The sequence below is a fragment of the Halomonas sp. BDJS001 genome (assembly GCF_026104355.1).
In the GTDB taxonomy this organism is placed as follows: domain Bacteria; phylum Pseudomonadota; class Gammaproteobacteria; order Pseudomonadales; family Halomonadaceae; genus Vreelandella.
This window is the reverse complement of record NZ_CP110535.1, coordinates 4,837,861-4,894,325: the sequence shown is the minus strand read 5'-3', so window position 1 is coordinate 4,894,325 and position 56,465 is coordinate 4,837,861. Positions and strand designations below refer to the sequence as shown.

Annotated in this window: 53 protein-coding genes and 2 pseudogenes (2 of these 55 only partly in view); 28 read left to right on the top strand and 27 right to left on the bottom strand. The window is 55.3% G+C overall.

Features of this window, described 5'->3' with window-relative positions; translation table 11 throughout:
* Positions 1-685 carry the 3' portion of a pirin family protein gene (locus tag OM794_RS22825; RefSeq protein ID WP_226249066.1) on the top strand. It extends 191 nt beyond the left edge of the window, so 685 of the gene's 876 nt are visible here — the last part of the coding sequence; the start codon falls outside the window, past its left edge; the stop codon is at positions 683-685.
* Positions 686-704: 19 nt separating this feature from the next.
* Here the strand turns inward: OM794_RS22825 and OM794_RS22820 are convergent, their stop codons facing one another.
* On the bottom strand, positions 705-1,316 hold the full coding sequence (locus OM794_RS22820) for a DNA-3-methyladenine glycosylase family protein (RefSeq protein ID WP_226249068.1): 612 nt from the start codon (positions 1,314-1,316) through the stop codon (positions 705-707).
* A gap of 197 nt (positions 1,317-1,513) precedes the next feature.
* Here OM794_RS22820 and OM794_RS22815 point away from each other — a divergent pair, with 197 nt between their 5' ends.
* Positions 1,514-2,743 carry an MFS transporter gene (locus tag OM794_RS22815; RefSeq protein ID WP_226249069.1) on the top strand — a complete coding sequence of 410 codons (1,230 nt, stop codon included), beginning with the start codon at positions 1,514-1,516 and terminating at the stop codon, positions 2,741-2,743.
* A 102-nt stretch (positions 2,744-2,845) separates the two neighbouring features.
* Entirely contained in the window at positions 2,846-3,097 is a 252-nt protein-coding gene (locus OM794_RS22810) for a hypothetical protein (protein ID WP_226249070.1), read from the top strand.
* Positions 3,098-3,112: 15 nt separating this feature from the next.
* Here the strand turns inward: OM794_RS22810 and OM794_RS22805 are convergent, their stop codons facing one another.
* Entirely contained in the window at positions 3,113-3,808 is a 696-nt protein-coding gene (locus OM794_RS22805; RefSeq protein ID WP_226249071.1) for an extensin family protein, read from the bottom strand.
* Positions 3,809-3,959: 151 nt separating this feature from the next.
* On the opposite strand from OM794_RS22805, the gene gmk reads away from it, so the two are divergent.
* The 4 genes from gmk (at position 3,960) to OM794_RS22785 (ending at position 7,639) form a co-directional block, all read left to right on the top strand.
* Positions 3,960-4,592, top strand: a complete 633-nt coding sequence (gmk, locus tag OM794_RS22800) for a guanylate kinase (protein ID WP_226249073.1) — start codon at positions 3,960-3,962, stop codon at positions 4,590-4,592.
* Positions 4,593-4,711: 119 nt separating this feature from the next.
* Positions 4,712-4,969 carry a DNA-directed RNA polymerase subunit omega gene (rpoZ, locus tag OM794_RS22795; RefSeq protein ID WP_007112267.1) on the top strand — a complete coding sequence of 86 codons (258 nt, stop codon included), beginning with the start codon at positions 4,712-4,714 and terminating at the stop codon, positions 4,967-4,969.
* Between the two features lie 32 nt (positions 4,970-5,001).
* Positions 5,002-7,149: a RelA/SpoT family protein gene (locus OM794_RS22790; protein ID WP_088698299.1), complete on the top strand. Its 2,148-nt coding sequence runs from the start codon at positions 5,002-5,004 to the stop codon at positions 7,147-7,149.
* 100 nt (positions 7,150-7,249) lie between these two features.
* Entirely contained in the window at positions 7,250-7,639 is a 390-nt protein-coding gene (locus OM794_RS22785) for a RidA family protein (protein WP_022521094.1), read from the top strand.
* A gap of 6 nt (positions 7,640-7,645) precedes the next feature.
* Here OM794_RS22785 and OM794_RS22780 read toward each other — a convergent pair whose 3' ends face one another.
* Entirely contained in the window at positions 7,646-8,527 is an 882-nt protein-coding gene (locus tag OM794_RS22780) for an SDR family oxidoreductase (RefSeq protein ID WP_226249075.1), read from the bottom strand.
* 168 nt (positions 8,528-8,695) lie between these two features.
* Here OM794_RS22780 and OM794_RS22775 point away from each other — a divergent pair, with 168 nt between their 5' ends.
* Both OM794_RS22775 and recG read left to right on the top strand, forming a co-directional pair.
* The gene (locus OM794_RS22775) at positions 8,696-9,625 is read left to right on the top strand and encodes a hydrogen peroxide-inducible genes activator (RefSeq protein WP_088698301.1); all 930 of its coding nucleotides are present in this window, start codon (positions 8,696-8,698) and stop codon (positions 9,623-9,625) included.
* Positions 9,622-11,696 (top strand): annotated as a pseudogene (gene recG / locus OM794_RS22770) (ATP-dependent DNA helicase RecG). The gene OM794_RS22775 and the pseudogene recG overlap by 4 nt, the downstream one beginning before the upstream one ends.
* A 9-nt stretch (positions 11,697-11,705) precedes the next feature.
* Here the strand turns inward: recG and yccS are convergent.
* Entirely contained in the window at positions 11,706-13,910 is a 2,205-nt protein-coding gene (gene yccS, locus OM794_RS22765) for a YccS family putative transporter (protein ID WP_226249076.1), read from the bottom strand.
* A gap of 171 nt (positions 13,911-14,081) precedes the next feature.
* Between yccS and OM794_RS22760 the strand changes: the two genes are divergently transcribed.
* From OM794_RS22760 to OM794_RS22740, 5 genes are all read left to right on the top strand, one after another.
* A complete protein-coding gene (locus OM794_RS22760) occupies positions 14,082-14,900 on the top strand; it encodes a DUF3100 domain-containing protein (protein ID WP_226249077.1) in 819 nt (272 codons plus the stop codon).
* Positions 14,887-15,381 carry a hypothetical protein gene (locus tag OM794_RS22755; RefSeq protein WP_082934300.1) on the top strand — a complete coding sequence of 165 codons (495 nt, stop codon included), beginning with the start codon at positions 14,887-14,889 and terminating at the stop codon, positions 15,379-15,381. The genes OM794_RS22760 and OM794_RS22755 overlap by 14 nt, the downstream gene beginning before the upstream one ends.
* Before the next feature lie 10 nt (positions 15,382-15,391).
* Positions 15,392-16,549 (top strand): M20 aminoacylase family protein, encoded by a 1,158-nt coding sequence (locus tag OM794_RS22750; RefSeq protein ID WP_226249078.1) that lies wholly within the window; start codon positions 15,392-15,394, stop codon positions 16,547-16,549.
* Between the two features lie 131 nt (positions 16,550-16,680).
* The gene (locus tag OM794_RS22745; RefSeq protein ID WP_265154123.1) at positions 16,681-17,571 is read left to right on the top strand and encodes an NAD(P)-dependent oxidoreductase; all 891 of its coding nucleotides are present in this window, start codon (positions 16,681-16,683) and stop codon (positions 17,569-17,571) included.
* Entirely contained in the window at positions 17,568-19,118 is a 1,551-nt protein-coding gene (locus OM794_RS22740; RefSeq protein ID WP_226249079.1) for an aldehyde dehydrogenase family protein, read from the top strand. The genes OM794_RS22745 and OM794_RS22740 overlap by 4 nt, the downstream gene beginning before the upstream one ends.
* On the opposite strand, the gene OM794_RS22735 is transcribed toward OM794_RS22740, so the two are convergent.
* The 4 genes from OM794_RS22735 to OM794_RS22720 form a co-directional block, all read right to left on the bottom strand.
* A complete protein-coding gene (locus OM794_RS22735) occupies positions 19,097-20,041 on the bottom strand; it encodes a LysR family transcriptional regulator (protein ID WP_226249080.1) in 945 nt (314 codons plus the stop codon). The genes OM794_RS22740 and OM794_RS22735 overlap by 22 nt on opposite strands.
* Before the next feature lie 12 nt (positions 20,042-20,053).
* Positions 20,054-20,410, bottom strand: coding sequence for a hypothetical protein (locus OM794_RS22730; RefSeq protein ID WP_088698309.1), 357 nt, complete (start codon positions 20,408-20,410; stop codon positions 20,054-20,056).
* Entirely contained in the window at positions 20,410-20,682 is a 273-nt protein-coding gene (locus OM794_RS22725; protein WP_064232353.1) for an HU family DNA-binding protein, read from the bottom strand. The genes OM794_RS22730 and OM794_RS22725 overlap by 1 nt, the downstream gene beginning before the upstream one ends.
* Positions 20,683-20,783: 101 nt before the next feature.
* Positions 20,784-21,974, bottom strand: a complete 1,191-nt coding sequence (locus tag OM794_RS22720; RefSeq protein WP_226249081.1) for an NAD(P)/FAD-dependent oxidoreductase — start codon at positions 21,972-21,974, stop codon at positions 20,784-20,786.
* Positions 21,975-22,081: 107 nt separating this feature from the next.
* Here OM794_RS22720 and OM794_RS22715 point away from each other — a divergent pair, with 107 nt between their 5' ends.
* The 7 genes from OM794_RS22715 (at position 22,082) to OM794_RS22685 (ending at position 28,214) form a co-directional block, all read left to right on the top strand.
* Positions 22,082-22,705, top strand: a complete 624-nt coding sequence (locus OM794_RS22715; RefSeq protein ID WP_226249082.1) for a chorismate--pyruvate lyase family protein — start codon at positions 22,082-22,084, stop codon at positions 22,703-22,705.
* 35 nt (positions 22,706-22,740) lie between these two features.
* Positions 22,741-23,631 (top strand): 4-hydroxybenzoate octaprenyltransferase, encoded by an 891-nt coding sequence (gene ubiA / locus OM794_RS22710; RefSeq protein ID WP_226249083.1) that lies wholly within the window; start codon positions 22,741-22,743, stop codon positions 23,629-23,631.
* Between the two features lie 125 nt (positions 23,632-23,756).
* Complete coding sequence (phoB, locus tag OM794_RS22705; protein ID WP_007112280.1) at positions 23,757-24,446, top strand: phosphate regulon transcriptional regulator PhoB; 690 nt, start codon at positions 23,757-23,759, stop codon at positions 24,444-24,446.
* A 2-nt stretch (positions 24,447-24,448) separates the two neighbouring features.
* Positions 24,449-25,735: a phosphate regulon sensor histidine kinase PhoR gene (gene phoR / locus OM794_RS22700; protein ID WP_226249085.1), complete on the top strand. Its 1,287-nt coding sequence runs from the start codon at positions 24,449-24,451 to the stop codon at positions 25,733-25,735.
* A gap of 306 nt (positions 25,736-26,041) precedes the next feature.
* Positions 26,042-26,356 carry a hypothetical protein gene (locus tag OM794_RS22695; RefSeq protein WP_226249086.1) on the top strand — a complete coding sequence of 105 codons (315 nt, stop codon included), beginning with the start codon at positions 26,042-26,044 and terminating at the stop codon, positions 26,354-26,356.
* 652 nt (positions 26,357-27,008) lie between these two features.
* Complete coding sequence (locus OM794_RS22690) at positions 27,009-27,311, top strand: hypothetical protein (protein WP_226249087.1); 303 nt, start codon at positions 27,009-27,011, stop codon at positions 27,309-27,311.
* Positions 27,312-27,884: 573 nt separating this feature from the next.
* Positions 27,885-28,214 carry a hypothetical protein gene (locus OM794_RS22685; protein WP_226249088.1) on the top strand — a complete coding sequence of 110 codons (330 nt, stop codon included), beginning with the start codon at positions 27,885-27,887 and terminating at the stop codon, positions 28,212-28,214.
* Between the two features lie 96 nt (positions 28,215-28,310).
* Here OM794_RS22685 and OM794_RS22680 read toward each other — a convergent pair whose 3' ends face one another.
* The 7 genes from OM794_RS22680 to OM794_RS22650 form a co-directional block, all read right to left on the bottom strand.
* Positions 28,311-28,805: a copper chaperone PCu(A)C gene (locus OM794_RS22680; RefSeq protein WP_226249089.1), complete on the bottom strand. Its 495-nt coding sequence runs from the start codon at positions 28,803-28,805 to the stop codon at positions 28,311-28,313.
* 87 nt (positions 28,806-28,892) lie between these two features.
* Complete coding sequence (gene cysZ / locus OM794_RS22675) at positions 28,893-29,636, bottom strand: sulfate transporter CysZ (RefSeq protein WP_226249090.1); 744 nt, start codon at positions 29,634-29,636, stop codon at positions 28,893-28,895.
* Between the two features lie 78 nt (positions 29,637-29,714).
* A complete protein-coding gene (phoU, locus tag OM794_RS22670; RefSeq protein ID WP_088698318.1) occupies positions 29,715-30,440 on the bottom strand; it encodes a phosphate signaling complex protein PhoU in 726 nt (241 codons plus the stop codon).
* Positions 30,441-30,471: 31 nt separating this feature from the next.
* On the bottom strand, positions 30,472-31,287 hold the full coding sequence (gene pstB, locus OM794_RS22665) for a phosphate ABC transporter ATP-binding protein PstB (RefSeq protein WP_226249093.1): 816 nt from the start codon (positions 31,285-31,287) through the stop codon (positions 30,472-30,474).
* The gene (gene pstA / locus OM794_RS22660) at positions 31,281-32,705 is read right to left on the bottom strand and encodes a phosphate ABC transporter permease PstA (protein ID WP_413229652.1); all 1,425 of its coding nucleotides are present in this window, start codon (positions 32,703-32,705) and stop codon (positions 31,281-31,283) included. The genes pstB and pstA overlap by 7 nt, the downstream gene beginning before the upstream one ends.
* Entirely contained in the window at positions 32,702-33,817 is a 1,116-nt protein-coding gene (locus OM794_RS22655; protein ID WP_226249094.1) for an ABC transporter permease subunit, read from the bottom strand. Before OM794_RS22655 ends, pstA begins: the two co-directional genes overlap by 4 nt.
* A 130-nt stretch (positions 33,818-33,947) precedes the next feature.
* Positions 33,948-34,832: a PstS family phosphate ABC transporter substrate-binding protein gene (locus OM794_RS22650; RefSeq protein ID WP_226249095.1), complete on the bottom strand. Its 885-nt coding sequence runs from the start codon at positions 34,830-34,832 to the stop codon at positions 33,948-33,950.
* 208 nt (positions 34,833-35,040) lie between these two features.
* Between OM794_RS22650 and OM794_RS22645 the strand changes: the two genes are divergently transcribed.
* Complete coding sequence (locus tag OM794_RS22645) at positions 35,041-35,457, top strand: acyl-CoA thioesterase (protein ID WP_088698322.1); 417 nt, start codon at positions 35,041-35,043, stop codon at positions 35,455-35,457.
* Between the two features lie 76 nt (positions 35,458-35,533).
* Here the strand turns inward: OM794_RS22645 and OM794_RS22640 are convergent, their stop codons facing one another.
* From OM794_RS22640 to hexR, 3 genes are all read right to left on the bottom strand, one after another.
* Positions 35,534-36,628 (bottom strand): TRAP transporter substrate-binding protein, encoded by a 1,095-nt coding sequence (locus OM794_RS22640; RefSeq protein WP_226249096.1) that lies wholly within the window; start codon positions 36,626-36,628, stop codon positions 35,534-35,536.
* Between the two features lie 128 nt (positions 36,629-36,756).
* On the bottom strand, positions 36,757-38,955 hold the full coding sequence (uvrD, locus tag OM794_RS22635) for a DNA helicase II (protein WP_226249097.1): 2,199 nt from the start codon (positions 38,953-38,955) through the stop codon (positions 36,757-36,759).
* A 218-nt stretch (positions 38,956-39,173) separates the two neighbouring features.
* A complete protein-coding gene (gene hexR, locus OM794_RS22630; RefSeq protein WP_022521119.1) occupies positions 39,174-40,028 on the bottom strand; it encodes a transcriptional regulator HexR in 855 nt (284 codons plus the stop codon).
* A gap of 239 nt (positions 40,029-40,267) precedes the next feature.
* Between hexR and OM794_RS22625 the strand changes: the two genes are divergently transcribed.
* The gene (locus tag OM794_RS22625; RefSeq protein ID WP_226249098.1) at positions 40,268-40,483 is read left to right on the top strand and encodes a PA3496 family putative envelope integrity protein; all 216 of its coding nucleotides are present in this window, start codon (positions 40,268-40,270) and stop codon (positions 40,481-40,483) included.
* Positions 40,484-40,582: 99 nt separating this feature from the next.
* On the opposite strand, the gene OM794_RS22620 is transcribed toward OM794_RS22625, so the two are convergent.
* Both OM794_RS22620 and OM794_RS22615 read right to left on the bottom strand, forming a co-directional pair.
* Positions 40,583-41,926, bottom strand: coding sequence for a sodium-dependent transporter (locus OM794_RS22620; RefSeq protein ID WP_226249099.1), 1,344 nt, complete (start codon positions 41,924-41,926; stop codon positions 40,583-40,585).
* 155 nt (positions 41,927-42,081) lie between these two features.
* A complete protein-coding gene (locus OM794_RS22615) occupies positions 42,082-42,936 on the bottom strand; it encodes a DUF72 domain-containing protein (protein WP_226249100.1) in 855 nt (284 codons plus the stop codon).
* Positions 42,937-43,138: 202 nt separating this feature from the next.
* On the opposite strand from OM794_RS22615, the gene OM794_RS22610 reads away from it, so the two are divergent.
* Entirely contained in the window at positions 43,139-44,500 is a 1,362-nt protein-coding gene (locus tag OM794_RS22610) for a VOC family protein (RefSeq protein WP_226249101.1), read from the top strand.
* Here OM794_RS22610 and OM794_RS22605 read toward each other — a convergent pair.
* The 5 genes and pseudogenes from OM794_RS22605 to OM794_RS22585 form a co-directional block, all read right to left on the bottom strand.
* Positions 44,497-45,290 (bottom strand): annotated as a pseudogene (locus OM794_RS22605) (IclR family transcriptional regulator C-terminal domain-containing protein). The gene OM794_RS22610 and the pseudogene OM794_RS22605 sit on opposite strands and share 4 nt — an antisense overlap.
* Before the next feature lie 84 nt (positions 45,291-45,374).
* Complete coding sequence (locus OM794_RS22600) at positions 45,375-46,037, bottom strand: HAD family hydrolase (RefSeq protein WP_226249105.1); 663 nt, start codon at positions 46,035-46,037, stop codon at positions 45,375-45,377.
* A 74-nt stretch (positions 46,038-46,111) separates the two neighbouring features.
* Positions 46,112-47,614 (bottom strand): tripartite tricarboxylate transporter permease, encoded by a 1,503-nt coding sequence (locus tag OM794_RS22595; protein WP_226249106.1) that lies wholly within the window; start codon positions 47,612-47,614, stop codon positions 46,112-46,114.
* Between the two features lie 21 nt (positions 47,615-47,635).
* Complete coding sequence (locus OM794_RS22590) at positions 47,636-48,112, bottom strand: tripartite tricarboxylate transporter TctB family protein (RefSeq protein ID WP_226249107.1); 477 nt, start codon at positions 48,110-48,112, stop codon at positions 47,636-47,638.
* Positions 48,113-48,170: 58 nt separating this feature from the next.
* Positions 48,171-49,172 (bottom strand): tripartite tricarboxylate transporter substrate binding protein, encoded by a 1,002-nt coding sequence (locus tag OM794_RS22585; protein ID WP_226249108.1) that lies wholly within the window; start codon positions 49,170-49,172, stop codon positions 48,171-48,173.
* 467 nt (positions 49,173-49,639) lie between these two features.
* Between OM794_RS22585 and OM794_RS22580 the strand changes: the two genes are divergently transcribed.
* The 3 genes from OM794_RS22580 to aroQ are packed head-to-tail and all read left to right on the top strand — an operon-like array spanning position 49,640 to position 52,854.
* Positions 49,640-51,484, top strand: a complete 1,845-nt coding sequence (locus OM794_RS22580; RefSeq protein WP_226249109.1) for a bifunctional sugar phosphate isomerase/epimerase/4-hydroxyphenylpyruvate dioxygenase family protein — start codon at positions 49,640-49,642, stop codon at positions 51,482-51,484.
* A gap of 57 nt (positions 51,485-51,541) precedes the next feature.
* The gene (locus OM794_RS22575) at positions 51,542-52,408 is read left to right on the top strand and encodes a shikimate dehydrogenase family protein (protein WP_226249110.1); all 867 of its coding nucleotides are present in this window, start codon (positions 51,542-51,544) and stop codon (positions 52,406-52,408) included.
* Entirely contained in the window at positions 52,405-52,854 is a 450-nt protein-coding gene (gene aroQ, locus OM794_RS22570) for a type II 3-dehydroquinate dehydratase (protein WP_226249111.1), read from the top strand. The genes OM794_RS22575 and aroQ overlap by 4 nt, the downstream gene beginning before the upstream one ends.
* Before the next feature lie 171 nt (positions 52,855-53,025).
* On the opposite strand, the gene OM794_RS22565 is transcribed toward aroQ, so the two are convergent.
* The gene (locus tag OM794_RS22565; RefSeq protein ID WP_226249113.1) at positions 53,026-53,862 is read right to left on the bottom strand and encodes a sugar phosphate isomerase/epimerase family protein; all 837 of its coding nucleotides are present in this window, start codon (positions 53,860-53,862) and stop codon (positions 53,026-53,028) included.
* Entirely contained in the window at positions 53,855-55,567 is a 1,713-nt protein-coding gene (locus OM794_RS22560; RefSeq protein ID WP_226249114.1) for an FAD-dependent oxidoreductase, read from the bottom strand. The genes OM794_RS22565 and OM794_RS22560 overlap by 8 nt, the downstream gene beginning before the upstream one ends.
* A 444-nt stretch (positions 55,568-56,011) precedes the next feature.
* On the opposite strand from OM794_RS22560, the gene OM794_RS22555 reads away from it, so the two are divergent.
* On the top strand, positions 56,012-56,465 hold the 5' portion of the coding sequence (locus OM794_RS22555; protein ID WP_226249115.1) for a Bug family tripartite tricarboxylate transporter substrate binding protein. It continues 533 nt past the right edge of the window; only the first 454 of its 987 coding nucleotides appear in the window; it begins with the start codon at positions 56,012-56,014; the stop codon falls past the right edge of the window.

Sequence of the window (56,465 nt, the reverse complement as noted above, 5' to 3'; positions counted from 1 at the left end):
CCCGCACCCCCACCGGGGCTTTGAAACGGTGACCTTTATTCTCGAGGGCTCGCTTGCCCATGCGGACAGCGCCAGGCATCAAAGCGTGATCAATGCGGGCGGCGTGCAGTGGATGACCGCGGGCAGCGGTATTGTGCATGCGGAAATTTCGCCACCGGAGTTTCTGCGCGATGGTGGCCCGCTGGAAATTTTACAGCTATGGGTCAACCTGCCTGCGCGCTTGAAAATGAGTGAGCCGCGCTACGTGGGCCTGCAGCAGGAGTCGATTCCTTCCATTGCACTGCCGGGGGGCGGGGAACTGAATCTGATCGCCGGGGAGTGGCAGGGCGACACAGGCCCTATCGAAACGCTAACGGGGATATTTATGTCGACGTTGCGGCTGCCTGCCGGTAGTCGCGCGCAACTACCTGTGGCGCCGGGACGGCAGGTGTTTCTTTACGTAGTGGACGGCGATGTCTCAGTAGGCGGCGAGTCAGTTAAGCCGCACCATCTTATTGAAGTAGATCGCGACGGCGATAGCCTCGATATTGAAGCCAGCAGCGATGCACGTCTGCTGTTTGGCCATGGTGATATGATCGACGAACCCGTCTACTCCCACGGCCCCTTTGTGATGAACACCCGGGAAGAGATCGTGCAAGCGGTCGAGGACTACCAGAACGGTAAGTTTGGTGGTCTAGACGCCTAGTGCTGTTTAAATAAGACCGCTATAACGGCTCGCCGCGATAGTAGTGCCACAGAAACAGCGAACCCACGCTGCGCCAGGGCGACCAGTGCGCCACCAACTGGCGGGCTTGCTTAGGCGTGGGTTTGTCCTCCATGCCTTTTAAGCGGCCGAGCGCCACTCGCAGAGCAAGGTCATCAGCGGGGAAAATGTCCGGGCGTTGTAGCGAGAACATGAGGTAGATCTCCGCACTCCAGCGGCCAAACCCACGTAGCTGGGTAATCGCGGCAATCGCCTCGTCGTCGCTTAGTTGTTCAAGCCCATTGGCGCTAAAGGTGCCTGCCAGCTCCGCTTCTGCCAGGCCCTTGGCGTACTCGATCTTGCGCCAGGAGAGCCCCGCATCGCGCAGCGCTTGGCCCTCTACCTCCATCACTGCCTTGGCATGCAGCTCGGGCAGCAGTGTATTGACACGACCCATAATCGCTCGAGCCGCTTCGGTAGATAGCTGTTGGCTAACGATGGTGGAGAAGAACGTCGCAAAGCCCTGGTCACGTTGGCGTGGGGCAGGTGCGCCCACCAATGGATAGGCGCGGGCAATATCCGAGTCGCACTCGGCGAGGGTTTGCATGGCCTGCTCGATGGTTTTGGGCGTCATTATTGCCTCACGCGTCTAAGTAAAAGCTTCACACTAGCAAAGCGAGCAGGTAAGGGTGAAACCTTGGCTGCTATTTACTCGATTATCTTCTTCGCCCGCTAACTTTTTAAACGCAGCGTGTTTCTACTTTCGTCTAATCCTGCGATCATTTAGCGCTAATCGAGATACTGACAGGGCGGTATCCCAAGGAGATAAGCATGCAGGATTCGACAACATCGTTATCTCAAGATCAGGCGTCGTCTCAAGGGCTGGCGCGTAATCCGCGCCTGGCCGAATTTGTGTTGGCGCTGGGCGGCTTTGGGATTGGCACCAGCGAGTTCGTCATTATGGGCCTGATGAACCGCGTGGCGGGTGATTTAGCCGTCACCGTGCCGCAAGTGGGATACGCAATAAGCAGCTACGCCCTGGGCGTGGTGGTCGGCGCGCCGCTGATTTCAGCGCTGGCCGCGCGAGTGCCAAGGCGGCTGCTATTAATTATCCTGATGCTGGTGTTTGCAGCGGGCAATATTGCCAGTGCCATGGCGCCGGGGTTCTGGTCATTTGTTGGTCTGCGTTTTCTGGCTGGCCTGCCCCACGGCGCCTATTTTGGCATCGCGGCGCTAGTGGCGGCGGGGGCGGTGCCGATTGACCAACGGGCGAGGGCTATTTCCCGCGTCATGCTGGGCTTAACCGTAGCGATTTTGATCGGTGCACCGCTGGGTACCTGGATGGGCAATCTGTTTGGCTGGCAGATCGCCTTTGCAGGCGTTGGAGGCATTGCGTTGCTTACCGCCCTGTTGATTCGCCTATATGTACCGCTGCAGCCTGTTGATGCCTTTGCAAGCCCAGCACGTGAGCTAACAGCGTTGCTTAAGCAGCGTGTCTTGGTCACGCTGGCGCTCGCCTGCATCGGCTGCGGCGGTATGTTCGCTATTTTTAGCTATGTGATGCCGACATTAACCCAGCAAGCTGGTATGAGCGAAGCCCTGGGGCCATTGGTATTGGTGATCTTTGGCCTGGGCTCGATTGCCGGGAATTTAATCGGCGGGCGTATGGCGGATAAAAACCTGATGCGCGCAATTCCGACCATCCTGCTCTGGTGTGGGGTGGTTCAGGGGCTATTTTACTTTGCCGCCAATAATGTCTGGACGGGGTTGCTGTTCGTCGGCCTGGTGGGTACCAGTATGGCGTTAGCGCCTTCACTACAAACCCGCTTAATGGATGTGGCGGAAGATGCCCAAACCATGGCGGCCTCCCTTAACCATGCAGCCTTTAACGGCGCCAATGCACTAGGGGCGTGGCTTGCCGGGCTTGCGATCAGCGCTGGCTTTAGTTGGTCGAGTACGGGGCTAGTGGGCGCTGGTTTGGCGCTCTGCGGCTTGGTGATTTTTGCCGCTGGGCGCTGGCTGGAAAAGCGTACCTATGGCGCCGTGACCCAGCGTGCCTGATGTTGCCTGACGCTGCATGGTTATCGAACAGTGATAATTAACATGGCTAAAAAGTCGAATTCTCTCTAATGTGTAAGAGCAGTAACCCATAAGGAGATGACCATGCAGATTCAGGTATTGAATTCGACACGTATAGCGACACTCGGCGCGGTAATGGCGTTAACCATTGGCTTGGCCGGTTGCGGCACCTCTACCGGAGAGCGTGCCTCTAGCGGTGCCGGTATTGGTGCAGCCGTTGGCGCGGGTGCCGCCGCCGCGACCGGTGGTAGCGTCGTTCAAGGCGCCGTTATCGGCGGTGGCGTTGGTGCTGCAACGGGGGCCGCCACGGATGCAGATGACATCAACCTGGAATAAGTAGGCGTTGATCCATTAGCGACACAGCCTAAATCCGCGCATGCCCATATGAAAGTGGTCGGCATGCGCGGCGTTGTAGTCAGGCCCTAACACATTGCCAAAGGTATCGCAGGCCCCGTCACGGGCGGCCCTTAAGAACTCACCCACCTCGCCCTCATCATTCCAATGGTTGATCAGTGTAATGCGCTGCCCATTCTCAAATTGAAACCCCGTTACATCCAGCGCTTCGGCGGTGGCGTGTTCGCTGCGTCGGCCGGTCTCACGCCCGTAAACATTACGGCAGGCAAAACTACCCACGTGGTTAACCTGATTTACCCGGCTACTCATAATCTCTTCCGCTGCAGGCTGTAACGCATGGCGTTCATACATGACCCAGGCCAGCGCCAAGGGGCAGGTCGCCACAAAACTCTGGTTAAAAGAAACGCCGCTGGCTTGCAGGCGCACGACATTGGTAAGCGGGCAGCTTGCCGTAGGGGAGTAATCTGCTAACGGCATGTAGCTAAGTTCGCCATCAGGAACGGTATCTAATGCCGCTAAACAGCCCTCACGGTCATCCGCTAGGCGGCTTAGCTTAAGTTTAGTCACTGGAGTGATAGGGTCATCAATATGCAGAGGTGCCCAGGGCGCCCAGTGGCGGGGAATCTCAATGATGCCTTTTTGCAGGGCTACGCCCAATCCAATCAAGGCTAAAATAAATAGCGTACTGCGCATGCCTACCTCCCTGTATGTCATCGCCAAACGCTACAGTCGTCGCGCTGGGTGTGCGATACTGCGCAGCTTTACTGCTCTGCTGCAGTCGCTCAACTTGCTTTTACTTCGTATTCCGCCACTTATTTTTCGCTAACTGAAGGGAAAGTACTTCATGTCCCAAGGTACGCTGTTTATCGTTTCTGCCCCGTCGGGTGCTGGCAAGACTAGCTTGGTGCGCGAGCTAATCGAAAGCCTGGATGGGATTCAAGTATCGGTGTCGCATACCACGCGTGCCAAGCGTGAGGGTGAGGTGGATGGCGTGAATTACCATTTCACCAATGTGGCCGAGTTTGAAGCGATGATCACGCGGGGTGAATTCTTTGAGTATGCCAAAGTATTTGATAATTACTACGGCACCTCGCGCCAGGCGGTAGAGGTATTGCTGGCTGCGGGGCAGGACGTCATCCTCGAAATCGATTGGCAGGGCGCCCAGCAGGTACGCGCACAAATGCCTGATGCGGTATCGATTTTTATTCTGCCGCCTTCCCGCAACGAGCTTGAGCGGCGCCTTGCTAGCCGCGGCACCGACGAGCATGCGGTGATTGCCCGGCGTATGCGCGATGCGGTGAGTGAAATGTCTCATTACCATGAATATGATTACCTCGTTGTTAACGATGACTTCACCACGGCGCTGCAGGAGTTACAGTCGCTGGTGATCAGCCGTCGCTTAAGCCTTCCGGTAATGAGCGAGCGCCACGCGCCGCTGTTGGCTGCACTCTTGTCACAGGCGCCTACGGTCGAGTAATCTATTCGGTTCTACCGTGTTTTTAAATACGGCTTTAAATGCGTTTTTTCCGCTGGGTCGATGCCGTTTTCAACTTCTTAACGGCGTCGGCCCGGTTCCGTCATAACAGGAAGGCTCCCATGGCTCGCGTAACCGTTGAAGATTGTCTTGAAAATGTTGAAAACCGTTTCAAGCTGGTAATGATTTCCACCCAGCGGGCTCGCCAGCTGGCACGCGGTTCTCGTGATGCGCTGCTACCCTGGGAAAACGATAAACCCACGGTGATGGCGCTGCGTGAAATTGCCGCAGGCCTGGTCGATCACACTGTGCTCGACGAGCCCGTTGAAGCCGCTGTTCGTCCGCGCCCAGCGATGGCGCCTACTCATATCGACGACTAACGTTTTCAACGAAACCGATAGAGGCGCGGTAGATGTTCACCATTGATGACCTGGCCGATAGGCTCGGCGGCTATTTACCCCCGGATGAGATCCAGCAGGTCAAACGCGCCTTTTACTACGCTGAGCAGGCCCATGACGGCCAGCGGCGGCGTTCCGGCGAGCCCTACGTCACCCACCCGCTTGCGGTGGCGAATATTCTTGCCAATATGCACATGGATCATCAAAGCCTGATGGCCGCCATGCTGCACGACGTTATCGAAGATACCGGGGTTTCCAAAAAAGCACTGGAGGCCCAGTTTGGTAAACCGGTAGCCGAACTGGTGGACGGGGTATCCAAACTTACCCAAATCACCTTTGAAGACAAAGCCGTCGCCCAGGCGGAGAACTTCCAGAAAATGGTGCTGGCGATGTCGCGGGATATTCGCGTCATCATCGTTAAACTGGCTGACCGGTTGCATAATATGCGAACCCTGGGCGCTCTAAGGCCGGATAAAAAGCGCCGCATCGCCCGGGAAACGTTGGAAATATATGCACGTATCGCTGGGCGGCTGGGCATCAATACGATTCGTATAGAGCTTGAGGACCTCTCCTTTCAAGCGATTCACCCTATGCGCGCGGAGCGTATCAAACGCGCCGTTGCCAGTGCGCGGGGGCATCGGCGCAGCGCTATGCGCGAAATACAGTCTTCGCTGCAAAAGAGCCTGGATGACGACGCGCTTAACGGCACGGTGGTCGGCCGCCAAAAGCATCTGCTGTCGATCTATAAAAAGATGCGCGACCAGCGTAAGCCCTTTGCCGAAATCATGGATGTATTTGGTTTTCGCATCATTACCGAAGATGTGGCCAGCTGCTACCGTATTTTAGGCGTTGTGCATAACCTCTATAAGCCGGTGCCGGGGCGTTTTAAAGACTATATTGCGATCCCCAAGGCCAACGGTTACCAGAGCCTGCATACCACCCTGTTTGGTTCCCGGGGTATGCCCATTGAAGTGCAGATACGCACCCGCGAAATGGAAGCGATGGCCAATAACGGTATCGCCGCCCACTGGCTTTACAAGGCGGGCCAGACCTCGCATCCGATTGCCGAAGGCAGCCACGCCCGCGCCCGCGCCTGGGTGAAAGGGCTGCTGGAAATGCAGCGTCACGCTGGTGACTCGCTGGAGTTTATCGAACACGTTAAAAACGACCTGTTTCCTGACGATATCTATGTGTTCACGCCGAAAGGCGACATTATGGAGCTCCCCCAGGGCGCGACTGTAATCGACTTCGCCTACTCCGTGCATACGGATATCGGCAATAACTGCATCGCCTGCCGTATTGACCGCCACCTGGCACCGCTTTCGACGCGCTTGGAGAGTGGCCAGACACTGGAAATTATTACGGCCCCTGGTGCTAAGCCAAATCTCGCCTGGCTTAACTTTGTGACCACGGCAAAGGCGCGTTCAGCTATTCGTCACGCGCTAAAATATCAGCAGCAGACAGAAGCGATCATGCTGGGTCGGCGATTACTCAATAAAGCGCTGGCGCCCTTCGATACCAGCCTGGAAGAGCTGGATGAGAGTGTCCTCAAGCGGGCCTTCAAAGAGCTGGATGTGACTTCCGAAGAGTCGCTATTGGAGTCGCTAGGGCTGGGTAACCGTATGACCCACGTGGTGGCTCGCCGCCTGGTGGATGCCGCCCATGGTGATGAGACCTATGAGCATCCTGCAGGCGTTGACGGTAGCAAAGCCGTGATGATCAGCGGCAGTGAAGGCATGGTGCTTAACTTTGCGCGCTGCTGCCACCCGCTGCCGGGCGATCCGGTGGTGGGCCACCTTTCCACGGGTAAAGGCTTGGTGGTGCATCGCGCCGAGTGTAAAAACGTGGTGGATAAGAACTTCGCCGATAAAAACGACCCTGACAAGCTCTTCGCGCTGGAGTGGTCGGACACTATTGATGAAGACTTCCCGGTCGCGCTGCGTATCGAGATTGAGAGCCGCCGCGGGTTAGTCGCAGAGCTTGCCGGGCTGGTCACCGATGCCGATGCCAATATTGAGCGGATTGGCATTGAAGAGCGTGATGCCCACCTTTCCACCGTCAATCTGACCCTGTCGGTGAAAGGCCGCGTGCATTTGGCGCGTATTATTAAGCGTATCCGTAATCTTCCCAACGTTGGCAAGATAACCCGACTCGCCAATTAACGGCCTTATATAACGATATACCGATAAAAAAATTGGCAGTGATCGCTATTTTTCATTATCAAATAATTAAGTATTACCTACTACAGGAGCGAACCAACCTATGAGCAACAAAGCTGTTATCAACACCAGCAAAGCCCCTGCGGCTATTGGCCCTTACTCCCAGGCCATAAAAGCGGGCAACACGGTGTATCTCTCCGGCCAAATTCCGCTTGATCCCGCCACCATGGCGATTGTGTCTGAAGATTTTGAAGCCCAGGCACGCCAAGTATTCACCAATCTGCAAGCAGTGTGCGAAGAAGCGGCGGGCTCGCTAAGCGATATCGTTAAACTGAATCTGTATCTGGTGGATTTGGATAACTTTGCGATTGTTAACCAAGTCATGGAAGAGTTCTTCACCGCTCCTTTCCCCGCCCGCGCCGCCGTTGGCGTTAAAGCGCTGCCCAAAGGCAGCCAGGTGGAAGCGGAAGCGGTGATGGTTATCGGTGACTAGGTCGCTCTAGGCTTTATTTAGCTCTAGAAAGCCGCCCTCTTTGAGTACCTGTGCATAGCCTTCGCGGTAGCTGGGGAAGCGGAACTGATAACCAGTGCTCAATATGCGCTGGTTATCGCAGCGTTTGCTAGTGCGCCGACGTAAAGGCGACTGCATGGTCTCGGTAGCTTCGACGTTAAGCTGCTCGGCCAGCCACATCATGACGTTATGCATGGTGACCGGTTCGCAGTCGCTACCCAGGTAGATTTCCGCCAGCGTCTCCCCCCGCTCCTGATAACGAATCAGGTGAGCAATAATGCCGGTGCAGTCGTCGCGGTGAATGCGATTGGAGTAAACCACTGGCGTGATCGCGGCCACACGGCCTTCAGCCACCTGATGAATCAGCCGGTCGCGGCCTGGCCCATAAATGCCGGAAAAGCGAATCACAGTGCCGGGCAGGGAGTGATTGATTAGCGCCTGTTCGGCTTCGCGCATCAGTATGCCCGAGAAGCTCGTGGAGTCAGTGGGGCTCTCTTCATTGACCACTTCGCCCTCCTGCTGGCCGTGTACACTGGTCGAAGAAACAAAAAACACCCGGCGCGGAGGTGTTTTGTGCTGTTCCATCACGCCCAGCACACGTTTTAAGCCTTCAGGGTAGGCGCTTTGATAGGCGCTCTCTTCGAAACGGTCAGCGCTGACGGTATACACCACATAGTCAGCTTGGGGCAGGCTTTTGGCATCGGCATCTTCAAGGCTATCCAGGTCTAACGCCAGCGGTTTAATGCCGGTGCCTTTTAAGGCTTCCACATTACGCCGTAGGCCTATCACCTCGTGCCCTTCCTCGAGTAACTCACGCCCAAGGTTGATCCCTATATCGCCACAGCCGATAATCAGTACGGTTAGCTTCACCGTGCTCACTCCTCTTGATTAATATTCCCTATTAGATGCAAAGTCTCTACTAGATATGAGATTGTCGGATAAGAAAACCGACGGCAGAGCTTGCTAGTCCTTTTCCATCCCGCTGACTGCCACTTTGTTAGTCACACGCTGCTACGAGAGGATGCCACTGGCACCGCTATGACTTTAACAGAACTTCGCTACATCGTAACCCTCGCCCAGGAGCGCCACTTTGGCCGCGCGGCAGAGCGCTGCCACGTTTCGCAGCCCACACTATCGGTGGCGGTGAAAAAGCTGGAAGAAGAGCTCGAAACACCGCTGTTTGAGCGATCCAAATCCACCGTACAGGTTACCCCGCTGGGTGAAAAGATCGTCGCCCAGGCCCAGCGTGTGCTAGAGCAGAGCAGCCTGATTTTTCAGCTCGCCAGTGCGGGCAAGGATCAGTTGGCCAACCCGCTGCGCATAGGGGCGATTTACACCATTGGGCCCTATCTGTTTCCCCATCTAGTGCCAGCCCTGGCTAGCGCAGCCCCGCAGATGCCGCTGTACATTGAAGAGGGCATGACCGGCACCCTGCGTGGCAAGCTAAGAAGCGGCGAGCTGGATGTGATTATTGTCGCCCTGCCGTTTACCGAAACCGATGTGGTGACCAAGCCGATCTACGACGAAGCCTTTGAAGTACTCATTCCTGCCAACCACCCCTGGGTCGAGCGGGAAGCGATCAATAAAGAGGACTTGCTCGAAGAGCGATTGTTGCTGCTTGGCGAAGGCCACTGCTTTCGGGATCAAATTCTGGAAGCTTGCCCGGCGATTACCCAAAAGCTTAATAGCCCCAATAATACGCTGATCGCCGAAGGCGGCTCGCTCGAGACCATTCGCCATATGGTGGCCTCCCGGTTGGGCATCACCGTATTGCCGCAATCTGCACTCGGCACCGACCAATACGAAAATGCCATGCTGGTCAGCCGACCCTTTGTGGAGCCAGCGCCGTCGCGCACCGTGGCGATCGCCTGGCGGGCAAGTTTTCCTCGCCCCAAGGCCATTGAGGCATTGATACAGGCGATCAGCCACTGCCGCCAACCCGCCAAAGCCGTGAAAAGCGCTCCATGAGCGACCTCTCCGCGCCGATTACCGCGCTGAAGGGCGTAGGCGAAGCGCTGGCGCTGAAACTTGGCCGGTTGGGGATCGAGCGGGTGAGCGATCTGCTGTTTCATCTGCCGCTACGCTATCAGGATCGTACGCGGCTGACGCCGATTGGCCTGCTACGCGCTGGCCAAGAAGCGGTAATAGAGGGCGAAGTGACCGCTTGCGATGTGGTCAAAGGGCGCCGTCGTAGCCTGCTGGTGCGCCTGCGCGATGCCAGCGGTATTTTGAGCCTGCGCTTTTTTCACTTCTCGCCTGCCCAGCAGCAACAGCTGCGTCCTGGCGCCACCGTGCGAGCGTTTGGTGAAGCGCGGGCCGGTGCGACCGGTTTAGAGATCTACCACCCTGAGTATCGCCTGAGTGGCAGTGAAACCCCGGTAGAGGAGTACTTCACGCCTATTTATCCTACTACCGAAGGCTTGAACCAGCCGCGGTTACGCGCCCTGGCGCAGCAGGCGCTGGGTTATCTGGACGAGGCTCCTGAAGCCTTGCCCGACGTCATACCCAATACCCTTCTTCAGCGCTTTCAGCTACCGGGCCTCCACGCCAGCCTGCATTTACTGCACCAGCCACCGCCTGATGTGAATATCGAACAGTTGACCAGCGGTCAGCACCCGGCCACGCGCAGGCTGGCGCTGGAGGAGCTGCTCGCCCACCAGTTAAGTCTGCGCGAAGTGCGCCTGCGTATTCAGGCGGATGGCGCGCCGACGTTGCCCTCTGGGCGCAGCTTGCAGGCGCGCTTTTTGGCCCAATTGCCGTTTGCCTTAACCGGTGCTCAGCGCCGCGTTCTGGAGGAGATCGGCCACGATTTAAGCCGCCCGGCGCCGATGCTGCGGCTGATTCAAGGCGATGTCGGCTCGGGCAAGACCGTTGTCGCCGCCATGGCCGCGCTGAGCGCCCTGGCGGGCAACTGCCAAGCGGCGATCATGGCGCCGACGGAAATCCTCGCAGAGCAGCACTACCGCTCGTTTAAAGCCTGGTTTGAGCCGCTGGGCATCGAAGTGGCTTGGCTGGCGGGCAAGCTCAAAGGTAAAGCGCGGCTGGATGCCAAGGCGGCGATCGCCGATGGCCGCGCGCGCATGGTGGTGGGCACCCACGCGCTGTTTCAGGATGACGTTCACTTCCAGTGTTTAGGGCTGGCGATTATTGACGAGCAGCACCGCTTTGGCGTGCATCAGCGCCTGGCGCTGCGCGAGAAGGGCGAGGCGGGCGGCTAACGCCGCATCAGCTGATTATGACCGCCACGCCGATCCCCCGCACCCTGGCCATGAGCGCCTATGCAGATTTGGATGTGTCGGTCATCGACGAGCTGCCCCCGGGGCGTACGCCGGTAAAAACCGTGGTAGTGCCCGACGAACGCCGCCCGGAAGTGGTGGAGCGCATTCGGCTAGCCTGCAGCGAAGGCCGCCAGGCCTACTGGGTATGCACCTTGATCGATGAGTCCGAGGTACTGCAGTGTCAGGCCGCCGAAGTCACCCGCGACGAGCTCACCGTCGCCCTGCCTGAGCTGGCGGTGGGGTTGGTTCACGGGCGCATGAAATCGAGCGAAAAAGCTGAGGTGATGACTGCCTTTAAAGAAGGAGAGCTGGATCTACTGGTCGCCACTACGGTAATCGAAGTAGGGGTGGATGTGCCCAACGCCAGCCTGATGATTATCGAAAACCCGGAGCGACTGGGACTTTCCCAGCTGCACCAGCTACGTGGCCGGGTAGGTCGCGGCAGCACGGAAAGCTTCTGTGTGCTGCTCTACCATCCGCCGCTATCAAAAAGCTCCCGCCAACGCTTGGCAGTGATGCGCGAAACCACCGACGGCTTCCGCATCGCCGAGAAAGACCTTGAAATCCGCGGCCCCGGCGAAGTCCTCGGCACCCGTCAAACCGGCCTTGCGCAGATGAAAATTGCCGACCTTGAGCGCGATGCCGACCTGCTAGAGCGGGTTACGGCCATGGCCCAAACGCTACAAGGCAACCCTGACATCACCGCCGTGCTGGTACGCCGCTGGCTTGGCGAAGCGGCAGGGCGTTATGGGCAGGTGTAGTGAGTTTGGTTAGGCGCTAGCCGTGCTTGGCGCGTGCTCTTCACTTCCCACCAACCGATTAGCGGCTTCGCCCAGCGGGGCGAGTTGCTCGGTAATAAGGCGCAGCTGGCTCTGGATAGGGCGGTAGAGAGTAACGGCTTTTTCATCTGCGGATAGCGCACTTTTCTCTTCTAGCTGGGCTAATAACTCGGCAGCTTGATCCGCTAGTGGCTCAACTGGCTGGCGCTGGTTTAATCGCGCGGCGATTTGTCCCAACAACTCACCAATACGTTTTGCTACCGGCACTAGCGTGGCGTCGTCTTCATCGTCAGCTAACTGGTGGCGATGGGCGCCCAATGCCGAGAGATGACTGAGCAGGGTGTTGGAGAGCACCAGAAAGCGCAGCCCGTTGTCCGCGTCCAGTTTTCGGTAATGTCCCGGTTCATGGAGCATATTGGTGAGCAGGGTGGAGAGCGCCGCGTCGGCGTTATGGGCATTGCGCCGCGCTAGGCGATAGGCAAGATCATCCTGTTTGCCCTCCTCGTACTGGTGGATAATCTCTTCCAGGTAGCGGCGGTGGTTATTCAGCGTATTGGCCGCTTCCCGGTAGAGCCTGCGCCCCTGCCAGTCGGGCAGAATAAAAAACACCGCTAAGCCTGCGATGAGTGAGCCAAGCAGGGTGTCGAGTAGCCGCGGCAGGATCAGGTCGTAGCCGTCGCCTACTTGATTGAAGCTGCACAGCACCAGCAGAGTGATGGAGGCGGTAGCGATGACATAGTGTTTTTCGCGGTTAGCGAAGAAGGAAACCCCGGCGGCCACGGCGATCATGCTCTGCACCAGCGGGTGCGGAAAGAGGCTGATCGACGCCCACCCCACCGTCAGGCCCAATACCGTGCCCATAATCCGCTGTGACAAAAATCGCCGCGTGGTGGCAAAGTTGGGCCGGCAAACAAACAGCGTGGTCAGCAGAATCCAGAAGCCCTGCTCAGGGTCAATCCACTGCATTAGCCCATAGCCAGTGGTGAGGGCAATAGAGAGCCGCACCGCGTGGCGAAAGGTGGGGGAGCCAAGGGTAAAGTTGAGGCGCACCCGCCTCCACGCTTCGAGCAAACTGGATGGTGAGCGGTCATACAGTGAACTGTCGCGCCGCTCATCGCTGACACCAGGATTGTGTGCGCTGGCGAGCTGGTTTTCCAGCGTGGCCAGGTTCTCTGCCAGCGCGCTGAGCGGGTAGAGCAGCGGGCGCCATTCGGGCTTGCCCTGGTCGCGCAGGTTTTCGATGGAAGCGTGAAGGTCGGCCAGGGCCTCTTCGCTCTGCTGGTGATCAAAAGGTCTATTGAGTAGCAGCGATTTGGCTAGCTGACGGCAGGAGCGCCCCTGTTGATCCAGCAGCCGCTGGCAGCGAAACAGCACATCGTGGTGGAAAAAAGCCTTGCTGAGCGCGCTATAGGGGTAGTGGGTGGAACTGGCACGCTCGTGAATATCCTGGGCGATAAAGTAGATACGCAGGTAGCGGTTAAGCTTTTGATCGCCGCGCTGCCCCTCTAAGCGCCTGAAAATCATCTCTTTGGCTTGATTAAGCGCAGCAACGACTTGGCCATTCTGGCGGGCTAGCGCCACCCGACGCGCTTCAACATCGACACCTCTCACGGGCTCAAACAGCGCTGACTTCAAAACCAAGAGTTCACCCAGCGCTTTGTACACCCGTGCCATGCTCTGTTTGACCGGTTGGCGGGAAAACAGCGCGCACCACACCACTGAAATCAGCCCATACCAGGCTGCCCCGGCCAACAGCAGCAGTTGGCGTGCCGCTACGTCGCCATCTACGCCACCATGCTGCTCGATATTGATCATCGAATAGATGGATAGAATCAGCGTACCTGAGGCAATCGTCGCGTAGCGCTGGCCGATGGCGCCGAGCATGATCAGACAAAAGGTCGAAAGCCCCAATCCCACTACAAATAGCCAAGGCCAGGGAAATAACCACTGGACAATAAAGGAAGCCGAGGTAAAACAGACCAGCGTTACCAGCAGCGCTTGCAGCCGCCCTTGCCAGCTGTCGTCGGTTTCAGACAGCGCGCAGGCGATAATGCCTAAGAAAAGTGGGATGACCAGCGCCACATCGCCCATTAGGCCGCTGAACAGCAATGCACCGCTGAACGCTATAAAAACGCGCAGACTGTAGGCGAATTTATCCAGTGTCCAAAGGCGCCGTAGCGGCAAAGAAATGGGCATAGAGACTCTTATAAGTGATTATTAGACTTTAGTATAACGTGTTGGCGCTGGATGTCGCCACCTCTGCTCTCAACGCTTGAGTGTTCTAAAAAATAGCGCACGAAAGCCCTATGATTGAAACGGTAACCTTTCGATACTCGGAGTGACTCTAAAAAGAACAGGGACACTCCTATGGATCTCAAACTGCTGCTGGACTGGCGTCTGCACCTCACGGTGATCGTGACGTCAATGTTTGCCGAGTGGATCGGCATCGTGCGTATCCCCCTTGGGCCTGGAACACTGCTATTACTACCGCTGCTCTATGCCTTTGTGATTGGCGTACTGTTTAACCCCCACCTTTTTTCGGCCATGGGCAAGGTGATTCCCAAACCGGTCAGTAATGCCGCAGGCCCTATCATTCTGATCGCTATTTTGCCGTTTATTGCCAAATTTGGCTCTACCATTGGCCCCGCCATTGAGCAAATTATCGCCGCTGGCCCCGCGCTGATCCTCCAGGAATTGGGAAATCTTGGCACCATGCTGATCGCGCTGCCCTTTGCGGTATTAGTGCTCAAAATGGGCCGGGAAGCGATTGGTGCTACCTACTCTATCGCCCGTGAACCCAATATTGCCATTATTTCAGACCGTTACGGGCTAAGAAGCCCTGAAGGTATCGGTATTATGGGCGTCTATGTCGTGGGCACCATGTTCGGTACGCTCTATTTCGCCTTGATGGCGGGCTATATCGCCTCGTTGGATATTCTCGATATTCGTGCTCTGGCCATGGCCTGTGGGGTGGGCAGTGGCAGTATGGTGGCGGCGTGCTCGGCTGCCTTGGCCGAAGCGGTTCCGGCATCCAAGGATGAGCTGCTCGCCTTTGCCGGGGCCAGCAACCTGCTTACCTACGCCACCGGTCTGTATATATCGCTATTTATCGCGCTACCGATCACTGAGTGGATGTACAAGCGCTTAAAAGGCTCGCGCCAGGAGGTTAGCCATGAAAACTCATGAGAGCACGGTCGATCAGTTTGATGCCGAAGCGCTGAAAGAGTTGCGCCCGGAAAACCAACTTGGCAAAACGGCTTTGGTACTGGCCGCTGTGTGTATCGCTGCGTGGTTTAGCAATATCGTCAACGGTTCGCCGCTATTAGACGCGCTGCCCGGCATGCTGATTCTGTATGTGATGGTCATTATCGGTTTGGTGATTGGCCGTTTTTGCCCATTTTACCTACCCAGCGTGGCCTGGGTGTCGCTGGTGAGCATTATCGCAACGCTGCCCTTTTTTCCGGGTAACGGCTGGATAATCGCCCGATTGGCCGAAGTGGACTTTCTTGCGGTGGTCACGCCGGTACTGGCCTACGCCGGGCTGGCGCTGACCGGCCGTGAGTTTGCCATGTTCAAGCAAACCGGCTGGAAGCTGGTAATTGTGGCCCTGCTGGTCTTCACCGGCACCTTTATCGGCTCTGCCGTTGTTGCCCATGTCATGCTTTAAGGACAAAACGATGACTGCTTCAGTAGACTTACCGGAAAATGAAGCGCTAATCGCCTGGCGCCACGATTTTCACCAACACCCGGAAACCGCCTTTGAGGAGCACCGCACCAGCGCGCGCATCGCCGCACTGTTGAGCGAGTGGGGCTTTGAGGTGACCACCGGCATTGCTGGTACCGGTGTAGTGGCAGCCTTGGATGGCCGTTTGGGGGAAGGTAAAACCATCGGCCTGCGGGCCGATATCGACGCCCTGGATATTCGCGAAGAGACGGCGCTTGCCTACGCCTCCAAGACGCCTGGCAAGATGCACGCCTGCGGCCATGATGGTCACACCACCATGCTATTGGGCGCCGCCTGGGCGTTGAAGCAGCAGCCGGATTTCAAAGGTCGGGTGGTGTTTATCTTTCAGCCCGCCGAAGAGAACGCCGGCGGTGGGCGGGTGATGGTCGAAGAAGGTCTGTTTGAGCGCTTTCCCATGGACGCCGTGTACGGCTTGCATAACTGGCCGGGTCTGCCGGTAGGCGTCGCCGCGGTGCACGATACTGACGTCATGGCCGCCTTCGATATCTTTAGCCTGACGCTGACCGGCAAAGGCTGCCACGCGGCGATGCCGCACTTAGGGACTGATACGGTATTGGCGAGCTGTCAACTGATTAGCCAACTGCAGGGGCTGGTGAGCCGCGAGACGCCTCCGGATAAATCGGCGGTACTCAGTTTCACCAGTATTAACGCGGGGGATACGTTTAACGTGATTCCCGAGCAGGTGGCGCTTCGCGGTACGCTGCGCTGTTTTGATATGGCGCTTAAAGAGCACCTAGAGACGCGCTTTAAGCAGGCGATTGCAAGCCTGGCGGAGTTTCACGGCTTATCCGTTGAGCTGGACTATCAGCGCTGCTACCCCGCCACTATCAATACCCCTGAACACGCCCAGCAGTGCGCTTCGGTGCTGGAAAATTTACTGGGTAGTGGCAACGTGATCCGCAACCCGCCGCCGAGTATGGCTTCGGAAGATTTCTCGTTTCTACTTACCGAGCGCCCAGGTGCCTATATCTGGATGGGCAACGGCGAGGCGTCCGCGTCGCTGCACAACCCGCGCTATGACTTTAACGACGCACTATTGCCGCTAGGCGCACGCTACTGGGTGGAGTTGGTAAGCGCACTGCTCGTCTAAATCGTTACTTTTTTCTTAGCTACAAGCGTTATTCGCTCTCTGATGCCCAATGGGTAGGGGAGCGTCTACGCCAAATATCAACACCGAACACGGCGTTTCGTTACCCAAAAAGCGCTGTAGGGAGTTTTAGAATGTCTTTAACCATTACAGTCATCGGGCTGGGGCAGATGGGCGGCAATATGGCGCTCACCCTTAAAGCAGCAGGGTTTGCAGTAACGGGTAGCGATCTGTTTGAGCAGGCGCGGTCACGCATCGCTGCTCAAGGGTTACCCGTTGTGGCGCCCGAAGAACTGCCTGCAAGCGATGTGTACCTGCTGTCGCTGCCGACTTCCGCCCATGTGCGCGAGGTGATCGAGCAATCACCGGGCTTACTCAGCCTAGCGCCGAAAGGCAGTGTGATTGTGGATACGTCGACAAGTGACCCTCAGGTTAGTCGCGAACTGGCTGAAAACGTCATCGCAGCGGGTCTTCAATGGCTGGACGCCCCCGTCAGCGGCGGCCCTAAAGGCGCTGCCAGCGGCAAGCTAGGGATGCTGTTGGGAGGCGATGAACGCACTATCGAACGGGTATTACCGATGCTGGAAGCCATGTCAGCCAAGCGCACCCATGTGGGCGGCCCAGGCAGCGGCCATGTGGTGAAGCTGGCCAATAACTACCTGTGTGCTGCGCACTTGCTGACCACCGCAGAGGCAGTCGCCATGGCCGCCAAAGCAGGCGTTGACCCCGCCGCCTGTTTGGCGGGATTCAATAGTGGCTCCGGACGCAGCGCGGTGAGCGAAGTAAATTTCCCCGAGTGGGTGCTAAGTGAACGCTTCGACTCAGGCTTTACCACCGGCTTAATGCGTAAAGACCTGCGTCTGGCGCGGGATGCCGCCGAGCAACTGGGTATTCCACTGCCGCTGTTACAAGCCGTGGTCGATGCCTGGCACGGGAACGCCGATCATCCCGCCGATAGCGACGATTTCAACCACATCACCACGCCGATTTTAGCGCGTGCTACTCAAGCGGAGGGCAACGAATGAACGCACTCAGTCAACACGCCAGTGATCATCTTGCCGAACTGCTCGAAGGTTTCGGATTAGCCGCTGCCACGCCACTGAGTAACTGGATTAACGGTGAGTTAGTTGCGGGTGAGGGTGAAATAATCAGCCTGATTAACCCGGCCACTGGCGAAACGCTGGTGAACTATCGCGATGCGGGTGCTGTGCTGATTGAGCGTGCCGCCCAAGCCGCTGAGCGTGGGCAGCGCGAATGGATGGCGCTAACCGCCAGCGAGCGTGGGCGTCGCATGAATGCGGCACTTCGCGGCCTGGAGGGCCATGAAGAGGCGCTGGCGCAGCTGGAAAGCGTCGTTGCCGGTAAGCCGATTCGAGACTGCCGCGCTGAAGTGGGCAAAGTGCGCGAGATGTTCGAGTACTACGCAGGCTGGTGCGACAAACAGCATGGCGAAGTGATTCCGGTACCGACTTCGCACCTTAACTATGTGCGCCACGTGCCCTATGGCGTAGTGGGACAAATCACCCCCTGGAACGCGCCGATGTTTACCTGCGCCTGGCAGCTGGCCCCGGCCATTGCCGCAGGCAACGCCGCCGTATTGAAGCCTTCTGAGTTAACCCCGTTCTCCTCGGTGGTGATTGCCAAGCTGCTGGAAGGCGGCGGGTTGCCGAAGGGGCTGATCAATATCGTCAATGGGCTGGGCAAAACGACCGGCGCAGCGCTGACCGACCACCCCAACATCAGCAAACTGGTGTTTGTCGGCTCGCCCCAGAGTGGCCGTATGATTGCCGAGGCGGGCGCACGGCGGCTGGTGCCCAGCGTGTTAGAGCTGGGGGGCAAGTCCGCCAATATCGTGTTTGCTGACGCCAAGCTGGATGAAGCCGTCGCGGGCGCCCAGGCGGCCATTTTTGCCGCTGCAGGGCAGAGCTGTGTGGCGGGTTCACGGCTGTTGGTCGAGCGCCCGGTGTTTGAGCAGGTCACCACCCGCCTAGCGCGGGCAGCAGAACAGATTCCGGTGGGCCTGCCCAGCGATGAAGCGACCCGGATGGGGCCGCTGCAGAACCGCCGTCAGTTTGAGCAGGTCACCCGCATGATTGATGCGGCGGTAGCCGCTGGCGCAACGTTGCTAACGGGAGGTAAACGGCCAGAGGGATTACCTGACGAGGCTCAGGGCTATTTTATCGCCCCTACCGTACTGGTCGATGTCACGCCGGATATGGAGATCGCGCAACAAGAGGTGTTCGGCCCGGTGCTGGTGGCCATGGCCTTCGACACTGAAAATGAGGCCATTCAACTCGCTAACGAAACACGCTTTGGTTTGGCCGGTGCGGTATGGAGTCAAGACGTAGCGCGGGCGCATCGCGTCGCCGGTCAGTTGCGTGCAGGCACGGTTTGGATCAATAGCTACAAGGCGATCAGCGTGATGTCGCCGTTTGGTGGCTTTGGCGATAGCGGCTTTGGCCGCTCCAGCGGCTTGGATGGTCTGCGCGAATACACGGTGCCGCAAAGCGTTTGGGTGGAAACCGCACCAGAGGCCAGCGTGGCGTTTGGTTATGGCAGTGGCGTTGGTTGATCGCTTACCGAGCTGGGTTCTCGGAATGCCTGCATCCAGCGCTGCAAATGGCGCAGCAATAGGATGCACGCCTTGGGCTGTTGGCGGCCAACGCGGGTGACCATATGAGCCTGGGAGCGCTGAAAAAGCGGATTATCTACTGGGCGCGCCACGAGTGTGCCCAGCTCCAGGTCGTGGGCGACGGCAAAGGCGGGTAGCAGGGTAATGCCCATGCCACTGCGCACGTACTGTGCCAGAACCACCATGGAGTTAGTGTTCATTGCCAGACGTGGGGCAATCCGCGCCTGCTGAAAGGCCTGATCGACCATTTGGCGCACCCCATGGCTGGTATCCCACATGGCCATGGGCTCGGCGCTCAGTTGATCGAGAGAGAGCGGCGCAGGCTGTTTGGCCAAGGCATGCTGCGGTGACAGGATGGCCATTAATGGCTGTGGGCTGGAAGCCCAGAAACGCAGTTGAGGATGGGTTCTTTCGTGGAACATTAAGCCTATATGGCTGTGATCATCGACCACGGCTTCAATAATGCCCGAGGTGCCGGCGATATGAATATCGAGCTGGATACCCGCATAAAGCTGGGTGAATTCATGCAGTGGGGACGCCACTAGATCACTGACGAACCCTTCACCTACGGTGAGCGATATTCTGCCGGTTTCCAGGCGTTGGTAGGATTCAAGCGACGCAATAAAGCCTTCATCAAGGGCTCCGCGACGTTCGCAGTACTCAAGCAGCATTTCGCCTACCGGGGTAGGCGAAATGCCGTCACGCTGACGCTCCATTAGGGTGGCTCCCAAGGCTTCTTCCAGCAGCACTATCTGCCGGCTCACCGCCGAGGGAGCTATATCCAAGCGCGCCGCTGCGCGGCGCACTGAACCAGACTCCAGGGTAACGCGAAAGTACACTAAGCGTTGATGAGGTATATCCATCGATATGAAGCGCTATAAATACTTGAGTAGTTTTTGCAGCTTATTCATATCGGCGGAGTCACCTACCAGGCGCACACTGCCGTTCATCATGCCGTCTAGAAAGGCTTGCTGAGTGGGCTTTTTGAGTACTTTTAAGGCGGTATCCTGGTCACGGAAACGTAGCTCAAGATCCAAGTCCACGGGTAGCCCTTTGCCGGTAGTGACACTTTTCGGCGTCATCCGGTAGTGGCGGGCGATACTTAGATCTTCCGTGGCAATCCCCCAGTCCAGGCCGCGCATGCGTTCTAACTGTTCACGAAAGCGCGGTTTGCGGCGCAGGGCGCGTTTGAGCAGTACGCCCAGTAGCCACAGCGTCAGCTTGAGCTTCATTAGGAAACGGCGTCCTTAAGTCCTTTGCCTGGTTTAAAGGCAACGTTTTTGCTGGCCGGGATCTGCAGCGGAGCGCCGGTTTGTGGGTTTTTGCCGGTACGCGCTGCACGCTCACGTACGGTGAAGGTGCCAAAACCAATCAGAGCGACATCTTCGCCCTTGGCACAACTGTTGGTGATTTCATCCAGAATAACGTTTAGCACTTGGCCTGCTTTATCTTTGGACAGGTCGGCACTTTCAGCGATGGCGGCAGCGAGTTCAGGTTTGCGCATAAGGAATCTCCCCTTGTTAATAAAAATCAAACAAATGCATGTTGTTGGGTGCGTAGCCGATTAGGTTAGCTTCTCTAGCCTAGTCGTGAACGCGACGAAAATCAGCCTAGCAGCGTAGGTGCTGCTCTGGAAAGCTCCACTTTCCTTCTCACGCAGCCGCCTGTCAACGCAAAACCAATCAAACGCCCGTCTTTATTTTCAGCCAAGGCACTGATATCACCGCCTTCACCTTCAATTCGCCAGCGCTCCGGGGTGGTCGTTGGTGGGTAGGCAACCACCGGTAACAGCGGCGTTTTTACCACTACCGGCCAAGCGCCAAAGCTAACCGGTGTGGGGGTACCCAAAAGTGTTGCTGCCAGGGCTTTTGCGCTGGCTTGCAGCGGCTGTACGTACATGGCATTAACGCCGTCCACACAGGCTACATCGCCCAGAGCGTAGATATTGGGGTGCGATGCGCGCAACTGGCGATCAACCGCTATGCCGCTAGGCGATACGCATAAGCCGGCGGCCTCGGCAAGCGCTGTGCGGGGTGCGAGGCCAGTGGCCATTAGCACGAGATCAGCGTTGACGGCCTCGCCGCTATCCAACCGCAGAACAGTAATTTCATCGCTGCTGAGCGCTATAGACTCAATTGAGCGGCCAAGGTGAAGATGGATACCCGCTTCGCTAAAGGCATCACCCAAGGCGTTCCCTAAGGGCGGTGGCAGTAAGCGAGGAAGTAGGGATGCCTCGGGGGCGACGATGCTGACTTGGTGACCGCCAGCGTGAAGATCATTGGCAAACTCACAGCCCACTAGCCCCCCGCCAATAATCGCTACCCGTAAAGGGCGGTGGCCCAATGCTTTATGAAAGCGGCGGTAGTCGTCTAGGTCATTGATCGTAAAGCAGCGTGACGCCACGCTGGCGTCGATATTGAAGGGCACCCGTGGCGCAGCGCCGGTGGCCAGTACCAGGGTGTCGTAGCCAAGCACCGTGGCGTCTTCAAGAAGAACTTTTTGGTTATCCACATCCAGTGCGCTTACCAGGGTGTGGATAACCATCTCGGCATTAAGCTCTTCGCCCAGTTCACTGGCGCTCCGCTGGGCCAATTGGTCAGGCTCCAGGCCCTTGGCGAAGCCGGTGGAGAGCAATGGCTTGCTGTAGTCATCGCCGCTGTCCGCGCTCACCAGCGTGATTGAGCGTTGGTCGCCCAGGCGGCGCAGCGCCCGGGCAAGGCCAACCCCTGCCATGCCGGTGCCAATAATCACCAGCGCAGCGTGTGACGACGGTTGTTGTGTTTGGGGTGCGGGCATGCAGATACCAAAAGAGTTGCTAAAGAAAAAAATGACTAAAAAGGGTTGCCGACAATAAGAGGCGCCCAACCATTTTGTGAAAAAAGTCGCTGAAACCAAAGCCTCCAATGCCTCATGTTACACTAGCCAGCCCGTTAATTGCCCTGGAGAACTCGGTGACGGCTGCTGCTTTTCGGCAAACTCCTCTATTTTCTCGCTGGCGCCCGATTGATGCGGTGCGCCCGGCGATGAGTGCTTCTTGGTGGCAGTGGGTTGCCTCCACCGACTCGTTAACCGCACGCTTGATGGCAGCGGGTGGAGCTAAGCCGTTTCGCGTACGGCTGCTACGCCAGGGCGTCGGCTGGCCGCGACAGGATGAGGCGCAGGCGCTGGGCATTGGGGCCAAGCGGTACGCCTGGCTGCGGGAAGTAGCACTGTGCTTGGATGAAACGCCCTGGGTGGTGGCGCGTTCGGTCGCTCCACTCGCGCAGCTCAAGGGCCAGCGCTTGGATCGTCTGGGGGAACGCTCGCTAGGCAGTTGGCTATTCCGTCAGCCGGGTTTAATCCGTGGGTCATTAGAGGCGACGACGCAAGTGCCGACTTTCGCTAGCGTGAACGGTATACAAGGAAACGCTGCTTGGGGCCGTCGCTCTGTTTTTTCTTACGGCTGTAAGCACCACTCTCTGTCGTTATTAGTTCAAGAGTACTTTTTGAGTGCAATGGCGGATGATCTTGGCCTGCCTTCGCGCTAGGCTAGCGCCTGCATCTTATTCTTCGTGAGGTAAGCATGAATCGTTCACTGTTGCGGCCGAAGGGATGGGCTCGCATGGCAGATTTTTTACAGCTGATGCGCTTGAATCGGCCGATAGGCACATGGCTGTTGATGTGGCCGACGCTGTGGGCACTTTGGGTCGCTGCAGAAGGCGTGCCCGGGCGAAATGTGCTGCTGATTTTCGTGGCCGGTGTTTACGTGATGCGTGCCGCGGGCTGCGTGGTCAATGACTATGCGGATCGCCACTTTGACGGCCATGTGAAACGTACCAAAAACCGTCCATTAGCCACGGGCCGGATCAGCGAAACCGAGGCGCAGCTGCTGTTTATTGCCCTGGTGGCCGCGGCGTTTATTCTGGTACTACTAACCAACTGGTTTACGGTGCTGCTCTCGCTGGGCGGGGTGCTGCTGGCGATTATTTATCCGTTTATGAAGCGCTATACCCACTTTCCTCAGGTGGTGCTGGGTGCAGCGTTTTCCTGGGCGATTCCGATGGCGTTTGGCGCCGTACTGGGCTACGTGCCGCTGGAAGCATGGCTGCTATTCTGCGCTAATGTGTGCTGGACAGTGGCTTACGATACCCAGTACGCCATGGTTGATCGCGACGACGATTTAAAAATTGGCATTAAATCAACGGCCGTGCTGTTTGGAAATGCAGACCGTTGGATCATTGGCCTTCTCCAGCTAGCCACCCTGGGGTTGCTGGCCTGGGTAGGCTGGCGGGTTGGTTTAGGTGGTTTCTTCTGGTTAGGGCTCGCGGCAATGGCGGCGACTTTCCTGCATCAGCAGCGCTTAATTCGCTATCAGGAGCGGGATGCCTGCTTTCAGGCGTTTCTCAACAATCACTGGTCGGGGCTGCTGATTTTTGCCGGTATCGCGCTAAGCTGGTGGCCTGTGGCTGGCTAATCGCGGCGATTGTCATGTAATTGTCATCAAGTCATGGTGTTATCGTCACTGACATGTCATTGATCTGTTTATCTTTGAAGTGCTTTTCTTTGAACTGGTTTCTTTGAACACCGTGAGGCTCTGGTATGACCGCCAAGACCGTTCTGATTGTCGATGACGAGGCGTCGATTCGCGAGATGATCGCGGTAGCGCTGGAAATGGCTGACTATCGCGTGCTCGAAGCGGATAACGCCCAGGATGCCCATGCCATGGTGGTTGACCACCAGCCCGATCTACTGTTGCTGGACTGGATGATGCCCGGCACTAGCGGTATTGAGCTGGCAAGACGCCTAAAGCGTGAAGAAGCCACCGCCGAAATCCCGATTATTATGCTCACCGCCAAAGGCGAAGAGGATAATAAAATTCAAGGGCTTGAAGCCGGTGCCGATGACTATATCACCAAGCCCTTTTCACCTCGGGAATTGGTGGCACGGCTAAAAGCGGTGCTGCGTCGTGCGACGCCGCGTGGCGTTGAAGACCCGATTGAAATTAACGGTCTGCTGCTTGATCCGGTGAGCCACCGGGTAAGCGCCCACGGCAAAGCCTTGGAAATGGGCCCCACCGAGTACCGATTGCTACAGTTTTTTATGACCCACCAAGAGCGCGCTTATACACGTAGCCAACTGCTTGACCAAGTATGGGGTGGCAATGTGTATGTCGAAGAGCGCACGGTCGACGTGCATATTCGCCGCTTGCGTAAAGCGCTGGGCGATGTGCATCAGAACCTGATTCAAACGGTTCGGGGTACCGGATACCGTTTCTCTGCACGGGTGTAAATGTGCGCCTATGGAGCCGTGAACTGTGGCGGCTAGCGTGGCTGGCCACGCTGGGCACCTGTCTGGGCTGGTTATTGGGTTCAGCAGGGCTAGGGCTGGCGGCAGGGCTGGCGATATGCCTGTTTTATCATCTCCGGCAGTTGCGAGAGCTTTACCTGTGGCTCACCCTCCACCCCCATGATGAGCCGCCTGCTGCCCGCGGAATGTGGGGCGAGCTATTTGACCGCTTATACCGCTATCAAAAAAGCCAGCGTATTACCCAAAGCCGTCTGAGGGCTACCTTGGCACGCATCCAAGAATCCTCTGAAGCGATGCGCGACAGCGTGGTTATGCTTGATCGCCACGGCGACCTGGAGTGGTGGAACAGCGCCGCTACCGCCATGCTGGGGCTACAAACGGCCCACGATAGGGGCCAACACATCACCAACCTGCTGCGCGACCCAAGCTTTATCAGCTACTTTAATGCGCGTAACTACAGTGAGCCGTTAACGCTCACCTCGCCGATTGATGAGCGGCGAATCCTGCAGTATCAAATTACCCTGTATGGCGACGACGAACGCTTGGTCATGGCTCGCGATATTACCCGCTTGCATCGGCTTGAGCAGATGCGGCGCGACTTTGTCGCCAACGTCTCCCACGAGCTGCGTACCCCGCTTACCGTTCTCTCCGGCTATTTGGAAACCTACAGCGATATCGCCGATCAGCTTCCGCCGCGCTTGGGTCGCAGTATCCAGCAGATGCAGGAACAGACCCAGCGTATGCAGAATTTGGTCAATGATTTATTGCTGCTCTCGCGTTTGGAGATTGACCAGGGGGGGAAAGATCATCACCCGCTGTCACTTGAACCTTTGCTGCAAAGCGTTTGTGCTGATGCGCTAGCCCTATCGCATCAACGGCATACCATCACCGTCGAGCTCGAAAGTGACGCCCGGCTACTAGGCAGCGAGCAGGAAATCCGTAGTGCTGTCTCTAACCTTGCCTTTAATGCGGTTCGTTACACGCCAGCAGGTAGCCAAATCACACTGCGCTGGAAGGCGGACGCTTCAGGCGGCGGCTATATCGATGTGGAAGATAATGGTGAAGGCATTGATCCTGTTCATATCCCCCGCTTAACGGAACGCTTTTACCGGGTCGATAAGGGGCGCAGCACGGCGACGGGGGGCACGGGTTTAGGCTTAGCCATCGTTAAGCACGTTTTGTTGCGTCACGATGCGCAGCTGCAAATTGAATCTCTCCCCGGCAAGGGCGCACTGTTTCGCTGCGCCTTCCCCTCCTCGCGTCTCGTTTAATTTAGCAAAGGCATCCGACGCACAATATTTGTAGAAGTGTGTAATATTGGCATGCAAGGTCGGTAAAACTTTACCCATGTGCCATTTTTATACAGCTAAAAGTGCTGATTGACGGCCAGAGTAGTACCTCTTTGGTACGCTGTTAATAAATTAAGTTTTTGATTTTATTTGTTTTACTTTTTTATTTTCGTTTTTGGCATGCGGCTGCATATTAATAGATAAGAGAGATGACCGCAGGAATTGCTGGCTTCTATTAAGCCTTTCTTTCTTAACGAAGTGGTATTACACAGCTATCGGAGGTGGAATATGATGTCCAAGGATTTGCTCAAGAAAGCTGGCATTTTAGGTGTTTCGTTTGGTCTGATGGCAAGCCCATTAGCTTTCGCTCAAACCGATGAAAATTCATCGATTGATGAGAATCAAGGTATTACGGCTGACGAGCAGCCTATGGATTCCCAAGGAACCGGAAGCTCAGAAAGCAGTAGCACAACAAACACGACTAATGATTTAACCCATGACGAAGGCGACAATGCCAGCGACATGGAACCCCAGTCAAGCAGTCACTCAGATGACGCTGATTATGATGAAGATGAACTTATTGAAGAAAACAGCGGTAGCTAATTATTGGTGATTTTTTTAGATATCATTGAATGCTTTCTCATTGGATGAAGAAGTAATCAACAGGATGTTGTAATGCAAGGATGTCTTTCGGATTCAAGGATGAATCAATAGGAAATCAAAACGTTAGTCAGGGTAAATTCCAAGGTTGGAGTCTCGCACAAGGAGTGGAAACTAGCGTTAGTCATTACCTATAACCAATTCTGATATCGGGCCCTGCGCTAGCAGGGCCTAATTTTTTGCTGCTGACTTTTCTATATTGCTCTCCTTTCGTTTTCCCATCCGTACTTTTTCTCCCATCACCCTGGCGTCGAAACGACGCTTTTAACTCTATTGTGCTGTCTTTTTGGTATGCATCGAATTGATATACCCACCTAAGGTGTATTTTGCATGATGTGTCATAAAGGCACAGACAGTTTTGCGCATGTGTCATTGGTACACATGCTATTAGCGTGCTTTTGTTTTTTGCATCACATGATTGCGCGCAAAACAATTATTTCAAATATATGATTTTATTGATTTTTATTTTACTGAGGCTATTTTGGCATTGCTTGTGCAGTCTATGGGCAGTGAAGCTAACCGCAGTGAGAACTGGCCGCGAGCCTGTCCTTACTTCACTTCAGCGGTATCAAATAGTCATCAGGAGTAAAAAAGTATGTTTAACGTATTTGTTAAAAAAGCAGCCGTTGTGGGTCTCTCTTTGGGTTTGCTGGCAAGCCCGCTTGCCTTTGCGCATATCTCTATCGAAGCGAATCAAGATTTATCCGTTAATGATGAGCCCATTAAAGCTCAATCGCACCGCACGAACGATCAAGCTGATTTTAGCCCATCTGACTTGATGTACGATGAAGGTGAACGTCCAAATGTTATCAAGGCAGAGTCTCACCGCACTAGCACTCAAGCAGATTTCACAGCGAAAGATTTAACCCAGGATGAGGGTGATGGCAACGTTTGGTAACAAAAGTTTGCAATTTTGAAGAAATATATTACGATTAGAGAGTGATCTAAACACGCCGAAGCGTGTCACACCACAGGGATGCGCATCGATTCACGGAATGAATCAAACGACAATCAGAGCGCTGGTCAGGGTTAAATTCCAAGGTTGGAGCCCCGCAAAAGGAAAGGAAGCCAGCGCAAGTCATTGTCAACATCTTGTGTCCTTAGACCCTGCTGATGCGGGGTCTGATTTTTTGCGATGCAAGGCTCCCGTGATGATCCTCTCTTAGCTTAACCTGCTACTTACGCGCTGCTAGATACTTTCCATCATCGCACGCTCTCAGCTCGCTCGTTGGGATGCCGATGCTGGTTTTTCGTATAGATAGAGCGACGCATGTGTAATTATTGCTCAATTGTTTTTGGTAAAATAAGTTTGCGAGAGCTTATTTTTTGCACAATGTTTAACCCATAAGATAATGATTTATTTATATTTTTTATTTATTGATGGGGTTTGGTATACAGTGTGCTTTATTAACGATGGATTGGCCGCTTTTATTATCATGGAGCGGTATACAGAAATAATGAGGAGAGCGTCATGTTATCAAACGAAATAGGCAAAAAACTCGCTATCGTAGCGACAGCTTTGGGTCTAATCGCGAGCCCGCTGGCAATGGCGAACTCATCAATTGAATTGAATAAAGACCGTTCCGCTGGTCAGAATGTGATCGATAAGCCTACGTCACACAGACCGTCAAACGCAGCTAACACCTCGGCTAATGACTTGAACCGTGATGAAGGCGATAGTTTGGACTTCTCTCCATCCAGCAGTCGCGCTTCTAGTAATGAAAAAGGCGCGACCACTCGTCAAGAAGGCTATAGCACCGGCGAGCTCAACCGAGATGAAGGTGATAGCACCGACTGGTAAATAATAGAATACGTGTAACTGCTAATGTAATCGTTACTCGCTAAAAACCCCGCTGAAGCGGGGTTTTTGCTAGGTGTTAAATAAAAGCAACCGACATCAGTGATGATGCCCATCAGCAGCTTCGCTACCCTCTTGGGCGCTCTGTATCCAGACCTCGATCTCTACGTCACCTTGTTCAGCGAAGGTGAGCGTGAGGGGAAATCGCTCACCCTCCTTCAGCGGCTCGTTTAAGCCAAGCAGCATTAAGTGAAAGCCCCCACCAGGGCGCATGGTATAAGTCTCCCCTGCCTCGATACGAATCTCGTCCACATGCCGCATCTGCATCATGTCGTCGTTCATTTGCATATCGTGGAGCTCAACGCTGCTGCTTGCCGGGCTGCTCGCGCCAATAAGCGTAACGGCGTCAGAAAAGGCGGAGATATCCACATAGGCGGCGCCATTTTCAGCACTCGGTGGGGTCGGGGTGGCGAAGGGATGCGCGATACGCAGAGCGTCTGTTTGTACGTCATGGGCTAGTGCTACAGACGCTATGGAAATAGACATGGCGCCCATCAAGAGCACGCCAGCCAGCCGAGCCAAGGGTTTTAACATGTGGCGATTCCTTTATTGTTGATTGAGTTCAGGATAGACGAGCAGAATGTAAAGGTAGCAAAGTGGCGTGGCCTGGGTAATAAGCGCCTACTGCGGTGTGATGCCGCGTGTATCACCATGTACATTTCGGTAATGGTCATCCCAGAGCAGCACGGCACCGGCTACGGCACCAGGAATCAGAAACAGATTGGCCAGCGGAATCCAGGTGATAAGCGTGACCAATCCGCCAAAGCTAAGGCTTTGCCACCAGCGCTTAGCGAGTCGTTGGCGCATATCGGCAAACTTCACCTTGTTATTATCCATTGGGTAATCCAAATAGGTGATGGCCATTACCCAGGCAGAAAACAGCGCCCAGAATAGTGGGGAAACTATATTCACGCCGGGAATCCAGCTGATCACAAACAGGCCCGCAGCACGGGGCAGAATATAAGCGAGCTTAACAAATTCGCGGCCCAGGGCATCAATGGCTGTTTTGGCCAGGTTTCGGTCATCAAGGGGCTCACGACCAGTGGCTTGAATTTCAACTTTCGCGGCTAAGAAGCCATAAAAAGGGGCTGCGATTAAGCTGGTAACCAGCGTGAAGGTAAAAAACACCACGACGAGCAGGCAAATCACAAACAGGGGCCAGATTAACCATGCCAGCCAATCAAGCCAGGCAGGTACCATGCTCATCCAATAAGCTAACCAGCCATCGAAGCGGCTGAGCACAAAGCTGAACATACTTACGTAAACAATCAGATTGACTAAAATTGGCAGGAAAATATAGCGGCGCATACCCGGCTGATACACACAGCGTGTGCCTCGGCTAAGCGCAGTGACAGCATCCAGCATGTTGGTGAGCTCCTCGTGATTCAAACGTCCAGACCGCTTAGCAGCCTGGACGTATTGCAGGAGGAAAGCCCTATCAGGTCAAGACTTTTTTAGTACCTTCGGATCCAGATCGTCGGTGTCACTATGGCGAATATCCAGTCCTTTGACGAGATAAACCACGTACTCCGCGAGGTTATCGGCGTGGTCACCCACCCGCTCCAGCGCACGCAGTACCCACATGATGCTGAGTACCGAGGTAATAGAGCGCGAGTCTTCCATCATAAAGGTCATTAGCGAGCGCATAGCGCTGCTGTACTCGTCGTCTACCAACTCATCTTCACGCACGACCTGCATGGCCAGGTCAGTATCAAAGCGGGCAAAGGCGGTGAGCGCATCGCGCAGCATTTTACGCACGTGCTCGCTGATATGACGTACTTCCACCAAGCCGCGAATGGTGCTGGTGTTTTCACTCAGTAGCAGCGCGTTGCGGGCGATTTTGCTGGCTTCATCGCCAATCCTTTCAAGGTCTGAGGTGGCGCGAATGACGGCCAGTACCAGGCGCAGATCGGATGCTGCAGGCTGGCGGCGCGCCAGTACGCGGGTACACTCGTCGTCGATTTGCAACTGCAGGTCGTTGACCTGACGATCATTGTCACGCACCTGCTCGGCTAAGCGAGTATCGCCCTCCAGGAGGGCAAAGACAGCATCCTGCACTTGTTTTTCCACCAGACCGCCCATGGCCATCAGGTGGGTCTTCAGCTCTTCCAGCTCCTGGTTGAACTGGCGAGAGATATGCTGGCTGTGAGAGTCGCTAGTAATATCCATGGAGCACTCCTGACGTTTCCGTCGCTAAGGCCTAGGTGATGCGGCCGGTGATGTAGTTTTCGGTACGTTGCAAACGGGGGTTGGTGAAGACTTGATCGGTAGGCCCGTATTCAACGAGCTCACCTTGATGCAAAAAGGCGGTGTAATCTGATACGCGCGCTGCCTGCTGCATATTGTGGGTGACCAGTATCAGCGTTAGCTCCGATTTGAGGTTACGGATCAACTCCTCAATTTTGAGGGTTGAAATGGGGTCGAGTGCCGACGCAGGTTCATCAAGCAGCAGCACGTCGGGCTGTACGGCCAAGGTACGGGCAATCACCAGGCGCTGCTGCTGGCCACCGGAAAGCTGCCAGGCGGAGCGGTGTAGGCGATCTTTTACCTCTTCCCACAGAGCGGCTGAAGTAAGCGCCCACTCAATAATGTCGTCCCTTTTGCGCTTGGGCATGCGCTGTTGCAGTCGTAGCCCAAAGGCCACATTTTCATAGATCGACATGGGGAAGGGGTTGGGCGTTTGAAACACCATCCCGACACGCCGCCGCAGCTCGGTTACATTCATGTGCGGGTTATGAATATCTTGCCCTTCCAGCATGATTTGACCGCTGTGGGATACCGACTCATTAAGATCGTGCAAACGGTTAATGGCCCGTAACAGCGTCGACTTACCGCAGCCTGACGGGCCGATGAAGGCGGTGACACGATGTCGGGGAACGCTCAGGGTTAAGTCGCGCAACGCCTCTTTCCCCGCATAAGCGAGGCTAAAGTGATCGATGCTCAGGCAACTGTGCTCGGACGAAAAGTGCGCCACTGGTGCCTGAGAGGTATTAGCTGAATGTAATGACGCTAGCATTCGTTTCCCCGTTGACGCCTAAGATAATGACGCAGAAATATGGCAGTTAGGTTAAGCACCAGCACAATTAACACTAAAAGTAGTGCCGTGGCGTAAACCAATGGGATGGCAGCCTGCACATCTTCGCCGTGAAAGGCGGTATCAAATAAATGATAGCCAAGGTGCATGAACTTGCGCTCTAAATGTAGGTAAGGAAACTCACCATCGATGGGCATTTGAGGCGCCAGCTTAGCAACGCCAACCAGCATGAGCGGCGCCACTTCGCCGGCCGCGCGGGCAACTGCTAGAATGACGCCCGTCAGCATGGCGGGGGCCGCCATGGGCAACACGATACGGGTGAGCATCTCTAAGCGCGTAGCGCCGAGTGCCACGGCACCTTCCCGCTGCGCTTCGGGAATCCGCGCCAGTCCCTCTTCTGTGGCCACGATCACCACCGGTAGGGTCAGCAGTGCCAGGGTGAGTGATGCCCATAACAGGCCGCCGGTGCCAAAGGTGGGCGAAGGCAGCGTATCGCTGAAAAACCATTCATCCAGCGAACCGCCGATGCCGTAAACAAACACCCCCAAACCAAATACCCCGTACACGATTGACGGAACACCGGCCAGATTGCGCACGCCAATACGCACCAGCCGGGTCAGTCGCCCCTGGTGAGCGATTTCATTGAGATAAATAGCGGCCAGCACGCCAAATGGGGTCACCATTACCGACATTAAAATCACCATTAGCACCGTGCCAAATATGGCGGGCCAGACGCCACCGTCGGTATTGGCTGCTCGTGGGCCCTCGCTTAAAAACCGCCACACTGCCTCCACCCAGGCGCGCGTTTTCTGCCACCCGCTCATGGCATTGGGGGCTTGTGCGCTCACCACGCTGGCCAGCGGTTGACGCAGAATTTGGCCATCCACGGTAGTGAGTAGTAGCTGGCTCTCCTGGCGCTGGTTGGCGGGTAGCGTTAATAGGGTCGCCAACTGTTGCCAAGCGGCGTCTCCCTGCCAGCGCTGGTCGCCCTGCTCAATAGCCACCAAACGGCCAATAAAATCTCCCCAGGGGCTGCGCTCGATGCGGATCAGATCCTTGGGTTGGGCGCGCTCGACAATTTCATCAATCGCCACCCAGCGCCAGCGAACACCCTCAATATCCTGATTGCCGGTGAAGTAGAGTCGTTCTTCCCCCGCCTGTTGGGGAAGCGCGACCTCGCGCACGGCTTCGCCAGCAAAGGTTTCACCCGAGCTAAGGGTGATCTCTTCCAGCGTGGCGGGCCAGAAGTGACCGAGCCCGCGTACCAGCAGTAGCGTGAGTAGGGCGCCCAGCATCAGCAGGGAGAGCGCTACGCTGGCTGCGCAAAGCCATGGCCATACATTATTTACCCGGCTAAAACGACGGCAAAGAGAGGCGGCGTGGGACGCAGAGGTCATCATGTGCCCCCCATCTGGCGGAAGCGGCGGCGTAAGCGCTGGCGGACGACCTCGGCAAGGGTGTTAACCAGAAACGTGAAGATAAACAGCACCAGGGCGGCCAAGATCAGCAGATGATAGGTCTGGCCACCGGGGGACGCTTCAGGCAGCTCAATGGCAATAGCCGCGGCCATGGAGCGCATACCCTCGAAGGGGTTGGCGCTAAACAGGGCCGTATTGCCGCTGGCCATCAGTACGATCATGGTTTCACCTACCGCCCGGCCCGCCCCAATCATTATCGCTGAGAAAATGCCTGGGCCCGCTGCCACCAGCGCCACTTTCCACAGCGCCTGCCAGCGGCTGGCCCCCAGTGCCTGGGCGCCCTCTATTAAGGTCGAGGGCACATCGGCCAGCGCGTCTTCCGCCAGTGAGTAGATACTGGGGATAACGGCAAAACCCATGGCGATACCAACAATCAGCGCATTGCGGGCGGCGTAATCCATGCCGTAGCGCTGGTCGAGCAACTGGCGCAGATCACCGCCTAACCACTGCTGCTCCAACCAGGGCGCGAGCCATAGCGCTATCGCCACCATGAAGACAAGCCAGGGCACTAGCCAAAGGCCTGCCCAGGAAAACGCTAATCGGCGGCGAAGGCGTGATTTGGCCAGTTGCCAGAGTAAACCAGCTAGCGCGGCGCTAAGCGGGAGCCAAATGATCAGCATCAAAGCACTGGCGAGATGACGCTCGACCCAAGGTGCCAAAATAAGCCCGGCAATAAAGCCCACCACGACCCCGGGGATCGCCTCCATCATTTCGAGCGCCGGCTTGATGCGCGAGCGCAGGCGCGCTGACATAAACAGCGCAGAGTAGATGGCTGCCCCCAAGGCCACGGGAATGGCGAACAGCAGCGCGGCGAGTGCGGCTTTGAGGGTGCCCCATGCCAGGGGAGAGAGCTTAGCCAGCGCGAAGGTATCGCCAATCGCCAACAGCGGCAGGGTTTCCCACACCAAAAAGACACCGATAGCCAGGATTGCCAGCAGCACACCTATACCGCCAGCGGTAATTAAACCAGTGGCCATGCGGTCTTTCAGCAGTCTAAGCGGCTGTCGAGAAGAGGGTAACCGAGGTAGGGTCATGTGGATATCATGGCAAAACCGAGGTGATCATAGCGCTGACCAAATGGGGTGAAAACAAGATGTAACGAAAAACAGACATAGACAGATTCCCTACCCTAAGACAATTATGTGTCAGTTAGATGACAGTGGTTTACCACCTTTGTTGGTCGTCAAGGACACTGGAGGTTAACGGGACAAAGCCGGATGCGCGCGCAATCTGCTGGCCCTCATCGGACATAATCAACCGCAGCAGCGCCTGCTCAGCGGGGGGAAGCCGCTCGCCAGGCGGTAGGTTCACATAGAGGTATAGATAGCGCGACAGCGGATAATCACCGCTCTGTATCGCCGCTTCGTTGGGGGGTATCGCAATGCCCTCATCGTTATACAGGCTCAACGCGTGCACCGCCGGGGTGAGGTGGTTAAACCCGGCGTAGCCCATCGCATTGGCTGATTCGCCAACGGCGGCGACCACTGCCGATGAGCCGGGGTGTTCACTGATATCGTTGCGAAAACGTCCGCCGCATAAGGCCCGCTGTTGAAACAGCCCATGGGTGCCCGAGGCAAGATTGCGTCCATGCAGCGCAATGCTGCCAAATGACCAGTCACGGGTCGCTGGCAGTTGCTCCCAACGCCTGATCGGCGCCTCGCCACCGCAGGCCAGTGAGGTTGAGAAGATCTCATCCACCTGCTGACGGGTTAGCGCGCGCAGCGGGTTATGGCGGTGTACAACAACGATAAGCGCGTCACGGGCGACCTTCAATTCCAGCGGTGGGTAGCCGTAGCGCTCGATAAAGTTATCGCGCTCTTCGCCGGTCATCGGGCGAGACATCGGGCCCAGCCGGGTGGTGCCTGCCATCAGCGCCGTGGGCGCACTGGCCGAGCCGCTGGCTTGAAACTGCAGCTTTACCTCTGGATAGCGGGTGGTGAGGGTTTCGCCCCAGCGCAGCATTAGCCCCGCCATCGTGTCGGAGCCCACAGCGCCCAAAGTACCGCTGATAGTGGCGGGTTGCCCCCCGGCTAGGGCGGGTAACAGCATCAGGATAACCACCGCCCAGCTCAATAAAGTGCGCCAAACAGCGAAAGTTACCCCCCCCTTATTGAAAAGAGTCGTCCAACGAGTATTCAAACAAGCGTCCTCTTATGGTTAACTGAAACTACTTCTTTGTGTTGCGATGCAGCAACACGCCTAAACAACGTGACTCTCTGCAACGTTTACAACAATAAACTGACTAAGCGACTAACTCATGACTCTCCTGGAAACCGATTTGGACGATGTACCCGCCCCTCAAGGCCAACTAACATTAAAATTACTGGCTTCCCGCCAAGATACCAATTTTTATGGTGATATACCCGGGGGATGGCTGGTCAATCAAATGGATCAAGCCGCTGAACTGGCGGCCGGGCGTGAAGCGGGCGGGCGAACGGCGACCGTGGCGATTGAAGCCATGGACTTTTTAAGCCCTGTGCGCGTTGGCTCGATGGTCAGCGTTTACACCCAGGTACAAGACATTGGCCATAGTTCAATCAAGATTGATGTGGAAGTTTGGGTGCGTCCTCCCCATGGGCAACGCATAGAGGAGCGCCAGAAAGTCACCGAGGCGCGCTTTGTGATGGTCGCGCTGGACGATAATGGGCGCATCCGAGCGGTGCATAGCGACTAATACACCTCAAAAGAGCTTACTTGAAATAGCAAAAGGGCGCTTAGTGCGCCCTTTTGCCGTGCTTCGTTTACTTGCTTTAACCGTCGACGTTATCGCGGTTCTTGAGGTAGGCGTACTCACCCACATCGCTGAACGGACGTAGCAGCTTCTGGAAAGCAGAGTAAGATTCGTAAACACGGCGTGACTCTTCGTCGCTATCGACCTGACGCTGAATCGCTTCCAGCGATGAGGTGTAAAGCGCTGCCATTACGTCCTCGGGGAAAGTGCGTAGCTGAACGCCATGCTCATCGACCAGTGTTTCCAGTGCCTGGGCGTTGCGGAAGGCAAATTCGCTGATCATGGCCATGTTAGACGCCCGTGCAGCTTCGCGGATCACGTCCTGCAGGTCTTCCGGCAGCGAATTCCAGGCATCCAGGTTGATCGTGCCTTCCAGAACCGCAGAGGGCTCGTTCCACGCCGAGGTGTAGTAGTAGTCAGCTACCTGATGCAAACCAAACGCCAGGTCGTTATACGGCCCTACCCAGTCAGCGGCATCCAGCGCGCCGGTTTGCAGCGAGGTAAAGATTTCCGACCCCGGCATAGTGACGGTGCTAACGCCAATGCTATTCATGGCCTCACCGGCCAGACCTGGCAGACGCAGTTTCAGCCCCTGCATATCGTCTAGTGAGTTGATCTCTTTTTTGAACCAGCCCGCCATCTGCGCGCCAGTGTTGCCCACGGCGAACGGCTTCAGATTGTGATTGGCATAGATCTCATCCCACAGCTCCTGGCCACCGCCATGATACAACCAGGCATTCATTTCGGTGGTGGTCATGCCGAACGGCACGGCGGTAAAGAACTGCGAGGCAGCCACTTTTCCGCGCCAGTAGTAAGAGGCAGAGTGGCCCATCTCAGCGGTTCCAACAGCCACGGCGTCGAATACTTCCAGGGCGGGCACTAGTTCACCCGCGCCGTGGACGCGGATCTGCATGCGGCCGTTAGAGAGCTGTTCTACCCGGCGGGCGAAATCATTCGCACCGGTGCCTAGGGCGGGAAAGTTTTTTGGCCACGAGGTGACCATGTCCCAGGTGTAGGTCTCTTGAGCGCGGGCGCTAGAGGGGGTTACAAAAGGGGCAGCAGCGACACCGGCAGCACCTAGGCCGACGGTTTTAAGGAAGTTACGGCGTTGCATGGCGAGCAAAACTCCGGAAATTATAGGATTTTTTGTCAGCGCGCAAAAAGCGCAGTGTCCGTCCGCCAGTATGCGCTAAGCGGGTTTTACTCGGCAAGCCATAGCGCTCAACGCCCGCGCTTAGCGGCTTAAAGCGGTGTCAGCTTGGCAAAGCCGAGTACCAACCATTTGACGCCTTCACCTTCAAAGCTGACCTGCACTCGGGCGCGGGCACCTTCACCTTCCGCATTAAGAATAATGCCTTCGCCAAACACCGGGTGCTCAACTCCCTGGCCAACGTGGAGGCTAGGCATATCGCCGCTGCTCTCGACGCTTTGCTGAGCGAAAGAGGTGCGCGACGCAGTGACCGGGCGGGAAATATGCCCCCGCAGGCGGACTTCTTCGAGCAGGTGCGGCGGCAGCTCGCGCAAAAAACGCGACGGGCGTGGAAACACTTCTTTGCCGTGCAGGCGGCGGGTTTCGGCGTGTGTGAGGTAGAGCTTCTGCATAGCGCGTGTGACGCCGACGTAACAGAGCCGGCGCTCCTCTTCGAGCCTACCCGGCTCTTCCAGGGACATCTTGTGTGGAAACAGCCCCTCCTCGACACCGGCAATAAATACTACGGGGAACTCCAGGCCTTTGGCGGAGTGCAGCGTCATCAGCTGTACGCTGTCCTCAAACTCTTCGGCTTCGTGGTCGCCTGCGTTAAGAGCGGCCTCTGAGAGAAATGCTTCCAGTGCCGCCATGCCTTCGCCCGCTTCAGGCGCTTCAAAGACATCGCCTTGGGTAAAGGCACGGGCAGCGGTAACCAACTCTTCCAGGTTCTCGACCCGCGCTTGGCCTTTCTCGCCGCGCTCACTTTTGTGATGCTCGATCAAACCGGTATGCACGGTAACGTGATCGATAATCTCGTGTAGCGCCATGCCCGAAGCATCGTTATCGAGCTGCTCAATCAGGTTGGCGAAGGTTTGCATAGCATTGGCCGCGCGGCCTTTCAAGGTGCCGTCGTTAATCGCATCGTGGAGAGCCTGCCACAGCGGAATACCTTGTTCACGGGCGCGCAGGCGAACAATCTCTACCGTGCGTGTGCCGATGCCGCGGGTGGGTACGTTAATCACCCTCTCAAGGGAGGCATCGTCATCGCGGTTGAGCATCAGACGCAGGTAGGCCAGGGCATTCTTGATTTCCAGGCGCTCGTAGAAGCGGTGACCGCCGTAAATACGGTAGGGCATGCCTTGGCGAATCAGCGTCTCTTCCAGCAGCCGCGACTGGGCGTTGGAGCGGTAGAGAATGGCTATATCGCGGCGGTTAAAGCCTTCTTCGACCTTCTCCTTGATGGTATCGACGATATAGCGCGCTTCTTCCAGGTCGTTAAACCCGGCGTAGATCGAGATCGGCTCGCCTTCGATGCCGTCGGTCCACAGGTTTTTACCCATGCGCTCGCTGTTGTGGCTGATCAGCGTATTGGCGGCTTCCAGAATGGCGCTGGTGGAGCGATAGTTTTGCTCGAGTCGCACGGTATGGGTTTGCGGAAACTCCTGCTCAAAGCGGCTGATATTCTCCACCTTGGCACCGCGCCAGCCGTAGATCGACTGGTCATCATCGCCCACCGCAGTCATCGGTGTCTTCATGCCGGTGAGCAGTTTTAGCCAAGCGTATTGCAGGGTATTGGTATCCTGAAACTCATCCACCAGTACGTGACCAAAGCGCTCCTGGTAGTGGTTTAACAGCGCCGGGTTGTCGCGTAGTAGCTCCAGGCTGCGCAGCAGCAGTTCACCGAAATCGACCAGGCCGCCGCGTTCGCAGGTGAGCTGGTAGCGCTCGTAGAGCTCAACCATTTGACCCATGTAGGCATCGCCATCGACGTTGACCTGATGCGGGCGCAGTCCTTCCTCTTTGCAGCCGGAGATAAAGTGCTGCACCTGGCGGGGCGGATAGCGTTCGTCGTCGATGGCGTAATCTTTCAGCAGCCGTTTGACCAAGCGTAGCTGATCATCAGAATCGATAATCTGGAAGTGTTGGGGAAGCCTGGCATCTTGCCAGTGGGTGCGCAGCAGCCGGTGGGCGATGGAGTGAAAGGTGCCTACCCACACATGGCGCATCGAGATGCTCAGCAGCGCCTCAAGGCGGGTGCGCATCTCCTTGGCGGCTTTATTAGTAAAGGTGACCGCCAGCAGCGCGTAGGGTGAAAGCCCCTCGGCCTGCATCAGCCAGGCGATGCGATGAACCAGCACGCGGGTTTTACCGGAGCCTGCGCCTGCGAGCACCAATAGATTTCCTTGGGGAGCGCTCACTGCTTCGCGCTGGGCGGAGTTGAGCTGATCGAGAATCGCCGTGACGTCGTCCATAGTAGCCGCTGCCGGATCAAAAAATAGGCGGCTAGTCTAGCACAGCCAGCGAACTGGCTGTGTATACAGGTGTGGCAATCTTCCCGCCTCTGTGTGAGGGCAGGTTTCCGCGAGGGCGCTGTGAACCCATCCGTGGGCGCTACTTTTGACATCCCTGTCAAAAGACCCTCGCTTCAACCTGCCCTCGCACCCGGTTAACCAGAATGTATTGGTAAAGTCTAGGACTCTTCAGGAAAGCGCAGCGTATTAAGGCTCTTTTTAACCGCTTTAAGCTGTTCGGCGAGTTTCGGGCCGCGGGTTTTGGCCACGCCGACTGCCAGTACGTCGATGAGCACCAAATGGGCAATCCGCGAGCTAAGCGGGGTGTAGATTTCGGTGTCTTCGTGAACATCGATATACAGCGGCAGGCTGACCTCTTCGGCGAGCGGCGAGCCGCTGGGGCAGAGGCCAATGACGGTCGCGCCCGCTTCGCGAGCCAAGCGCACGCTGGCGACCAACGCTTTGGTACGGCCGGTTTGGGAAATGGCCACCACCACGTCGCCATCGTTCAAGGTCACCGCCGACATATTCTGCATATGCGGGTCGGCGTAGGCGGAGGTGGAAATTTGTAGCCGGAAAAATTTGTGCTGAGCATCAAAAGCCACCGCGCCGGAGGCCCCAAAACCATAGAACTCGACCCGATTGGCCATCGCCAGGGCGTTGACTGCACGGCCCAGGGCGTCGTTATCCAACCGGTCACGAACCGAGAGTAGCGTACCCACGGTCGAGTCAAAGATGCTGTGGGAAAATTCAGCGACCGAGTCGCTATCGTTCATGGAGAACTGCGCGAACTGACTGCCGCTGGCCAGCATTTGCGCCAGCTGTAGTTTGAAGTCCTGAAAGCCATTGCACCCCAGCGCACGGCAAAAGCGCACCACGGTAGGTTCGCTAACGGTGGCTTCGGTGGCCAGATCCACAATACGCATGTGGATGACCTCTTCGGGGTTGCGCAGTACAAACCGCGCCACTTTTTGTTCGGAGCGTCGAAAGTGCTCCATGCGGCGTCTCATTTCATCAAACAGGGCGCGACTCACGTTCAGCTCCTTGGGTGCTCAACCAACAGGTAATCAACAGTATGCCTTAATGAGTCCATAGGGCCACGAACTATTAGGCAGCCTTCCAACAGCGTTTAAAGGTCGTTAGTCAGTTTTTTTAAGATTGGTCATCATTTTGTCAAGTAGGTTATAGTAATAATTGAAGTGCCGCACTGCATCATAACAGTCGTCACGGATGCAGGTGGACGAAGGCATATTCATCTGGAGGAACGTCGATTATGAAAAACGTCGAACGAATCACCTCGGTTAAAAGCGAATTGCTCGACATCTTTATGAGTATGGAAGTGGATGAGCATGCTCAACGCCAGCGCAGCGCAGCTCAACGCAGCTTAAGAGCGCGGCGGGGTATTGAGCTTCATCGTGAGTTTCAAAAACTATCGCGGGATATCGCCCCCTTGCCTGATGAAGATCGGCAAGAGAGCGAATTGCACTAATTGTAAGGCTGCCAAGAGATTAAGTGCGCAACGGTTATCTCTCCACAATCGCGCCGCCCTGCCGGTTAGCAGGGCCTTGGCAATAAGCTAAGCGTAAGCTTAGATTAGCCCTGTTACGAACACGGCAATAACGCCAGCGGGCGCTATATAGCGCGCGATGATGTTCCATACGCTCTTGCCGGTCGCTGAAAGACCCAGTTCATCTTCCACGCTGCTGCGCTCCAGGCACCAAGCGGTGAATAGAATCGCGCCCAGCCCCGTTAGCGGCAGCATTATTTTGCTGGTCAGCGTATCCAGCAGGTCAAACACGCCCAGTCCAAACAACACCGGTTCGCTCCACACATTGAATGACAGCAGCGCCGCAATACCCAGTAACCAAGCACCCACACCGGCCACAACGGTAGCCATGACACGGCTTAGCGGCGTGCGCTCTTCAATGAATTCCACTACGGGCTCAAGCAGTGAAATGGCCGACGTTAATGCCGCAAACGTCAGCAGCAAGAAGAACATCAACCCCAAAATCGTTCCGCCTCCCATGTTGCCAAAAGCCAGCGGCAGGGTGACAAAAATCAGTCCAGGGCCCGAAGCGACATCCAAGCTATTAGCAAAGACGATCGGGAAGATGGCTAAACCTGCTCCTAACGCGATGACGGTATCCATGATGATGACCGTGCGGGCGGTTTGCAGCAGATCGATCTCTTTGCCCAGATAAGAGCCGTAAGCCATCATGATGCCCATACCCAATGAGAGGGTGAAGAAGGCGTGGCCCAAGGCGGCTAGCACGGTTTCTGCTGAGAGCTTGCTCCAGTCCGGGTTGAACATATACGTCAATGCTTCGCCAAAGTAGCCGGTCGTCATGCCGTAACCGATCAGCACGACCAGCAGCAGTGCGAGGACTGGCATCAGAATGCGTACAGCGCCTTCAAGGCCTTTGGTAACGCCACGGGCGACAATCCCGATCACCAGCAGCATAAACACGGAGTGGCCCAGCAGCAGCAACCCAGGGTTACTCAACATGCCATTAAATAGCGCGCCGATGCCATCGGCACCTTGACCGCTAAAAGCACCACTCACCGAGTTGACGGTGTAGTAGAGCGACCAGCCGCCAATCACGCTGTAAAACGACAAAATCAAGAAGGCACCAACAATGCCGCTAATGCCCACGATGGCCCAGGCTTTGGGTTTTTTCGCCGTGCGTGCCAGCTCTGACATGGTGCTGGCGGGGTTCTTCTGGCCGCGCCGCCCCAATAGCCACTCAGAGACAAGAATGGGTAAGCCGATCAGCGCGATACAGAGCAAATACACAAATACGAAAGCAGCGCCGCCGCTTTCACCCACCATATACGGAAATTTCCAGATATTGCCTAGACCCACCGCTGAACCAGCGGCGGCCAGCACAAAGGTCATTCGCGATGACCACTGCGCATGCGCAAGCTTCGCCATACATCACCCATTAAGTCGATTGTTGTGTAAGTCACTGCGTGTTGAACACGCTAGTTTTCGGAAAATTGCGTCATTGCCAGCGTACTTTTCCGAAAGTAAGCGCAATTTATCTGATCAATCCCGAGCATGCCAGTTAGCTGACCTAAAAAGGTGTGTTAAAACAGCTGGCTTTGCTTCTCGCCAGCAAAGGGGCCAAGAGCGGGTAAGGGCGTCACTTCTCCTAGCGCGTTATAGAGGATACGAGCCATGTGGGGAGACTCGCGATTATCCGCAGTATGCACAAATAAGAAAGGGGTTTTCCCCTGATTTATCCACAGCTTTAGGCGCTCTTTCCAAGCGGTGAAGTAGCTGCTGTTAATCGTTTTGTCAATATGGCCAATGAATCGAATGACAGGAAAATTTGCCGTGGAAAGCACGTGTAGCGGGAGTTTCGGCTTTTCTTGCTGGGCATGGGCCAAGCCCATATGGCCATTTGACGGGGTTGAGAAGAGCGGGCGTACGTCAAGCATCACGCGATTGGCGGAATAAGTTATCAACAGGCGGTTAAGGGCTATTTCAGCGGCTCCCTTGTGGAAAAACTCTGGGTGGCGAACCTCTACCGCGCAAGGCAAATGGGCAGGCCAAGCGGCGAGCAGCGCTTCGAGCTGAGGAAGCTCTTGGGGGCCGAAATCCCGTGGTAGTTGCACCATGGTTGGCCCAAGGCGGTCGTGCAGCGGTTCTAGTGCTGCTAAAAATGCCCAAGCCTCCTCTAACCGCGTTAACCGTTGGTCGTGAGTGACGCTGGCAGGTAATTTAAAACAGAAGCGAAAGTGGGACGGTGCCTGACGCGCCCAGGCCGCAATGGTGTCCGGCTTTGGGGTACCGCTATAAAAGGTAGTGTTGCCCTCAACGCTGGAAAACACCGTCGCGTAATCGCTGAGCAGCTCAGTTTTGGCATGGCGGGGATAAAGGTTGCCCAGCCAATCTTGATTGGCCCACATAGGCAGGCCTAAATAAAGAGGAAGCGTCATGGATGCCTGCCTGCGTCAACAAGATCGAGCGCTAATCTAACAGGTTTGGGTGCCTTCCTGTTAAGGGCTGAGGGCGGCGTGTAAATGGCTTTTATTTATAGCAAGGCGCGGAAAAAGTGAAATTGTTAAAACGGCGATAGCGCTACTATGTAGGTGTCACCCTTTATGGGCCGGTATCGCCGTTTACAAACAGGACAGCCCGATGAGTTCAGCTTACGTTAGCAGTGATGAAATTCGCGACCAGTTTTCCCGCGCCATGTCGGCAATGTATCAGCAGGAGGTGCCGCAATACGGCACCTTGCTGTCGCTGGTGGAGGCGGTTAATCAAGAGGTACTCGCCACTAATCCTGCACTTAACAGTGAATTAAAGCAGAGCGATGAGCTGGCGCGTATCAACGTTGAACGCCACGGTGCTATTCGAGTGGGTAGCCCAGACGAACTTGCCATGCTGCGGCGCATGTTCGCCGTGATGGGTATGGAACCAGTCGGCTACTATGATTTAGCCGCGGCGGGCGTGCCGGTTCACTCCACTGCGTTTCGGCCAGTGGCGGATAGTGCGCTTAAGCGTAATCCTTTTCGTGTCTTTACGTCTTTGCTGCGCCTTGAGCTGATCGAAAAGGCGGAACTAAGAGAGCAGGCGAGTGAAATTTTAAAAGCCCGCGATATCTTCACTGCCAACGTCAAAATGCTGATCGAGCGTTTTGAACAGCAGGGAGGGCTAAGCGCCGACGATGCCAAGCAGTTTGTCCAGGAAGCGTTGAAAACCTTCCGCTGGCACGACAACGCCACGGTCGACTTGGCCACCTATGAGCGTTTGCATGCCGAACACCGTTTAATTGCCGATGTGGTCTGCTTCCGCGGCCCGCATATAAACCACCTAACGCCACGAACGCTGGATATTGATGAAGTACAGCGGCGCATGCCCCGTGTGGGCATTAACCCTAAAGCGACGATTGAAGGCCCGCCACGCCGGGACTGCCCAATCCTCCTCCGCCAAACCAGCTTCAAAGCCCTGGAGGAGACGATTGCTTTCGCTGACGCTGCTGAGGGAAAACACACCGCCCGCTTTGGCGAAATCGAACAGCGCGGCATCGCATTAACGCGCAAAGGGCGCGAGCTATATGACCGCCTGCTGGCAACTGCCAAAGAGAACTCGCCCACCGTAGCCAATAATGACGCCCATCAAGCACATTTATCCGAGGTGTTTAAAGCGTTTCCCGATGCCTATGAGTCGCTGCGTCGCGAAGGATTAGCGTTTTTCCACTATCAGGCGGTTCAAGGTGCAGCTGTAAAAGGGTCGATTTCAGTTGAGCAGGTGGATAGCTTGATCGAACAAGGTGTCCTCAGAGTTACCCCGATGATTTATGAAGACTTCTTACCCGTGAGCGCGGCCGGTATTTTTCAATCCAACCTGGGTGGAAGCAGTCATGATCATTACGCCAGCAGCGCAAGCCAGCAGGCGTTTGAGCAGGCCCTGGGGAGAGCTGTCATCGATGAAATCGAGCTGTATACCCAGCGCCAGGAAGCATCGCTTGAACAGGCGCTGGCGCAGTTGGCGGGCTAGCAGCTAATGGTGGTGCGGATAAGGCGTGCTTTTGACTGTAGCAGGGGTAAGTACTCTTTGAGCAGCGTGTCTAAATCGATACGTGCTGCGTTGGTACTGATATTAATAGCCCCTAACAGTTTGCCATTGGCATCAAACGCCGGTACTGCCAGCGAGCGCAAGCCTGGATCAAGCTCTTGGTCGGCAATGGCGTAGCCTTGCTGGCGAGCCTTGTGAATACACTTTTTTAGCTCGCTTTTAGAGGTGAAGGTTTTATCTGTATAGCGTTCTAGAGTTAGTCGTTCTAAATAAGCATCCAGCTCAGTTTCTGGAAGCTGAGCGAGTAGAACACGGCCCATTGATGTGTGTGCTGCGGGTAAGCGAGTACCTATCGATAGCGTAATCGCCATCAACCGATGACGGGCCGCTGAACGAGCAACATAAATGACTTCATCGCCATCCAGTACGCCTAAAGAGGATGACTCACCACACTCGTTGGTGATCTCCTCCAAATACTGCTGAATAGCGCTGCGGTAGTTATTGGCGGACAAAAACGAGTAACCCAGTTGCAGTACTCGCGGTGCTAGCTCAAAGTAGCGCTGCTTTTGCGTACATAGCCTAACGCGTGGAGCGTGAGCAGAAAGCGTCGGGCCTTGGCCCTGTTCATGCCAGTGCGCGCGGCCACTTCGCTAAGCGTCATACTTGGATGGCTTTCATCAAAGGCTAAAATTACTTCCAGACCGCTTGCCAGCGCTGTCACGAAGTCACGGTCATCGGGGGTTAACATTTCATCCAGAAGCTGCTCTTCCATCGGTGTCCACTCATCGGAATAGGCGTAAATTTAAAAGACCAATATAGCATATTGTTCGAATAGCGAACATATATGCGATACTTGCTATAGTAGGTTGAGAGCTTGAACCAATGTGCATAGGTCTTTAATCGTGACAACATCGTTTGGGAAGGGAGACTGAGCGGGATTCGCCGTTACACCAACAAAAAGTGTTCCATTTGAGCGTGCGGCGCGATAGTCATTATACGAATCGCCAATCATCACGGTGGCTTTTGCTGCTAGCTGGTGTCTGCTGATTAAGTTGCGTAAGCCCGTGGCTTTATCCGGGGGCGCGCCCACTACCTCTTTGAAGTAAAGCGCCAATTGACGCTGTTCCACAATGGCCTTGAGTTCCTGTTCAGGTGTGGCAGAGAGCAGATATAGCGACCGCAGGTGGTGCCAATCACTTAAAAATTCTAGTGCTCCAGGAATCGGCGGTGCGGCGAGCAAGCGCTCTTCGACACTATCCTTAAATTGCCGACAAAGCTCCTGAATACGCGCATCACTGGCTCGTTTGCCCAGGATGTGCTCTTCAATATGGCGAAACTTGACCTCTCTAGGCTGGCCGCCGCGACGGCTAAGGTAGGCCACGACGGCGCGGTACTGGGCTTCTGGCGCTTGACGATAAACATCGGCAAATGCCTGGCGCTTTAGGGTTGCTGAGTCGAGAACAACACCATCGAAGTCAAATACCAATGCATAAGAAGGGATCGTATTGTCATCACTCACGGAACTACTCCGCTGGCTCGGTTCCAAGCAAAAAACGACACTATACCTAGGCGATAAGTACCGTTATACGAACGTTAGCTACGTTTGAAGCGTGAATATAACCAACTTTTGAGGGGAGTATTGCCCAGTAAAACCAGCATGATCACCGAGGTCAGCACTAATGAAAGTGGATTGGTCACCAGTGCGAGCAGGAAGTGCGTACTGCTGTCACCGACCGATGACATGGCCTGTCGGTAAGACTCATCCAGCAGCGGGCCAAGAATGACGCCGAGAATAATCGGTCCCATCTGAAAGCCAAACATCTTCAACCAGTAGCCCAAAATGCCAAAGCCTAGCATCCAATAAACTTCTGTCATGCTGCTGTTAAGCGAGTAGGTGCCTACCACGCACAGCACCAATATCAGTGGGATCATAATGGCTTTAGGCACTTCAACAATCTTTGAAAAAACCTTAATACCGGTTAGCCCAAAGATAAGCAGGAAAATATTGGCCAATGCTAAATTGCCAACCGTAAACCAAAAGATATAGGGTGTTTCGATCATCAGCATCGGACCTGGATTCAGGCCATGAATGACTAGTGCACCGATAATAACGGCAGTGACCGCATCACCCGGCATGCCAAGGGTCAGCATAGGTACGTAAGCGCCACCCACTGCGGCGTTATTGGCGGTTTCAGGCGCTACAAGCCCTTCATACGCGCCTTCGCCAAAAGGCACTTCAGGGTTTTTAACGGTGCGCTTGGCATGATCATAGGCAAACAGTGACGCAATATCGCCACCAGTACCGGGGAGTGCGCCAACCACAACGCCGATAATAGACGTGCGTAAAGAGAGCGGTAAGAACTTGAGCACCATGTTGAGGGGCGGAATGATCTTATCGACGTTCTGTTTAACGGGCACTTTGGCCATATTATGTAGCTGGTAAAACGCTTCCGCGACACCAAACAGGCCAATCATAACCACCACGTAATGAATCCCGCCCAGCAGTTCCATACTGCCCATGGTGAGGCGTGGCTGGGCGGTTACCATGTCCATACCGACCAACCCAATGGTGGCACCCAGAGCGACAGAGAAAATACCGCGTGCAAGCGATTTACCCGATAGCGAGCTGACCAATAGCAAACCCATGATGGCGATTAAAAAGTAGTCGCGGGGGGCAAATTTAAGTGCAAGATCGGCAAGGTGCGGGGCCGTAGCAGCGAGTACCGCAACACCGATCAAGCCACCGATCACCGACATTACAGTACTCAGACCAATCGCCTTACCCGCTTCACCTTTTTGCGCTAACGGGTAGCCGTCAAAGGCGGTGGTGACGGCTGATGGGGCTCCAGGAATATTGAGTAGAATGGCCGTGCGCGAACCGCCGTAAACGCCGCCGACATAAATACCCACCATCAGCGCTAGCGCGTTATTAATGTCCCAAGAAAACGTAAATGAAATCAGAATAGAGACGGCCATTGTAACCGAGAGGCCGGGAATAGCGCCGATGTAAATACCGGCGATAACGCCAAGGGCAGTTAAGCCCAATAGACCTGGATCAAGCCAAGCCATGAGCAGATAGGAGAAGGTATCACTCATTGGATGCCTCGGGGTTCATAATCAAGGAAGATAGACACGAAACACTATCGTGAAAAGTACATAAATTACCGCAATGGCAAGTGAAGCAATCACTAAAGAACTAATGATTTTTCCTTGACGATAATAAATGAACATAGCGGCTAAAAAGATAAAGGTGCTTACATAGAAGCTTGTCCATACGATAGCTACTAAATAGAGCATCGATACTATCGAGAACACCACAATATGCGTTTTAAAATGCTCATGTAAAAACACTTTAAACTCTTGGCCTGCGCTACGGATTTGTGGGTCTCGTTGCTTGCGCCGATGGCTGAAAAGAATCGCTATTGAGGAGGCAAGCATTATCAAGGCGAGCCCGACAGGAAATGAGCCAGCGGAGTTCAGCTGCACTCCATTATCGATACGATAAGCCTCGTAGAGAACACCGACACTAAAGAGCAGAAGCAGCCAGTCAAATACCTTTTCTCCCGCCCGAACGCGCTCAATTTTTTTAGTCATACAGAGACTCCAAGGGGACAGGTGGTAGTCCTGTCCCCTAAGTCATAGGAAGATAACGTTAGGGGCGTGGAATGCCTAACTCTTCTGGAGATTTTTCGACCGCACCCGCTTCAAACATTGACCACGCGGTGACGGACTGCCAGTTATCCAAGTATTGCTGCGCTTCTTCGCCGTTAAGGTTGAGTGATTCGCCACCAAAATTAGTTAAGAACTCTTGGAAACCATCACTGGCAACTGCTTGCTCGTATGCATCTTCCAGAGTGGCCTTTACGTCATCGGGTGTATCTTCACGCACAAAGACACCCCAGAACGGGCCCCAAGGTAAGAATGAATCAAGCTCTGGGATAGCATCGGTGATCGGTGGAACATCCGGCAGGTCTTCCAACTCTTCGCTACCCAGTACGGCAAGACCCTTCAGTCGGCCTGCACGGATCTGTTCGGCTACCGCGGAAAGGCTTAGCGGCATAAAGTCGATATGTTCACCCAGCAGTGCCGTAACGCCAGGGCCATCTCCGCCGAAGGTCACTGTGCGAACATTAAGATCGTCGACAGAGTTGATCATTGCGTGAATTGTACTAGGCAAGCCACCGGCACCGGTACCACCCATTTTGAGTTCGTCGGGGTTCTCGTGGGCGTACTCAAGTAGCTCCGCGAATGTATCGAATGGGCTATTAGGGTGAGTGGCAATGACAACACGGCCTTGGCCGATAATATTGATAGGGTACATATCATCGTAGGTGAAATCGGCTAAGCCCATTAGTGGGTATAGCTGGGGATTCTCTGCACCAAACAGTAGGTTATAGCCGTCAGGGCGCTGGCGCATAACATGGTTCATGCCAATAACGCCAGTACCCCCTGGACGGTTGGTGAGAACAATAGTGGTATCCAGAACCTCTTCCACGTGGGGCGTCAGGCTGCGTACGACGTTGTCGGTGGCGCCCCCGGCTCCCCACTGGATGGTACCTTGAATGTTACGGTCAGGATAATCGGCGAGGACGCCCCCCGCGACTGCCAAAGAGCCGATAGCGATAGCCAACTGGGTGAAAAGTGGCTTAGTCATAATGCTTATCCTCCAACGAGTTATTATATTAGCTGCTGCCAAAGGCGACATTAGTTCGCCTTACGAACTTAAGTGCTTAAGGCGAACACTAGTGATCGCTATGGCGGCTGTCAATCAACAAACCTTCGTATAAGACCAAGGTTTAATATTGCATGATGGCCGTTACAAGGCAGTACTAAACATGTTGTTTTAGCAGGTGTTAATAGAGTGTTGGGCGCATTAGCCATTGTTTCTGATAACAATAAACCTCTATTACCTCTATATAGTAACGGTTTTTGATAGGTGTAGTGTTAGTCGTATAGGGAACAGGTTGCCACACCCCCCATCCTATCGTGCATAATGCGAACTAAAGAACGCTATGCGAACAATGGGCATCTATACTGAAACCCATTAGCTCAGCCATAGCGACATATAATAGTCGTGATGCTAGAGCTCATTCGCTTGAAAGCACTACCTGGGAGGATGCTATGCGCGCAATTGCCACTGTTTGTCTAAGCGGAGATCTGCGGACTAAGCTGGAAGCCATTTCCCGTGCCGGTTTTGATGGCGTAGAAATATTTGAAAATGATCTGCTCTCCTTCGATGGCTCGCCGCAAGAGGTTTGCGCGCTGTGTGAACGTCTGGGGCTTACTATCGTCGCGTTTCAACCGTTTCGCGATTTTGAGGCGATGCCAGAGCCACAGCGCAGCCGCAATCTAAAGCGCGCCGAACGTAAGTTCGAACTAATGGAGCAGCTCGGCACGGATTTTCTATTGGTGTGTAGCAACGTTTCGCCGCAGGCAGTAGACGATATGGATCGCGTAGTGGCCGATTTGCGTGAGCTTGCTGAACTGGCAGCAAAGCGTAATATTCGGGTGGGGTTTGAAGCGTTGGCCTGGGGGCGCCACATCTCGGACTACCGCGATGCGTGGGAAGCCGTGCGCCGCGTTGATCACCCTAATTTGGGCATAGTGCTAGATAGCTTTCATATTTTATCGCGTGGGCATGACCTCTCTACCATCGGCAAAATCCCTAAACAAAAAATCTTCTTCGTCCAGGTGGCAGATGCACCGCTACTGGATATGGATGTGCTTCAGTGGAGCCGTCACTTCCGCTGCTTCCCTGGGCAAGGTCGCCTACCGCTGAAAGCCTTTATGGCTGAACTCGCCAAAACCGGTTACGACGGCCCGCTGTCGCTGGAAATTTTTAGCGACGCCTTCCGCGCCGCGCCAACTGAAATCACCGCCCTGGATGGTCTTCGCTCGCTCATTCTGCTCGAAAATCTTATTGAGGATGGCCCCTGGGCAAGCCCTATTCCCCCGGCGCCCAGCTACAACGGCATCCATTTTATTGAGTTTACCCTCGACGAAGAGAGCGCCGCGCCGCTCGGCGAATTTATTGATGCACTGGGCTTTCGTCATGTAGGCCGCCATCGCTCCAAAAATGTCGAGCTCTGGAAACAGGGTGAGATTCATCTGGTGCTCAATTTTGAAACGGACAGCTTTGCCCATACTTTCCGGCTGCTTCACGGCACCTCGGTGTGTGCGGTGGGTTTCCGTGTTAATGATGTTGAACGCGGGCTTGCCCGTGCAAAAGCGTTCAAAGCACAGACATTCCGTGGCCAGGTGGGCGAAGGCGAGATGGAAATCTCAGCGCTTCGGGGTATAGAAGGCAGCCTTGTTTACCTGGTGGATGATCAAGCGGCTGAGGACTTGCAGTGGCGAACCGATTTTGAACTGTTTGACCAAGAAAGCCGCAATGAGGCCGGACTCACCCGGGTTGATCATCTCTCTTACGTACTCCCCGCTACGCAGCTACTCAGTTGGCAACTTTTTCACCGCACCGTATTTGGGTTTAATGCGGCTACAGAGAACGAGATTATCGACCCTCGGGGTATGATGATCAGCCAAGCGGTTATCAGTCCTGAGCAGAGTATTCGTATCCCGTTGACGGTTTCGCAGGCCCAGGATACCCAGCCAGGGCGTTTTCTGAGCGAGTTTCGCGGTGGCGTGCAGCAGATCGCCTTTGAAAGCCACGATATCTTCGCCACGGTGGATGAGTTCCAAGTGCGCGGCTTGCCGCTGCTGAAAATTCCGCAGAATTACTACGACGATCTTGAAGCACGCTACGGGCTGGAAGATGAGCTGTTAGAGGCGATGCGTAAGCGCAATATTCTGTTTGATCGCAACGATGAGGGTGACTTCTTCCACGCCTATACCGAAACGTTCTCGGGCCGATTCTTTTTCGAAATCGTTGAGCGGCGTGGAGCCTATCAGCAGTTTGGTGCCGCCAACGCGGGCATCCGCCTGGCCGCTCAAGCCGCCCAGCGCTAATGAGACAAAACGAAAACAACGCGGCGGTGCAAAGTGGCACTGCGCGGGAGGATAACAATGAAACTTGGCTTGATCGGTAAAGCGATTATGAACTCCAGCTCGCCGGACTTGCATGTTCGGCTGGGGCAGCTCACCGGCATACCTACTACTTACGATCTGTTTGATGCCAACGAGCAACCGATTGAGTCACTGGCAAAACAGGTAGATAAAGTCATCGCCGCAGGCTATCGCGGGGTTAATGTGACGTTTCCCTGGAAAGAGACCGCCGCTGGGCTGGCCACCCGTCCCTCCGTTGGCGCCAAAATGGTGGGCGCTGCCAATACACTGGTGTTTGAAAACGGCGAAATCATCGCGGAGAACACCGACTTTACCGGCTTTATGAGTGGCTTTCGTGCCACCTTAGGTGAGCGCAAACCGGGCCGCGTACTGTTGATGGGCACCGGCGGCGTCGGCAAAGCCGTTGCCTTTGGTCTAGGGCAGCTGGGCGCAAATGAGGTCGTACTGATGGATTTGGATGACGCCAAGTCGCGCCAGCTGGCCAAGGAGCTACAGCAACAAGGTTTCACCGCTTCGTCCATTACCGCCGCGCAGTTGGCTGCTACCGTGCCCCACTGCGATGGGCTAGTAAACTGTACACCGATTGGGCATGAAAAAAGCCCCGGCTGCCCGCTGCCTGCGGAGCTGGTGCAGGCGCACCACTGGGTTTTTGATGCTGTGTACGTCCCCGCTGTCACTGAGTTTATTTCCGCGGCAAAGCACGCGGGCGCTGCAGTGGTTAGCGGTGTCAGCCTGTTTGTGTATCAAGGCGTCGACGCCTTTAAGCTGTTCTGTGAAGATGAAGCTAAACGCGAGGTGGCTGACCAACAGTCAACCACGCTATTTGCCCACTACCGTCGAGAACTACTGAAGGAAACTGACGAATGAGCCAAGGTAAAGTGTTAGTGCTGCATGGGCCTAATTTGAATCTGCTCGGTGCCCGCCAGCCGGAAATTTATGGCTATGAGACCCTTGAAGACGTCAATAACGCGTTACGTGAAAAAGCCGTCATGGCTGACTGGGAGCTTAACTGCCTGCAGAGCAACCACGAAGGCGCGCTGATTGATGCTATTCATGCGGCAAGGCTTGATGGTACCCAGGCAATTATTATCAACCCAGCCGCCTATACCCACACCTCAGTAGCGATTCTCGATGCGCTTAACGCCTTTGAGGGCAAGGTGATCGAAGTACATATCTCTAACGTGCACAAGCGTGAAAGCTTTCGCCACCACTCCTATGTATCGCTACGTGCTGATGGCGTCATTGCCGGGCTGGGCACACAGGGTTATCAGGCTGCGCTGGAAGCGATTATGAAAGCTTGCCGTGTTGCCTAAAGACTATTGTCGCCGGGTGGCAAGATAAATGCCTGCGGCGATAATTAATAGCGCTCCCAAATAGGTTTCAATCAGGGGTATATCGCCAAACACCACGTAGCCCGAGGCTGAGGCCCATACAATCTGCACATAAAGGAATGGCGAGCAGAGGACGGTCAGCGGGTAAGGCCTTCACAACGCCGCCAACAGCTCACGTGCCTTGACCAATGCCCGTTGTGCGCGCTCAAGGGCTGAAGCGCCCTGTTGGCGCAGCCCCTCGGTAGGAATCTCCAAACTAATGGGAATATCACGCGGTAAGGCGTGTAATAAGCTGATTAATTCGATATCTCCATCGCCTGGGAAGCAGCGCTCCTGACGTGCCTGGCGCAAAATCTCGTCCATATCACTTGGAATGGGCCCCGCTACATCGCACAGCTGCACGTAGCGCAGCCACTCAGTCGGCACGCTGGCAAGCATCTCAAGGCGGCTTGCTGAGCGGTTGAAGTGAAATGCATCGACGAGCAAGCAGGCGTTATCGATCCCACGACCACGCACAGCTCCTACGACGCTGGCAGCTTGCTCCAGGTTTTTTATCCCCGTCCAGGGCATAAACTCAAGATGCGGATAGAGGCCCCGGGGTTTGGCTAACTCGCAAAGCTGAGCGAAGTTATCCTGGGTGCGTACAAGGTCTTCATCATTGCCTGCTACCAGCACCTCGCTGGCGCCCAGTTCAGCACCGATATCCAGGATATGGGCAAATTCTTCGACTACCTGGGTATCGGGCTTGAGGCGTAAGATTTCGACATCGAGCACCTTAATGCCGCTGTCGCGCAGCGCTTGCTGAGTGCGGCGTAGCAGAGCCGTATTGTGGGCGAGGGTGAAGTGGTGCTCTTCCGGAGTAGCGGGAATCAACCTAAGTCCCACCGCGTCGTAACCTGCTTTCGCGGCCACCGCAATCATCTCGGGTGGGGAGAGCTCCAGTACCGTCAATGCGGCAAGCGAAAAGCGGGGAGATGCGGCATCAGGCATTGGGTAACTCCTGGTTGGCAGCGTGCAGGCCCGCGATATAGCCAAAGGTCATTGCAGGCCCAAGGTTAATGCCACCAGCAGGGTAGAAGCCGCCCATGATGCTGGCCATATCACTACCCGCCGCATACAAGCCATCGATGGGCTGGTCGGCAGCGTTAAGCACCTGAGCGTGCGCATTGGTTTTAAGTCCGGCGAAGGTGCCGAAACTGCCAGGCAGTACTTTGACGGCATAAAATGGCCCCTGATCAAGCGGTGCGACACAGGGATTTGGCCTGTTGGCCGGGTCGCCGTTTTTACGATTATAAGGCGTGGAGCCGCGCCCAAAGGCAGGGTCGTCGCCTTGCCGGGCGTGGCGGTTGTAGTTATCAACCGTGTATTTAAGCGCTTGTGGGTCAATGCCGCACTCGGTTGCCAACGCTCCCAGCGTTTTACCGGTTTTCAGGTAGCCCTGTTTAATCCAATGCTTAAAAGGCACTGGGGCCGGGCGACTAATGCCTAAGCCGTAGCGGCGCTGAAAGCGATGAGTACAAACCAGCCATGAACAGACCTCTTCACCTGCAGGTACCGCTTTGACCATGGCATCCACGTAGTCGTAGTAGCCGCCTGCTTCGTTAACGAAGCGCTTGCCATTTTGCAGCACGCCAATCACGCCTGGCTTCGCGCGATCAATAATATGTGGAAAGTGGCCCACATGGCCGTCCCGATAGGGAACCAGCGAGACCGGTGCCCAGGCGACGGGGGAATAAAGCGAGGTGTCTACCACGCCGCCCACTGATTCACCTAAGCGCAAACCATCCCCGCTGGCGGAAGAGGGTGGCAGCGGCCAATGGTCTTCGCCCGTGGGCGTTTTGGGAAATAGCATCTTACGCCGCGATACATCCCAAGGAAAACCGCCCGCTGCTAAGACCACGCCTTTCTCTGCTCGAATGCTAATGTCGCCCTCAGGCGAGGCAACGACCACGCCAGTTACCTGATCACCTATCGTCAAGAGCTGCTTAGCGGGGGAGGACACCCACATTTCCACGCCTAGCTCCTGAGCGGATTTAGCAAGCCTTCCGGTAAGCGCCACGCCGTTAACGAGCTGCATTGCACGACCATAGCGGGCCAAGTCGTATAGGTGGCGGCTTACTCGCTTTGTAACATGTAAGAAAGCCTTCGGTGAACGCGCAACGTTTAAAAAAGCGGCTAAATCGGGCCCGGCTTGAATGGGCATACCGAGAAACGCTGTTTCAGGCATGGTTGTACGCATCTTTTTCAGCGTTTGGGTATCTAGTTCACGGCCATCAAACGGCGCAGCGATGACTGAACGGCCGCCCGTGCCTGCGCCGGGCGTATCACCGTGGATATCCGCGATAGCGTTGCCAGCGTCAAATTGGAGGGCTGTATTGTGGTGAAAGAACTCAACCATGGCCGGTGATGCAGCCAGGAAAGCATCAATTTTATCCGCATCAAAACGCTCCCCTAGCTCATGGCGCAGGTAGGTTCGCACCATTTCCACGTCTTCATTAATCCCAGCGGCAATTGCAAGCGGGTTACGGGGCGCCCACATCCAGCCACCCGACCAAGCGGTTGCCCCTCCTAAGCTATCAGATTTTTCAACGACAATGACCTTTAACTCTTGATGGGCGGCTGTGACGGCAGCAGCCAACCCCGCCGCACCCGACCCCACCACCACAAGGTCAACGTTAATAGAACGGTGCGTCATGATCTTTCCTAGTGGAATGTTTGAGATTGGAGAGATGCCATTATTTAGAACGGCGTTGCATTTAATGTAGGGGAGATGAGTTTTGTTTGCAATACGTACAAAAGTTCGTTAACTGGTGGGTGTTTTTTTGTTGACAAGCGTTCTTAATTAGTAAAATTAGATACCTGAATTCAGCTAATAAGCAGCAGCGACAGCGGTTGCCCAGATTGTTGTTTGAATTCAGGAGACGCCACCCAGTTAGGGGCAAAAATATAATTATTATTAATATTATTTGCGTGCCAATGGTTTTTTTTTACGCGAAATAGGTCTGCTCACACTTTATTAGCCTCATTGATACTAAAGTCGTGTTTTTTATTGCGTGAACAACGACGTAACCTCAGAGGCATGCTACGAATACGTGTACGGGATACGAACAAAAATTAGCAAATGCATAGGAAGATAAAAATGAAAAAAATTCTTAGCGCAGCATGCCTTGCCGCTTTAGGTAGCACCCTTGCAACGGGGCTCACTGTATCCACTGCCAGCGCCAACGAGTGGCCTACTGACGATATTCGTCTTGTCGTCCCTTACGCTCCTGGTGGCACCACGGATGTGCTCTCCCGCCGCGTCGCGGATCTTCTTCAGCAAGAGCTGGATGCTAACGTGGTTGTGGAAAACCGCCCTGGCGCGGGTTCTACGGTGGGCACTGGTCGTCTCGCCCGCGGTGGACGTGATGCTGAACACACGATTCTGATGGCATCGCCCGGCCACACTATCGGTGCAGCTATTTATCCCGATCTTAGCTACGATCCCGTCGAAGATTTTGTCTTCCTGCAAAACATGATCGATATCCCCAATGTCATGGTGGTGCCTGCCGATAGCCCTTATGAAAGTGTTATTGAGTTCGTTGAAGCCGCAA

Coding starts and splice junctions, on each gene's coding strand:
- OM794_RS22820 (WP_226249068.1), bottom strand. CDS start 1,316: ATGACGCCCAAAACCATCGAGCAGGCCATGCAAACCCTCGCCGAGTGC.
- OM794_RS22815 (WP_226249069.1), top strand. CDS start 1,514: ATGCAGGATTCGACAACATCGTTATCTCAAGATCAGGCGTCGTCTCAA.
- OM794_RS22810 (WP_226249070.1), top strand. CDS start 2,846: ATGCAGATTCAGGTATTGAATTCGACACGTATAGCGACACTCGGCGCG.
- OM794_RS22805 (WP_226249071.1), bottom strand. CDS start 3,808: ATGCGCAGTACGCTATTTATTTTAGCCTTGATTGGATTGGGCGTAGCC.
- gmk (WP_226249073.1), top strand. CDS start 3,960: ATGTCCCAAGGTACGCTGTTTATCGTTTCTGCCCCGTCGGGTGCTGGC.
- rpoZ (WP_007112267.1), top strand. CDS start 4,712: ATGGCTCGCGTAACCGTTGAAGATTGTCTTGAAAATGTTGAAAACCGT.
- OM794_RS22790 (WP_088698299.1), top strand. CDS start 5,002: ATGTTCACCATTGATGACCTGGCCGATAGGCTCGGCGGCTATTTACCC.
- OM794_RS22785 (WP_022521094.1), top strand. CDS start 7,250: ATGAGCAACAAAGCTGTTATCAACACCAGCAAAGCCCCTGCGGCTATT.
- OM794_RS22775 (WP_088698301.1), top strand. CDS start 8,696: ATGACTTTAACAGAACTTCGCTACATCGTAACCCTCGCCCAGGAGCGC.
- yccS (WP_226249076.1), bottom strand. CDS start 13,910: ATGCCCATTTCTTTGCCGCTACGGCGCCTTTGGACACTGGATAAATTC.
- OM794_RS22760 (WP_226249077.1), top strand. CDS start 14,082: ATGGATCTCAAACTGCTGCTGGACTGGCGTCTGCACCTCACGGTGATC.
- OM794_RS22755 (WP_082934300.1), top strand. CDS start 14,887: ATGAAAACTCATGAGAGCACGGTCGATCAGTTTGATGCCGAAGCGCTG.
- OM794_RS22750 (WP_226249078.1), top strand. CDS start 15,392: ATGACTGCTTCAGTAGACTTACCGGAAAATGAAGCGCTAATCGCCTGG.
- OM794_RS22745 (WP_265154123.1), top strand. CDS start 16,681: ATGTCTTTAACCATTACAGTCATCGGGCTGGGGCAGATGGGCGGCAAT.
- OM794_RS22740 (WP_226249079.1), top strand. CDS start 17,568: ATGAACGCACTCAGTCAACACGCCAGTGATCATCTTGCCGAACTGCTC.
- OM794_RS22735 (WP_226249080.1), bottom strand. CDS start 20,041: ATGGATATACCTCATCAACGCTTAGTGTACTTTCGCGTTACCCTGGAG.
- OM794_RS22730 (WP_088698309.1), bottom strand. CDS start 20,410: ATGAAGCTCAAGCTGACGCTGTGGCTACTGGGCGTACTGCTCAAACGC.
- OM794_RS22725 (WP_064232353.1), bottom strand. CDS start 20,682: ATGCGCAAACCTGAACTCGCTGCCGCCATCGCTGAAAGTGCCGACCTG.
- OM794_RS22720 (WP_226249081.1), bottom strand. CDS start 21,974: ATGCCCGCACCCCAAACACAACAACCGTCGTCACACGCTGCGCTGGTG.
- OM794_RS22715 (WP_226249082.1), top strand. CDS start 22,082: ATGCCTCATGTTACACTAGCCAGCCCGTTAATTGCCCTGGAGAACTCG.
- ubiA (WP_226249083.1), top strand. CDS start 22,741: ATGAATCGTTCACTGTTGCGGCCGAAGGGATGGGCTCGCATGGCAGAT.
- phoB (WP_007112280.1), top strand. CDS start 23,757: ATGACCGCCAAGACCGTTCTGATTGTCGATGACGAGGCGTCGATTCGC.
- OM794_RS22695 (WP_226249086.1), top strand. CDS start 26,042: ATGATGTCCAAGGATTTGCTCAAGAAAGCTGGCATTTTAGGTGTTTCG.
- OM794_RS22690 (WP_226249087.1), top strand. CDS start 27,009: ATGTTTAACGTATTTGTTAAAAAAGCAGCCGTTGTGGGTCTCTCTTTG.
- OM794_RS22685 (WP_226249088.1), top strand. CDS start 27,885: ATGTTATCAAACGAAATAGGCAAAAAACTCGCTATCGTAGCGACAGCT.
- OM794_RS22680 (WP_226249089.1), bottom strand. CDS start 28,805: ATGTTAAAACCCTTGGCTCGGCTGGCTGGCGTGCTCTTGATGGGCGCC.
- cysZ (WP_226249090.1), bottom strand. CDS start 29,636: ATGCTGGATGCTGTCACTGCGCTTAGCCGAGGCACACGCTGTGTGTAT.
- phoU (WP_088698318.1), bottom strand. CDS start 30,440: ATGGATATTACTAGCGACTCTCACAGCCAGCATATCTCTCGCCAGTTC.
- pstB (WP_226249093.1), bottom strand. CDS start 31,287: ATGCTAGCGTCATTACATTCAGCTAATACCTCTCAGGCACCAGTGGCG.
- pstA (WP_413229652.1), bottom strand. CDS start 32,705: ATGATGACCTCTGCGTCCCACGCCGCCTCTCTTTGCCGTCGTTTTAGC.
- OM794_RS22655 (WP_226249094.1), bottom strand. CDS start 33,817: ATGACCCTACCTCGGTTACCCTCTTCTCGACAGCCGCTTAGACTGCTG.
- OM794_RS22650 (WP_226249095.1), bottom strand. CDS start 34,832: ATGCTGTTACCCGCCCTAGCCGGGGGGCAACCCGCCACTATCAGCGGT.
- OM794_RS22645 (WP_088698322.1), top strand. CDS start 35,041: ATGACTCTCCTGGAAACCGATTTGGACGATGTACCCGCCCCTCAAGGC.
- OM794_RS22640 (WP_226249096.1), bottom strand. CDS start 36,628: ATGCAACGCCGTAACTTCCTTAAAACCGTCGGCCTAGGTGCTGCCGGT.
- uvrD (WP_226249097.1), bottom strand. CDS start 38,955: ATGGACGACGTCACGGCGATTCTCGATCAGCTCAACTCCGCCCAGCGC.
- OM794_RS22625 (WP_226249098.1), top strand. CDS start 40,268: ATGAAAAACGTCGAACGAATCACCTCGGTTAAAAGCGAATTGCTCGAC.
- OM794_RS22620 (WP_226249099.1), bottom strand. CDS start 41,926: ATGGCGAAGCTTGCGCATGCGCAGTGGTCATCGCGAATGACCTTTGTG.
- OM794_RS22615 (WP_226249100.1), bottom strand. CDS start 42,936: ATGACGCTTCCTCTTTATTTAGGCCTGCCTATGTGGGCCAATCAAGAT.
- OM794_RS22610 (WP_226249101.1), top strand. CDS start 43,139: ATGAGTTCAGCTTACGTTAGCAGTGATGAAATTCGCGACCAGTTTTCC.
- OM794_RS22595 (WP_226249106.1), bottom strand. CDS start 47,614: ATGAGTGATACCTTCTCCTATCTGCTCATGGCTTGGCTTGATCCAGGT.
- OM794_RS22590 (WP_226249107.1), bottom strand. CDS start 48,112: ATGACTAAAAAAATTGAGCGCGTTCGGGCGGGAGAAAAGGTATTTGAC.
- OM794_RS22585 (WP_226249108.1), bottom strand. CDS start 49,172: ATGACTAAGCCACTTTTCACCCAGTTGGCTATCGCTATCGGCTCTTTG.
- OM794_RS22580 (WP_226249109.1), top strand. CDS start 49,640: ATGCGCGCAATTGCCACTGTTTGTCTAAGCGGAGATCTGCGGACTAAG.
- OM794_RS22575 (WP_226249110.1), top strand. CDS start 51,542: ATGAAACTTGGCTTGATCGGTAAAGCGATTATGAACTCCAGCTCGCCG.
- aroQ (WP_226249111.1), top strand. CDS start 52,405: ATGAGCCAAGGTAAAGTGTTAGTGCTGCATGGGCCTAATTTGAATCTG.
- OM794_RS22565 (WP_226249113.1), bottom strand. CDS start 53,862: ATGCCTGATGCCGCATCTCCCCGCTTTTCGCTTGCCGCATTGACGGTA.
- OM794_RS22560 (WP_226249114.1), bottom strand. CDS start 55,567: ATGACGCACCGTTCTATTAACGTTGACCTTGTGGTGGTGGGGTCGGGT.